Consider the following 43,244-nt stretch of genomic DNA (forward strand, 5'->3'; position numbering starts at 1 on the left):
CGGCGCCGAGCGCGGCGCCGGCGCCCACCAGCCCCGCCCCGACAGCCGCCGGTGACGGGCCGTCCGGGCGCAGCGCGATGGGGGTCGAGGGCCCCGCGTCGGTGTCGACCCCGGCGTCGGCCGGGACGGCGGCCAACTGCATCTCGCGGTCGAACGTCGAGGTCCACGCCGCGCAGAACAGCAGGTAGCGCGAGAGCAGGTTGATGAGGATCAGCAGGCCGACCGGCGCGCCGAATCCGACGACCGCCGGGTTCCCGGACAGCGAGCCGAGGTAGTACGACCCCCCGATCTTGATGATCTCGAACCCGACCGCGGCGAGCAGCGAACCCTGGAGCGCCGACCGGCGACTGACCTCGACGCGCGGGAGGCGCTGCAGCACGACGCTGAACGCGGCGGTGTCCCACGCGATCGCGAGCAGCACGCCGAGGACCAGGGCGACGGCCGCGGCCCACCCGGTGTCGTCGAGGCCGATCGGCGAGAGGATCAACCCGGTCAGCGTCGTGCCGAGCCCGGTGATCGCGAACGACACGGCCAGGGTGATCCCGAGGATCACCAGCACGCCGAGGTCGCCGCCCTTGGTGGCGAGGAAGCTGCGCTTGCTCGGCTCGCGTCCCCAGACCGACTCCATCGCCGACCGGATGTTGTCGACCCAGCTGGTGCCGGTCAGCGCCAGGGTGACGAGGCCGACCACGCCCGTGCCGCCGCGCGCGTTGATGACGGTGTTGAGCGTGTCCTCCGTGATGAAGTTGCCGGGGACGTTCTCGGTGATGGACCGGATGACGGAGTCGCGCAGGTCGTCGTTGCCGACCAGGACGTACCCGAGCACCGACACCGCCAGCAGCAGGATCGGGAAGATCGACAGGAAGCTGAAGAAGGTGATCGCGGCCGCCTGGTGGTCACCCTGGTTGGCCGAGTACTGCCCGTAGGCCCGGATGACGTGGTCCAGCCACGGGTAGCGCTTCCGGAGTTCGGCGAACCGGGCCTTGAGCTTGTCCACGCGTCGGTGTTACCCACCCGCGCGGGACCCGGACGGCCGGTCTCAGACCCCGCCGGTCAGCTCGAACTCGGCCAGCTGGCCCCACCCGCCGTCGTCGCCGCGTTCGAACAGCTGGAACGACGACACCGGGAAGCGCGCCGCGAAGCCCGCGAGGGCGTCGTAGGCGCGGTCGAGGTCGGCGTCGGCGACGCCGTGGGCCACGGTGACGTGCGGGTGGTACGGGAAGTCGAGGTCGCGGGTGACCGGCCCACCGCGCACGGCGCGCTCGAGCAGCTCGCAGGACCCGAGCCCGGCGGCGACCTGGACGAAGACCACGGGTGAGATCGGCCGGAACGTGCCGGTGCCCGACAGGTGCATGACGAACGGGGCCGCGGCGGCCGCCGCGGCCGCGAGGTGGTCGACCACGGCACCGAGCCGGTCACGGAGAACGACCGTGGGCGGGACGAGGGTGACGTGCGGCCAGACCAGTTCCGCCTGCGGGTCGCCGACCTGCCGGCGCCACCACGACAGCACGGACGCGTGGGGCTCGGGGACACCGATGACGACCCCGATGACGGTCTGGTCGACCGCGGCGACGGGCACGCGTGGCGCGGGCGCGTGCGTCGTCACACCGGTGATGGTGCCAGGAAGCCCGCGACGGTGCGCCTCCGCGTCCGACCCCGCGTGGCCGCCTGGTCGACTGTGTTGGATTTCGTTGGAACGACGCCCGGTGCGAGGATGACGGCCATGCGGCTGTTGATCGTGGGCGGAGCGGGCTACATCGGGAGCGTCGTCGGGGCCCAGTGCCTCGCCGCGGGCCACGAGGTGGTCGTGCTGGACGACCTGTCGACCGGTCACGCCGACTCCGTCGCCCCGGGCGCCCGCCTGGTCCAGGCGCCGGTGACCGAGGCCGCGCAGGTGCTGGCCGAGCTGGGTCGGGACGACGGCCCGCCGGTCGACGCGGTGCTGCACTTCGCCGCCAAGTCACTGGTCGGCGAGTCGACCGAGCACCCCGACCGCTACTTCCACACCAACGTCGAGGGCACCCTCGCGCTGCTCGACGCGATGCGGCTGCACGCGGTGCCGACCATCGTCTTCTCCTCGACCGCCGCGACCTACGGCGAGCCGGAGCTCGTGCCGATCCCCGAGACCGCCCCGACCGCGCCCACCAACCCCTACGGCGCCAGCAAGCTCGCGGTCGACCTCGCGCTCGGCAGCTACGCGCCCGCCTTCGGCCTGGCCGCGGTGAGCCTGCGGTACTTCAACGTCGCCGGCGCCCTGCAGCAGGACGGCCGGTGGTTCGGCGAACGCCACACCACCGAGACCCACCTCATCCCGATCGCCCTGCAGGTCGCGACCGGCGCCCGCGAGGACCTCGCCGTCTACGGCCGCGACTACCCGACCCCGGACGGCACCTGCGTCCGCGACTACATCCACGTCGTCGACCTCGGCCGGGCCCACCTCGCCGCCCTGGACGCCGCCGTGGCCGGGCGCCACCAGGTGGTCAACCTCGGGTCCGGCTCGGGGAACTCGGTGCTGGAGGTGGTCGAGACCGTGCGCGCGGTGACGGGTCACGCGCTGCCGACCGTCGACCACGACCGCCGAGCGGGCGACCCGGCCGTGCTCGTCGCCTCCAACGCCCGCGCGGCCGACGTCCTCGGCTGGCACCCCGAGCGCGACCTGCAGGCGATGGTCGCCGACGCGTGGGCGTTCACCCAGGCGACGGCGTGAGTTCCGCGCGCTGGTTCGCGCCGGGACGGGTCAACCTCATCGGCGAGCACACCGACTACAACCACGGCCTGTGTCTGCCGTTCGCCATCCCGCAGGGGTGCGTCGCCACCGTCGAGACCGTTGCAGACAGCAACGACGTCCACCTGAGCTCCGCGCAGGAGGCCGACCCCGTCACGGTCGCGATCTCCGACGTCGACCCGTCCCGTGCCGACGGCTGGACCTCCTATCCCCTCGGGGTTCTCTGGTCGATGCGCGAACAGGGGCACCTCGACGCGATCCCCGCGTTGCGCATCCACGTCGACGGCGACGTCCCGCCCGGCGCCGGCCTGTCGTCGTCCGCGGCCCTGGAGTGCAGCGTGGCCGCCGCGGTGTCCGACGCCCTCGGTCTGGGCCTGGACCGCGACCAGTTGCTCCTGGTCAGTCGGCAGGCCGAGAACGACTACGTGGGGCTGCCCAACGGCGGACTCGACCAGATGGCGTCGCTGCTGTGCGAGCCCGGCGCGGCGCTGCTGGCGGACTTCGCGGACCTGTCGACCCGGCCGGTGCCGCTCGACGTCGCCGCGGCGGGCGCTGCCGTCCTCGTGCTCGACACCAAGGCGCCGCACCGGCTCACCGACGGCGCCTACGCCGACCGGCGCGCGACCTGCGAGGCCGCGGCCCGCACCCTCGGGCTCGCGTCCCTGCGCGAGGTCGACCCGGCGACCCTCGACGACACCCTGTCGCGGCTCGACGACGACGACCAGCGGCGGGCGGTCCGCCACGTCGTCACCGAGAACCGGCGGGTGGTGGAGACCGTCGCCCGGCTCGAGCGCGGCGACCTGTGGGGCATCGGCGACCTGCTCACGGCCTCGCACGTCTCGCTCCGCGACGACTTCCGGGTCACCGTCCCCGAACTCGACGTGGCCCAGGAGGCGCTGCTCGACGCCGGTGCGGCGGGGGCGCGGATGACCGGCGGCGGGTTCGGCGGGTGTGTCATCGCCCTGCTCCCCGCGGGCCAGGTGGATGCGGCCGCCCGCAGCGTCACGGACGCGTTCGCGGACGAGGGTTTCCGGGCTCCGTCCTGGTTCACCGCGGTGCCCGGGCCGGGCGCCCACCCGACCGACTGACTCACGCTCGCCTCACGGACCTCACCGATCGGCCGCACAGGCACCGACACGTGTACCCGGGATGTCCGGTTGTCGACGCCTGTGTGCCGTAATCGTTACCCCGAGTGCGGCCACAAGCCTTGACGCGCGACGTCCGATCCTGCTGAATACTGATCGGTTCTGTCGGAAAGCGACCCAGGTCACCGGACCGGGCGAGACGACTGAGACATCTACCAGGGGGCAACGATGACCACTGATCTTCCCACCGGCCTCTCCCGCCGCACCCTGCTCAAGGGCGCAGCGGCGGGGGTCGCGGGCCTCGGCGCCGTGCCGCTGCTGGCGGCCTGCACCGGTGCCTCCAGCAGTGGCGGCGGGGACAACGGCAGCGGGAGCACGACGATGGGCTCCGGCGCGTCGGACGAGAAGCCCAAGGCCGGCATCCAGGCGATGGTCGACGGCTTCCAGAAGGCGAACTCGGGCAGCACGGTGAAGATCAACACCGTCAGCCACAACGACTTCCAGGAGAACATCAACAACTACCTCAACGGCAGCCCCGACGACACCTTCACCTGGTTCGCGGGCTACCGCATGCGCTACTACGCCAAGAAGGGCCTCGTCGCCCCGGTCGACGAGGCGTGGGAGAGCTTCGGCGGCGACTTCAGCGACGCGTTCGCGCAGGCCTCGACCGGTGACGACGGCAAGAAGTACTTCGTCCCGAACTACAACTACCCCTGGGCCGTCTTCTACAAGAAGTCGGTGTGGGCGGCCAAGGGCTACGAGGTCCCCACGACCTTCGACGACCTGCTGGCCCTCTGCAAGCAGATGAAGGCCGACGGCATCACCCCGATCGCGTTCGGCGACAGCGACGGCTGGCCCGCGATGGGCACCTTCGACTACCTGAACCTGCGCACCAACGGCTACCAGTTCCACGTCGACCTCATGGCCCACAAGGAGAGCTGGGACTCCGACAAGGTCAAGGCCGTCTTCGACAACTGGAAGCAGCTGCTGCCGTACCACGCCACCGGTGCCCTCGGCCGCACGTGGCAGGACGCCGCGCTCACCGTCGTGCAGGAGAAGGCCGGCATGTACCTGCTCGGCTCGTTCGTCGCCCAGCAGTTCGACAACGCCGACGACTACGACTTCTTCCTGTTCCCGGAGGTTGACTCGCAGTGGGGCCAGGACGCCATCGAGGCGCCGATCGACGGCTTCATGGTGACCAAGAAGGGCGGCTCCAACAAGACCGCCATGAAGCTCATGGCCTACCTCGGCTCGGCCGAGGCGGAGCAGCTCTACGCCGCGAAGGACCCGAGCAACGTCGCGGGCAACAAGAAGGTCCCGACCGACAACTACTCGGCCCTGCAGAAGAAGTCGGCGGAGGTCATCGGCCAGGCCAAGAACATCACCCAGTTCCTCGACCGCGACTCGCTGCCGGCCTTCGCCAGCAACGTCATGATCCCGGCGCTGCAGAACTTCTACTCGACCGGCAACTTCGACACCGCCGGGGTCGAGTCGCAGGCCAAGCAGCTGTTCGCGTCCGAGAGCTGAAACCCGACAGGAGCCGGCCGTGACCGCCGTCGAGAACACCAGCCGGAGCTCGGTACCGGAGACCCCGGAGCCGATCCAGCTGAAGCCTGCGCGTCAACGCAAGGTCCACCGTCTGTCCCGCGCCGACGTCGTCGTGCTGTCGGTGATGGTCGGGATCCCGACCCTGGTCGAGCTGGTGCTCGTCTGGCTGCCCGCGGTCGGCTCCATCGGGTTGTCGTTCACCAAGTGGGACGGCATCGACCTGTCCGGCATCCGCAGTGCCGGCTGGTCCAACTACAACTACGTCGTCAACGACTACCCGCAGTTCTGGCCGGCGGTCTGGCACAACGTGCTGTGGCTGCTGTTCCTGTCGATCATCGCCACCCCGCTCGGCCTGCTGCTCGCCGTGCTGCTCGACCAGAAGATCAAGGGCAGCCGGATCTACCAGACGGTGTTCTTCATCCCGGTCATGCTCTCGCTGGCCCTGGTCGGCATCATCTGGCAGCTGATGTACGCCCGGGAGAACGGGTTCATCAACAACGTCCTGGGGATCGCCGACGGCCCCCACGCTATCGACTGGATCGGCGACACCCACGTCAACATCTGGGCCGCGCTCATCGCCGCGACCTGGAAGCACGCCGGCTACATCATGATCTTGTACCTAGCCGGTCTGAAGGGCGTCGACCCGTCGCTGCGGGAGGCCGCGGCGATCGACGGCGCCACCGCGACCCAAACGTTCTTCCGGGTCGTGTTCCCCGCGATGCGCCCGATCAACATCGTGGTCGTCGTCATCACGATCATCGAGGCCCTGCGGGCCTTCGACCTGGTGTACGTCCTCAACGGCGGCCGCAACGGGTTGGAACTGCTCTCGGTGCTGGTGATCCAGAACCTCAAGGGTGAAGGCCTCGACATCGGGGTGGGATCGGCGATCGCCGTGATCCTGCTCGTGGTGTCGCTGATCCCCATCACCGCGTACCTCACGCGGGTGTTCGGCAAGGAGAAGACGGCATGACCACGGCGATGAGCAAGGCCGAGAGCGGTGCACTGGGCGGATCCGCCGACACCCCCGTGGGCAAGAGCCGGGAGGGTGGTCCGCGGCAGAAGTTCGGCGCGGTCTACGTGTTCCTGACCGTCATGGCCGTCATGTGGCTCGTCCCGCTGCTGTGGGCGGTCTACACCTCCCTGCGCAGCTCCGACGTCACCAAGGCCAAGGGCTACTTCAGCTGGGGCGGTTTCACCCTCGACAACTACTCCCGGGCGTGGACCCAGGGCACGCTGGCGAAGTACTTCGTCAACTCCGCCTACATCACGATCCCCGCGGTGCTGCTGACGTTGTTCCTGGCCTCGCTCATGGCCTTCGCGGTCTCGCGCTACAGCTGGAAGTTCAACGTCACGCTGTTGATCATGTTCACGGCGGGCAACATGCTGCCGCCCCAGGTGCTGGCCACTCCGCTGTTCCAGCTGTTCAAGGCCATCCACCTGCCGTACACGGTCAGTGACTCCGGATCGCTGCTGAACACCTACTACAGCATCATCATCGTCAACGTCGCGTTCCAGCTCGGCTTCTGCACGTTCGTCATGAGCAACTACATGCGGGCGCTGCCGATCGAGCTGACCGAGGCCGCGATGGTCGACGGCGCCGGGGTGTTCCGCCAGTACTGGTCGATCGTCATGCCGCTGTGCCGGCCCGCCATCGCGGCGCTGGCCACGCTCGAGACGATCTTCATCTACAACGACTTCTTCTGGGCCCTGTTGTTCATCCAGAACGGTGACCGACTCCCGATCACCACGGGTATCAACGCCCTGAAGGGTCAGTACCTGTCCGACTACGGCCTCATCGCCGCGGGCGCGGTCCTCACCGTCATCCCGACCCTGCTCATCTACGCCGCCCTGCAGCGGCAGTTCGTCGCGGGCCTCACCCTCGGCGCCAACAAGGGCTGAGCCACCACGCCCCCGCACACCACCCATCGAGTTGATCAAGACGTTTTCGCCGTGACACGCCGAGCGTGAGCGACAGAAACGTCTTGATCAACTTTCGTCAGAGGAGTTCTGTGCTCGACAGCTTCGCCCCGTCCGAGGGCGCTGCGCCCGCCCGTGCCCGCCTGCGGTCCGACGCGCCGTCCGTGTCGCTGGACGGGACGTGGCGGTTCCGCCTGTCCCCCACCGCTGACGCGCCCCGCGACTTCCTCGACGACCCGGGCGTGGCCGACGGGTGGGACGAGATCGCGGTGCCGGGGCACTGGCAGTTCCAGGGCGAGGACGCCCTGACTCCGGACGCCGCGTGGGGGCGGCCGGCGTACACGAACGTGCGCTACCCGTTCCCGGTCGACCCGCCCCACGTGCCGGACGAGAACCCCACCGGCGACCACGTCCTCGCCTTCGACCTGCCGGCCGGGTGGCCCGAGGGCGACGCGCGGCTGCGCTTCGACGGCGTCGACTCCCACGCCACGCTGTGGGTCAACGGCACCGAGGTCGGGTGGTGGACCGGTTCCCGGCTGCAGACCGAGTTCGCGGTCGGGTCCCTGCTGCGCCCGGGCCGCAACGTGGTCGCCGTGCGGGTGCACCAGTGGTCGGCCGCGAGCTACCTCGAGGACCAGGACATGTGGTGGGTGAGCGGGATCTTCCGCTCGGTCACCCTGCTCGCCCGCCCCGCCGGCGGGATCGACGACGTGTTCGTGCACGCCGACGCGTCCGGCACCCTGCGGGTGGAGACCACCCCGGGAGCCCGCCTGTCGGTGCCCGAACTCGGGCTCGACGCGGTCGACGCCGCCGGCACCTACGAGCTCGAGGTCGAACCGTGGACGGCGGAGACGCCACGGTTGTACGACGCAACGGTCGCCACCGACACCGAGACCGTGTCGCTGCGGATCGGGTTCCGCACCGTGACGACGACCGACGGCGTGTTCCGCGTCAACGGCGCCCCCGTCACGTTCCGCGGCGTCAACCGGCACGAGTGGTCGCCGTGGACCGGCCGGGCCGTTCCCGCCGACGTCATGCTCGAGGACGTCCGGCTCATGAAGCGGCTCGGCGTCAACGCCGTCCGCACCTCGCACTACCCCCCGCACCCGGACTTCCTCGACCTGTGCGACGAGCACGGTCTCTACGTGGTCCTGGAGTGCGACCTCGAGACGCACGGCTTCATCTTCGCCAACTGGCGCGGCAACCCCTCCGACGATCCTCGCTGGACCGCCGCCTACCTCGACCGCATGGACCGCACGCTGGAGCGCGACAAGAACCACGCCTCTGTGGTCATGTGGTCGCTCGGCAACGAGAGCGGTGTCGGCGGCAACCTCGCCGCCATGGCCGACCAGGTCCACGCCCGCGACTCCTCCCGGCCGGTGCACTACGAGGGCGACTGGGACTCGGGCTACGTCGACGTCTACAGCCGCATGTACGCCACGCCCGACGAGGTCAACGCGGTCGGCCAGGGGCTCGAGCCGGTGACGACCGACCCGACGCTCGACGGCCACCGTCGCACGATCCCGTTCGTACTCTGCGAGTACGTGCACGCCATGGGCAACGGCCCCGGCGGCGTCGTCGAGTACCAGCAGCTGATCGACGCCCACCCGCGCGTCTCCGGCGGGTTCGTCTGGGAGTGGATCGACCAGGCCATCGCCGCCCCGCTCGCCGACGGCTCCGGCTCGTTCTGGGCCTACGGCGGCGACATGGGCGAGCCACTCCACGACGGCGACTTCATCTGTGACGGCCTGGTGTTCCCCGACCGCACGCCGTCGCCCGGCGCGCTCGAGTACGCCGCCGCGGCCGGCCCGCTGCAGATCACGGTGCAGGGTGCAACGGTCACCGTCTTCAACCGCCGCGACCACACCGGGCTCGACGACCTGCGGTTCGAGGTGACCGTCGGGGTCGACGGCGACGCCTACGAGCTCGACCTGCCGGTCGTGCTGCCCCACGCCACGGTGAGCCAGACGCTGCCGGACGTCGGCGACTCCGACATCGTCACCGTGCGGGCGCTGACCCGCGAGGCCACGGCCCTGGTCCCCGCCGGGCACGAGGTGGCACACGGCCAGGGGCGTCCGGCCGCCCGGTACGGCTGGACCGCCGACCGACCCACGACGCCGTTCACCGCGCCGGACCCGTCGTGGTTCGACGCGTCCGGCCGGCTCGTGCGCATCGGGTCGGTCGAGGTCGAGGGTCCCCAGCTCGACCTCTGGCGGGCGCCGACCGACAACGACCACGGCGAGCACGGCGTGTCGGTGGAGACCCAGTGGCGCGCCGCGGGCCTCGACCGGCTGCGACACCGCGTGCTCTCCACCGCGCGCACCGACGACGCGTTCACCGTCGTGGTCCGCAGCGCACCCGCGGCCGCCGACCTCGGCTACACGACGACCTACCGCTGGTCGGCCCAGGGCGACGCGCTGCAGCTGTTCGCCGAGTTCGAGCCGTGGGGCGTGTGGCCGTGCGTGCTGCCCCGCCTCGGGCTGCGGATGTCGCTGCCCGGTGACGTCGACACCGTCACCTGGCGCGGCGACGGCCCGGGCGAGGCGTATCCCGACACCCGGTCGGCGGTGCGCTTCGGTGCGTGGAGCTCGTCGGTCGACGATCTGCAGACCCCGTACGTCTTCCCGCAGGAGAACGGCACCCGCACCGGCGTGGAGTCGGCGACGTTGCAGGGTGCGACGACCCGGCTGCAGCTGACCGGCGGGTTCGACCTCACCGTGCGGCGCTGGACGAGCGAGGACCTCGACGCCGCGCGGCACGCGGTCGAGTTGCGCCCGCGCGACCGGGTGTACGTCAACCTCGACGTCGGCCAGAACGGCATCGGCACCGCGGCGTGCGGGCCGGGCGTGCTGCCCGGCCACCAGTTCTGGGCCCGCCGGGCGTTGCTCGGCGTCGCGTTCGAGGAGCTGACGGCGTGAGCGCCCATCTCATCGGGGCACCGGGCGGGACCGGCCTGGTGCTGGTCGAGTACCCCGACCGGCTGCCGGCGGTGGCGTGGGTCGGCGTGGTCGACCCGGCGCTCACCGCGGCCGACGTCGCCGCGCTGGTGCCACTCCCCCCGCAGGACGGCCGGGACCGCTTCGATCCCGCCATGACCTCGCTGCTGCCCGAACCGGCCCGCAACTTCTGGGGTCGGCCGGGCCTCGCCGGTCACCGCGGCGACGACCGACCGGGCGCGTGGTCGACCGGGTTCACCACCGACGCGCTCACGGCATCGCAGCAGGGTGCAACGATCGAGGCGTCCGACACGGAGGCCGGACTCGCGCTGCGCACCGAGATCGAGGCGACCGCCGGCGGCCTGCTCCGGACCCGGCACACGCTCACCAACACCGGCGCCCCGGGCTACGTCGTCGACCACCTCGACGTCGTGGTGCTGCTGCCCGACCACGTGACCGAGGCCCTCGACTTCACCGGGCGCTGGGCGCGTGAACGCACCCCGCAGCGGCACCGGATCACCGACGGCCTCTGGCTGCGCGAGGGTCGACGCGGCAAGACCGGCTTCGACGCCGCCACCGTGCTGGTCGCGGGCACCGACGCCTTCGGCTTCCGCCACGGCGAGGTGTGGGGCGTCCACGTCGGGTGGAGCGGTGACACCGTGCACCGGCTCGAGCGTGTGCCGCTGGGCAAGACCTCGCGCACCGTGACCACCCTCGGCGGCGGCGAACTGCTGCTGCCGGGCGAGATCGTCCTCGGCACCGGCGAGTCGTACACGACGCCGTGGGTCTACCTCGGCGCCGCGACGGACGGCCTCGACGCACTCGCCGGCCGGTTCCACGCCTTCGAACGTGCCCTCCCGGCGCACCCCTCGACCGACCGCCCGGTCACGCTCAACGTCTGGGAGGCCGTCTACTTCGACCACGACCTCCCGACCCTCGTGGACCTCGCCCAGCGGGCGGCGCGCATCGGGGTCGAGCGCTACGTGCTGGACGACGGCTGGTTCGGCGGCCGCCGCCACGACCTCGCGGGCCTCGGTGACTGGACCGTGTCCCCCGACGTGTGGCCCGACGGCCTGACCCCGCTCGTCGAGGCGGTCCACGGGCTCGGCCTGCAGTTCGGGCTCTGGATCGAGGCCGAGATGGTCAACCCCGACTCCGACCTCTACCGCGCCCACCCCGAGGGGATCCTCGCGAGCGGCGGCCGGCTGCCGCACGAGGAGCGTCACCAGCAGGTCCTCGACCTCACCCACCCCGGCGCCTTCGAGCACGTGCTCGAGAGCATCTCGACCGTCCTGCGCGACAACGACGTCGACTACGTCAAGTGGGACCACAACCGGGACATCCCCGAGGGCGGGTCCTCACGGGTGGACGGCCGCCCGGCCGTGCACGAGCAGACCGCGGCGTACTACCGCCTGCTCGACGAGTTCCGCCGCCGGTTCCCCGAGGTCGAGTGGGAGAGCTGCGCCTCGGGCGGCGGCCGCATCGACCTCGGCGTGCTCGAGCGGGTCGAGCGGGTCTGGACGTCGGACCAGAACGACGCCCTGGCCCGGCAGGCCATCCAGCGGTGGACCGCCCAGCTCGTGGCGCCCGAGTACCTGGGCGCGCACGTCGCGGCGAACACCTCGCACCAGACCCACCGCACGCTGCCGTTGGACTTCCGGGCCGGCACCGCCCTGTTCGGTCACTTCGGCATCGAGTGGGACATCACCGCCGCCACCGAGGACGAACTGGCCCAGCTGGGGCGGTGGATCGAGCTGTACAAGGCGCAGCGCGCACTGTTGCACACGGGAACGGTCGTCCGGCTGGACTCCGCCGACGACGACGTCTGGGTGCACGGCGTCGTCGCGGCCGACCGCGGGACCGGCGTCGTCGCCCACGTACAGCTCGACGAGCTGACGCACGAGCCGCCGGCGTTCCGCATCCCCGGGCTGGACCCGGCGCGCCGCTACCGGGTCACCCGGGTCGACCCCGCGCCGTGGCCCGCGTGGTCGCCGCCAGAGGTCGACCTGAGCGGCGCGGCCCTGACGGAGGTCGGCCTGCCCGGCCTGCCACCCGCGCCGCTCTCGGTCGTCGTGGTCCGCCTGGACGCCGTCTGAGCTCCTCCCCCGAGCGCCGCACCCTCCCGCGGGGGACACTCACCGGGTGGTGCGGCGAGCGGACGTGGCGGAGCGGGTGCGCACGGTCGCGCCGTACGCGGTGGGGGCGGCGTTGACGGCGTCGTCGGTGCTGCACGTGACCCGGCCGGGGTTCTTCCGGCCGATGGTCCCGCCGTGGCTCGGCCCGCCGGACCCCTGGGTCAAGGGCAGCGCGGTCGTCGAGGCGGTGGTCGGAGTCGGTCTGCTCACCGCGCAGCCGTGGGCCGGGCGGGCCGGTGCGGCCCTGCTGCTGGGGGTGTGGCCGGGCAACCTGCAGATGGCCCTCGACGCGGGGCACGGCACGTACCGCGGGGCGGCGGACAGCAAGGTGGTGGCGTGGGCGCGCCTGCCCCTGCAGCTGCCGCTGGTGTGGGCTGCGCTCCAGTCGAAGCCGCGGCGCGGACGCGCTCGGTAACGTCGAGGCCATGTCCATCATCAAGGTCACCGACCCCAAGTACACGACGTCCGCCAGCGCGAAGGGTGGCCGCAACGGCCACGTCAAGAGCGCCGACGGGGTCATCGACCTCGACACGGCGATGCCGGGTGCCGGCGGCGAGCCGAAGGCCAACCCCGAGACGCTGTTCGCCGCGGGCTACGCCGCCTGCTTCCAGGGGGCGCTCGCCAACCGGGCCAAGACCCAGGGCATCGACACGTCGGACTCGACGGTCACGGCCGAGGTCACCTTCGGCGCCACCGAGGACGGCGGGTTCGGCATCGCGGTCGCGCTCAAGGCCTCGATCCCCGGTGTCGAGAAGGAGAAGGCCGAGGAGCTGCTCGAGCTCGCGCACCAGTTCTGCCCCTACAGCAAGGCCACCCGCGACAACATCGTGGTGACGCTCGAGGCCGTCTGAGCCGTCACGCGGTGCGGAACAGCCGCCGCCACCCCCTGGGGCGGCGCGCGGCACGCCGTTCAGCTTCCCTCTGGGCGGTACGGCGCTCGACCTCGCGGCGGACGTACTGCTTGGCCTCGGTGCGGGCCTCGGCCTGGGCCCGGGCGAAGTAGGCCTCGGGATCGGCGAGCATCGCCTGGACCTGCGGATCCGGCTTGGGGTCGGGGTCGAGGTAGTAGTCGGGCACCACGCCTCCTCCGCTGTCGTCGGCCGCGTTCGGCCTCACCGTACCCGTCACGACGGCGCCCGACGCGCTTGTGACGCCGCGAGGACGCGGGCGAACAGGACGATCAGCGGCTCGTCCCGATCGCGGACCAGGTCCCCGGGGTGCGGGCAGTCGACGGTGAGCATGCCGAAGACCTCCCGGTCGCCGCGGACCGGAACGGCCGTGAAGGTCCGGTAGCGGTGGGGGTGGTCGGTCCACCCGGGCGGCGCGTCCTGCGCGGTGTCACGGCAGAAGACCGTGACGTCGTCGTGGATCATCTGCAGCGCCGCGTCCCCGGCGCGGGTGCCGCCCTCGAACACGGTGTGCGGTTCGTCGGCCCGGCCGCTCGCCGCGACGAAGCTCAGCCGGCGCGGCACGCCACTCGGGTCCAGGTCGAGCTCGAAGTAGCAGGCCCGGGTCAGGCTCGGCGGCCCGATCGACGTGGCGACACCCGCGAGCGCCGCGAGCACGGCGCCCCGCCGGAAGGCGTGCCGCTCGACGTCGTCGGGTTCCTCGTGCACCTGGGCGACGATGCGCAGCAGCGGGTTCAGCGCCGAACTCACCGCGACGTTGACCCGGCGCCGGACGCTCTCGGCGAGTTCCTCCGCGGAGAGCACCTGGTCGCGCTCGCGCTGTTGGACCGCGAGGTTCGTGAGGTAGGCGGCGACGGTGGCGAGCAGGGCGAGGCCGCCGTACAGCCAGCGGGTCCAGTCCGTGGACACGGACGCGAGGAACCCCAGGACGAAGACGACGGCCGTGAGGGCCGCGCCGACCGAGGGCCGCGCGAGGAACGCGACCAACCTGGGGTGCATCACAGCGTGGACGCCAACCGGGCGCACCGACAGTTCCCGGGTGCCGACGCGCCCGGACCCGGGCCGTCCTACGCTCGGCGACCGTGACGTCCGCACCCCGTCCCACGACCGACGTCGACCGACTGGCCGACACCTTCGTCGACCGGTCCGTCGCGCTGAACCCCGCTCTCGCCACGTACATCGGCGTCGACGGCGCCCACGACGCCCTGCCGGACCTGTCCCCCGACGGCCTGCAGGCCGCTTCCGACCTGCGGCGCGACACGCTGCGCCAGCTGGACGCCGCCGTCCCCGCCGATCGTCAGGACCGCATCACGGTCGCGGCGCTGCGCTACGACCTGCAGACCGAGGAGGCGATCCGCGACCTCGGTGACGACCTCTGCGACCTCGACATCCTCGAGTCGCCGCAGGAGAGCCTGCGGCTGGTCTTCGACATGATGCCCACGGCGTCCGACGGCGACTGGGCGACGATCGCGCGTCGCATGGCGGCGCTCCCGGCGGCCCTGGACGGGTACGCGGCGTCCCTGCGGCTCGCGGCCGCCCGCGGCCAGACCCCGGCCCGGCGACAGGTCGAGGAGGCCGCGACCCGCATCGCGTCGAACATCGGACCCGAGGGCTTCTTCGCCGGGCTGGCCGACCGCGGACCCGAGGCGGTCGCGCCCGACCTCCGGCACGGGGCGCGGCTCGCCAGCGGCGCCTACGCGGGCCTCCAGGACTTCCTGCGTCGCGAACTGCTCCCACTCGCCCGGGAACGTGACCCGTTCGGGCGTGAGCGGTACGCGGTGCACCTGCGCCGCCACCTCGGCGCCGACGTCGACCTCGACGAGACCTACGCCTGGGGCCAGGAGGAACTGGCGCGGCTGACCCGCGACCAGGCCGAGGTCGCCGCGCGGATCTCGCCCGGACGCACCGTCAAGGAGGTCATGGCCGAGCTCGACGCCGACCCCGGTCGGCAGCTGCACGGGGTCGACACGCTGCGCGGCTGGATGCAGGAACGCTCCGACCGCGCCGTCGAGGCGCTCGGCGGCTCCCACTTCGACATCCCGGAACCCCTGCGGCAGTTGGAATGTCTGATCGCGCCGACCCAGTCGGGCGGGGTGTACTACACCGGCCCGAGTGACGACTTCAGCCGTCCGGGACGCATGTGGTGGTCGGTGCCGGCGGGCCTGGAGACCTTCTCCACGTGGCAGGAACTCACGACGATCTACCACGAGGGCGTTCCCGGTCACCACCTGCAGATCGGCACCGCCGTGTACGCCCGCGCGACGCTGAACCGTTGGCGCCGGCTGATGTCCGGGTGCTCCGGCCACGCGGAGGGCTGGGCCCTCTACGCCGAACGGCTCATGGCCGAACTGGGGTACCTCGACGACCCCGCCGACCGACTCGGCATGCTCGACGCCCAGGCGATGCGCGCGGCCCGGGTGCTCATCGACATCGGGGTGCACTGCGAGCTGCCCATGCCCGCGAACTCGGCCCGGCCCGGTGAGGCGTGGACGTTCGGGAACGCCATGGAGTTCTTCGCGGCCCACAGCGCGTGGGACCTCGGCAACCGGACCTTCGAGATCCTGCGGTACTTCGGCTGGCCCGGTCAGGCACCCACGTACAAGCTGGGTGAACGGCTGTGGCTGCAACTGCGCGCCGACGCCCGGGCGGACGCCGGCGAGCGGTTCGACCTCACGCGCTTCCACCAGGACACGCTCGAACTCGGCGGGCTCCCCCTCGACGTGCTGCGTGAGGCCGTGCTCGATCGGGTCTGAACCCGATGCGCCTTGGGGCAACGCCGTTGACCTGACCGCCGACCGGCTCGGACGATCGTTGCATCGGGCTACGGAAGGCGCATCATGGCCACGGACGTCGCGGCACCACCGGAGGTGCGTCGCTTCCCGCCGTCCCCCGGGCCCCGCCCACCCCGCGACGACCGCGGCCGGAACCGGCGGCTCGACAAGCGGATCCCCTTCGTCGCCGCGGTGCTCGCGCCCGGCGTGGCGACCGCCCTGGCCGTCCTCGAGGTGACCCGGTCGGTCGCGAAGCCCGAGGGCTGGATCTGGCTGAGCCTCGCCCTCGGCACGACCGCCACCTACGTCGCGACCCAGATCGCCGGGACCAAGCTCTTCCGGTGGAACGCCTCGGACAACGCCCAACCGCGCAGCGTGGTCGTCCGGCTCGCGATGGAGGTCGTCGCCATGACCGAGCGAGCCGCCGACACCGGCCACGTGCCGGCCGCCGACACCGTCGAGGCGGCTCGGATCGCCGAACGGCTGGTCTCGCAGTGGCGGCGACGCAACCTCAGCTACGAGGCGCGCACCGCACTCGTGGCGGAGATCCCCGAGACCGACGTGCAGCACATCGTGCGGGCGCACGCCGCCCTGACGCCGCTGGTGCGGCCGGCCACGCCGCAGTCCCTGCGGTTCGCGAAGTACCGCCGTGACAACGACGTGTTCCCCTACCTCGGGCAGATCCAACTGGTCCGGCAGATGATGGGGGTCGCGGTCGCCGGACTCGTCGTGCTGCTGGTCCTGATCCAGAAGACCGACTTCTCGGGGACGGGCTCGGAGACGGTCAACATCGTGGTCCTGCTGGCCTCGAGCGCGCTCGGTGGCGCGTTCTACGCCCTGTCGACCGCGAACCGGTTCGTCAAGACCCGCACGTTCGACCCCAGCACCCAGCCCGAGTACTGGACCCGGTTCGTGCTCGGCCTGGTGTCCGGTGGTCTGCTCGCGACCGTCATCCCGGTCACCGACGCGAATCCGACCCAGGACGGCCTGACGGCCGCCGCGTTCGCGCCGCCCCTGCTCGCGCTGCTCGGGGGTTTCTCCGCGGAGGTGGTGCGTCAGGTGCTCGACCGGTTGGTCGACACCCTGCAGACCGTCGTCACGGGTCGCCCGACCCGCGACCGGGCCGACCGCGCGGCGGCGGACGTCGGGCCCGGAACCCCGGTGGGGTCCGGGGCCGGGCGCGCCGACGTCGACCAACGTCTGGCCCTGGTGCGCACGGTCGTCGGGCTCGAGCGTGAGCTCGGCCCGCAGGCCAGTGACGCCGCGCGGCGCGCGGTCGCCGAGCTCTGGGCGCGGCTCGGGTTCGGGCCGGACACGACGACCGGCGCGGGGGGCTCGACCCCGCCCTGAGCGGCCCGCCGACGGGCGTCCGGGTCCGACCGGCACGATGGACACCGTGGACACCTCCCGCGTGGCGGCGCGCCGGCGGGCGCTCGCCCGGCTGTCCACGCTCGTCCTCCTGCTCGGCGCGGTCGCGTTGGCGACACTGGTCTTCGTCCCGATCGACCGTGGCAGTCTGCAACGGTTCGTCGACGGCTTCGGCCCGTTCGCCGTGCCCGTGTTCGTGGTCGTCGCGGCGGTGCTGGCGCTCGTCTTCTTCCCCGGACCCGTGCTCTCGGCCGTCAGCGGCGTGCTGTTCGGCGTCTGGCTGGGGTTCGCGGCGTCGCTGGCGAGTGCGGTGCTCACGGCCGTCCTCGGGTTGCTCGTGGCGCGGCGGGCGGGCGGTTCCTCGCTGGCGGACCTCTCGGGCCCGCGGGCGCTCGCGCTGGCCGACCTCGCCCGCCGGCAGGGACTCGGGGTCGTGGTGCTGCAACGCCTGGTGCCCGGGCTGCCGGACGCGCCGTTCTCCTACCTGTTCGGCCTGCTGCGCCTACGGGTGTGGGAGGTGGCGCTCGGCACCGTGGTCGGCTCGGCACCGAGAGCGTTCGCCTACACCGCCCTGGGCGATTCGGCCGCCTCGCGCGACGGCGGTCTCGCCGCGTGGGCGCTGGGCGTGCTCGTCGCGGTCAGTGTGGTGGGGGCCGTGGCCGGCGCGGTCGTGGTGCGCCGCCACCGCCGTGCCTCCGCGGGATAGCCAGGCGGACGGCGGAGGTCCGACCGCGCGTTCACGACGCTGCGTCATCTGGGCTGACGCGACGACGGCGCCCGGCCGCGCTCGTAGGCTCGGGACATGCCCTCCGCTCTCGTCCTGGCCGGTGGCGGTGTCGCCGGCATCGCCTGGGAACTCGGGGTCCTGCGCGGGATCCTCGACGTCCGTCCCGACCTCGAGGAATTCCTGCTCGGCACCGACGTGCTGATCGGGACGTCGGCGGGTTCGACCGTCGCCGCGATGCTCGGCGGCGGCACCCCTCTCGACGAGCTGTACGACGCCCAACTCGACCCCGACTCCGCCGAGATCCCCGTCGACGTCGACCTGCCCGCGCTCGTCGAGAGCTTCGGCGCCGCGACCGCGGGCGTCACCGACCCCACCGAACTCCGACGACGGATCGGGGCGCTGGCCCTCGCGACCGACACCGTCCCCGAGTCCGCGCGGCGGGGCGCGGTGGCCGCGCGGCTGCCGGTGCCGGAGTGGTCCGAACGCGATGTCCGGATCCCCGCCGTCGACGCCGAGACCGGCGAGGTCGTCGTGTTCACCAGCGATTCCGGTGTCGCCCTCGTCGACGCCGTCACCGCGAGCTGTGCCGTCCCGGGCGTGTGGCCACCGGCGACCGTGGACGGCCGGCGCTACGTCGACGGTGGCGTGCGGTCGAGCACCAACGCCGATCTCGCCGCCGGCTGCGACCGCGTCCTGATCGTGCTGCCGAACCTGCCCGACACCCCGGTGCCGTTCACCGACCTGGCCGACGAGATCGCCGCGCTGGCGCCGGCGCAGGTGGTCACGGTGTACGCCGACGACGCCTCGATCGTTGCTTTCGGCACCAATCCACTCGCGGCGAGCACCCGCGGGCCCTCGGCGCGCGCGGGGCGCGAGGTCGGGCGTCGGTGCGCGGACGAGGTCGCCGCGCTGTTCGTCTGACCGGTTTGAGCTCAGTCGGCGGCGCGGAACACAGGCGTGTCCGGGTCGGCGTCGTCGCCGCCGGGTCCCAGCGCCGGGAGTGGCGAGTCGGCCTCGACGGCGCCTGCGGTGTCCTCGACGGCCGCGACCTCCGGGTCGGACTCGGTCACCAGGAGGTCGGCGAGCACCACCCGCTCGTCGTCGGTCAGTGGCGCGTCGGGCAGGTGGTCACCGGGCGCCCCGGCGTCGCTGCCGGTGTCCATCGCGTCGTCGGGACGGTCGGAGGCGTCCACCTCAGGCCGCCCGCATCTCCGGCGACGGCGCGTGGCCGCCGGTCAGGCGCGAACGGGAGAGGCCCATCGGCAGGACGTCGCCGTCGACCCGGCCCGCAGCGGTGTGACGGCGGGTGGCGGCGACCCGGATGACCGCGCGGTCGGGTGCCACCGGCTTCATCGCGTCGCGGACCATCGCCAGCAGGTCGGCGAGGCTGATGCCGAGGGCCTCGCACAACGCGGCGAGCACCTCGGAGGAGATCTCCTTGCGGCCGCGCTCGACCTCGGACAGGTACGCGAGCGAGAGTGCCGCGGTGGCCGCGACGTCGGCGAGCGTGCGGCCCTGCTCGTGCCGCAGCCGGCGCAGCTGTTCGCCCAGCACGTCACGCAACAACGGGGGCCGCTCGGTCGCCATCACGCCCATGGCGGTCACGCTACCGGCAGAAGCGGGGGCGGGCGGGGCGGAACGCGACCTAGCGTCACGCTCATGGAGAACACGTCACCGCACCTGCGCAGCGCACCCGGCCTCGCGACCCTCGACGACCGGGTGTCCGACCAGCTGTTGCGCGACCGCATCGTGGTGCTCGGCCAGGCCGTCGACGACGAGGTCGCGAACCGCCTCTGCGCACAACTGCTGCTGCTCGCCGCCGAGGACCCGACCCGCGACGTCGCGCTCTACGTCAACTCCCCCGGCGGCTCGGTCTACTCGGGGCTCGCGGTCTACGACACGATGCAGTCGATCCCGTGCGACGTCGCGACCTACGTGTTCGGACTCGCGGCCTCGATGGGCCAGTTCCTGCTCACCGCGGGTACGCCCGGCAAGCGGTTCGCGCTGCCCCGGGCCCGGGTGCTGATGCACCAACCGTCCGGTGGCATCGGGGGGACCGCCACCGACATCGCCATCCAGGCCCGCCAGATCAAGGAACTCAAGGCCGAGATCGCCGCGATCACCGCCGAGCGCACGGGGCAGAGCGTCGAGACCATCGAGCGTGACGCCGACCGCGACCGCTGGTTCACCGCCCAGCAGGCGGTCGACTACGGCTTCGTCGACCGGATCGTGACCCGCCCGACGAGGCCCTGACCCGCGCACCACCGCGCCACGGTCAGAGCTTGCCGCGCACGGCCTTCCGGTACTCCTTGTTCATGTCGACGATGCTGAAGAAGGGGATCTCCTTCGGGCAGCTCGCCACGCACTGACCGGTGTTGGTGCAGCCGCCGAAGCCTTCGGCGTCCATGGTCTCGACCATCGACAGCACGCGGGCGGACCGTTCGGGCTGGCCCTGCGGCAGCGAGTTCAGGTGCGCGACCTTGGCCGACGTGAACAGCATGGCCGAGCCGTTCGGGCAGGCCGCGACGCACGCGCCGCACCCGATGCAGGTGGCGTTGGTGAACGCGCGGTCGGCGTCGTCCTTCGGCACCGGCGTGGAGTGGGCCTCGGGGGCCGAGCCGGTTGGAGCGGTGATGTAGCCACCGGAGGCGATGATGCGATCGAAGGCGGACCGGTCGACCACGAGGTCCTTGATCACCGGGAAGGCCGCGGCCCGCCACGGCTCGACGTCGATGGTGTCGCCGTCCGAGAACGACCGCATGTGCAGCTGGCACGAAGTGGTCTGCACGGGCCCGTGGGCCTGGCCGTTGATGACGACACCGCACGACCCGCAGATGCCCTCGCGACAGTCGTGGTCGAACGCGATGGGGACCTCGCCGTCGAGGATCAGCCGTTCGTTGAGGACGTCGAGCATCTCCAGGAACGACATGTCCGGCGAGACGTCCTCGCACGGGTAGGAGACCAAGCGGCCCTCGGACTCGGGGTCGGTCTGACGCCAGACCCGGACGGTGATGTTCATGCGTAGCTCCGCTGGGCGAGGTGGACGTACTCGAACTCGAGCGCTTCCTTGTGCAACACGGGGTCCTTCCCGACGCCGGTGAACTCCCACGCGGCGACGTGGCTGAAGTGCTCGTCGTCGCGTTCGGCCTCGCCGTCCGGGGTCTGGTGCTCCTCCCGGAAGTGCCCACCGCAGGACTCCTCGCGGGCCAGGGCGTCGAGGCACATCAGCTCGGCGAACTCGAGGAAGTCCGCGACGCGGTTGGCCTTCTCCAATTCGCGGTTCAGCTCCTCACCGGTGCCGGGGACGATGACGTTGGTCCAGAACTCCGCGCGCAACTCGGGGATCCGCTCGAGGGCCTTGCGCAGGTTGGGCTCACTGCGCGACATCCCGCACATGTCCCACACCAGCAGGCCGAGCTCGCGGTGGAAGGAGTCGACGGTGCGGTTGCCCCTGATCGACAGCAGTTTCTCGATGCGCTGGGCGGTCTCGAGCTCGACCTGCGCCACGGCGGCGTCGGCCGGGTCGACCGCCCCGAGCTTGGCGGTGGCGACGTAGTCGTTGAGCACCGGCGGCAGCACGAAGTAGCCGTCGGACAACCCCTGCATGAGCGCCGAGGCACCCAGCCGGTTCGCGCCGTGGTCGGAGAAGTTGGCCTCGCCGATCGCGAACAGGCCGGGGATCGTGGTCTGCAGGTCGTAGTCGACCCACAACCCACCCATCGTGTAGTGGACCGCCGGGTAGATGCGCATCGGCGTCTCGTAGGGGTTCTCGCCCGTGATCTGGGCGTACATGTCGAAGAGGTTCCCGTACTTCGCCTCGACGGTCTCGCGGCCCATCCGCTCGATGGCGTCGCGGAAGTCCAGGTACACCCCGAGGCCGCCGGGGCCGACCCCCTTGCCCTCGTCGCACTGGTTCTTCGCGGCGCGCGAGGCGATGTCACGCGGGACCAGGTTGCCAAACGCCGGGTAGATGCGCTCGAGGTAGTAGTCGCGTTCGTCCTCGGGGATGTCGGCCGGCGCGCGGTCGTCGTCGCGCTGCTTCGGCACCCAGATGCGGCCGTCGTTGCGCAACGACTCGCTCATGAGCGTCAACTTGCTCTGGTAGTCGCCCGAGCGCGGGATGCAGGTCGGGTGGATCTGCGTGAAACACGGGTTGGCGAGGTACGCACCGCGGCGGTGGGCGCGCCAGATCGCCGAGGCGTTGCTGCCCTTCGCGTTGGTCGACAGGTAGAACACGTTGCCGTAGCCACCGGTGGCGAGCACGACGGCGTCCGCGGTGTAGGTCGTGAGCTCACCGGTGACCAGGTCGCGCGCGACGATGCCGCGGGCCCGACCGTCGACCACGATGAGGTCGAGCATCTCGGTGCGCGGGTGCATCTCGATGTTGCCGGCGTCGATCTGGCGTTCCAGCGCCTGGTACGCGCCGTAGAGCAGCTGCTGCCCGGTCTGGCCGCGGGCGTAGAACGTGCGTTGCACCTGCACGCCGCCGAACGAGCGGGTGTCGAGCAGGCCGCCGTACTCGCGCGCGAACGGCACGCCCTGGGCCACGCACTGGTCGATGATCTGCAGTGAGATCTCGGCCAGCCGGTGGACGTTCGACTCACGGCTGCGGAAGTCGCCGCCCTTGATGGTGTCGTAGAACAAGCGGTGCACGGAGTCGCCGTCGTTGCGGTAGTTCTTCGCCGCGTTGATCCCGCCCTGCGCCGCCACCGAGTGCGCGCGGCGGGGCGAGTCCTGGAAGCAGAACTGGATGACGTGGTAGCCCTGCTCGGCGAGCGTGGCGCCCGCGGCGCCACCGGCGAGACCGGTGCCGACCACGATGACCTTGTGCTTGCGGCGGTTGGCCGGGTTGACGAGCTTGGCCTCGAACTTGCGCGTGGTCCAGCGGTCCGCGATCGGACCGGCCGGCGCCTTGGTGTCGGCGATCGGGTCGCCCTCGGTGTACTCCACGGTGCGCTCTCCTACCTCGTGAGTCCGGTCATGACCGCGACGGGGACGGCGATGAAGCCCAGGCTGATCACCAACGCGAGCGTGGTGCCGACGGCCTTGATGGCACGGTCGCGAGCGGCGCTGTTGACGCCGAGGGTCTGCGAGGCACTCCAGAAGCCGTGGTTGATGTGCAACCCCAGCGCGACCATCGCCGCGATGTAGATGAGGTTCATCCACCAGTGCTGGAAGTCGCGGGTGACGTTGCCGTACACGTCGTCCTCCACGAACCCCGGGTTCACCACCCCGGCCGTGAGGTCGAGGATGTGCCAGACGATGAACAGGGCGAGGATCGTGCCGCCCCACCGCATCGTGCGGGTGGCGAAGGTGGCCTGCGCCTTCTGCCCGCCGGCGTACTTCACCGGCCGCGCCCGCAGGTCACGGCGCGAGAGCTGTGCGGCGGCCGTCACGTGCAGGACGAGCGCGACCAGCAGCACCGCGCGGCTGATCCAGAGGAACCACGCCCCGTGCAGGACCGGCTCGCCCACGGTCCGCAGCCACTCGGCGTAGTGGTTGTAGTCGACCCGGCCGAAGAAGATCTTCAGGTTGCCGAGCATGTGCGCCAGCAGGTACGCGAGCATCAGCAGACCGGTCCAGGCCATGACGACCTTCTTGCCGATGTTGCTGTGCCAGAAGGCGAGTACCCCGGTGCGACGGCGCTTCGGAGTCAGCTGCGTGCGACCCGCTCCCGCCTTCTGCGCGGGTTCGGAGCGGGTCGTCGTCCGGGTCGTCGCCACCGCGTCACGGTATGCCGACGGCGGCCAGAAGGGAAGTCGATGACTTCACTGATCGCGATAGTCTGAGGCTATGCAGCTGCACCAGCTGGCGTACTTCGTCGCCGTCGCCGACGCCGGGCACTTCACCCGTGCCGCCGAGCAGCTCGACGTCACCCAACCCACGCTCTCGCAGCAGATCCGTGCGCTGGAACGGTCCCTCGGCGCCACGCTGCTCAGCCGGCGCCCGGGCCACGTCGAACCGACGGCGGCCGGGGCCGAGCTGCTGCCGATCGCACGCCGCATGCTGCTGGACGCCGAGAACGCCCGCCGGGCCCTGCGGGAACTCGACGGCCTGCAACGCGGTGAGGTCCGGGTCGGGGCCACCCCCAGCCTGTGCACCGGCCTGATGCCCGCCATCATCGGCGACTTCCACGCCGCCCACCCCGGGGTCGCGATCGTGCTGTCCGAGGGCGGCTCGCGCGACCTGCAGGAGCAGCTCGCCGTCGGCGCCCTGGACCTCGCGCTGGTGGTCGACTCGCGCGCCCACGAGGACCCCCGCCTCACCGCCGACCCGCTGTTCGTCGAGGAACTCGTGGTGGTCTCGTCGCGCGACCGACCCGCGCCGTCGCGGCGGGCCCGCATGCCGGTCGACGAGCTGCGCCACACCCCGCTGGTCATGTTCCGGTCGGGCTACGACCTGCGCGAGACGACCGTCAACGCCTGCCGGGAGCGGGGGTTCGAGCCGACCTTCGCGGTCGAGGGCGGGGAGATGGACGCCGTGCTGGGGTTCGTCGCGGCGGGCATCGGCGTCGCGGTCGTGCCCGCGACGGTCGTCGGACCGCGGTTCCGCACCACCCGTCTCGCGTCCCCCGGCCTGGTGCGCACGATCCAGCTCGCGCGGCGGCGCGATGTCGAGCTCTCGCGGGCGGCGGCCGAGCTGGAGCGGGTCGTGCTCACCCACGCCGCCGGTCGCGCGGGCGAGGTGCCCCGCGCGCGGGATCACTAGCCTCGGGCGCATGCCGGACGACGACACCGCGACGACCAACACCCGGGCCGTGGAGAGCGGCATCAAGCGGGAGTTCGCGGCGGACATGTCCTACGGGGACTACCTCGACCTCGACCGCCTGCTCGGCGCCCAGCACCCGCTCTCGGTGCCCGAGCACCACGACGAACTGCTGTTCATCATCCAGCACCAGACCACCGAACTGTGGCTCAAGCTCGTGCTGCACGAGCTGCGGGCGGCCATGGCCCACCTCGCGGCCGACGACCTGCGGCGCGCCCTGAAGAACGTCGCCCGCGTCAAGCACATCCAGCGCACGCTCACCGAGCAGTGGTCGGTCCTCGCCACGCTCACCCCGACCGAGTACGCCCAGTTCCGAGGTTTCCTCGCGCACGCATCAGGATTCCAGAGCCACCAGTACCGCGCGGTGGAGTTCGCGCTGGGCAACAAGAACGCCGACGTGTTGCCGGTGTTCGCCCACCAACCCGCGGCGCACGCCGAGCTCACCGAGCTCCTGGAGACCCCCAGCCTCTACGACGAGTTCATCCGGCTGCTCGCCCGCCGCGGCCACGCCGTCCCCGAGGAACTGCTCACCCGTGACGTCCGGCGCGCCCACACGGTGTCACCGGGGTTGGTCGAGGTGTTCAAGAACGTCTACGAGGACGCCGACGCCCACTGGGAGGAGTACGAGACCTGCGAGGAGCTCGTCGACCTCGAGGACAACTTCCAGCTGTGGCGGTTCCGGCACCTCAAGACCGTCGAACGCACCATCGGCCACAAGCGTGGCACCGGCGGGTCCTCGGGGGTCGGGTTCCTCGCCCAGGCGTTGGAGCTGACGTTCTTCCCCGAGCTGTTCGCCGTGCGCACCGAGATCGGCCGCTGACACCCCACCACGCACACGGCGAGTGGTCACTTCTCCCGGTGAGTGGGCAGGAGTTGCTGCCCACTCACCACCGGAGGTGACCACTCGCCGCGGAGGTGCGAGGTACGGGAGAGCGTGGACGCGGTGCGGCAGAACTACATGCCGGCGACGTCGGCCTGCTTCGCGCGGACGGCCTCGGCGGCCTCGACCAGCGCGGCCTTCTCGTCGTCGGCGAGGTCGCGCTCGACGACCTTCTTGACGCCGCCCTTGCCGATCTCGGCCTCGACGCCGAGGTAGACGCCGGAGATGCCGTACTCGCCGTCGACCCAGGCGCAGACCGGGATGGTCTCGCCGGAGTCGGTGAGGACGGCCTTGGCCATGCGGGCCGCGGCGGCCGACGGGGCGTAGTACGCCGAACCGGTCTTGAGCAGGCCGACGACCTCGGCGCCGCCGTTGCGGGTGCGGGTGACCAGCTCCTCGATCTTGTCGGCGGGCAGCACCTCGGCCAGCGGCTTGCCGTCGACCGAGCAGGCGCTCGCGACCGGGACCATGGTGTCGCCGTGCGAGCCCAGGGTCAGGGTCTTCACCGATCCGACGGGGACGCCCGCGGCCTCGGCGACGTTGTTGGTGAACCGGGCGGTGTCGAGCACGCCGGCCTGGCCGAACACGCGCTCCTTCGGGAATCCGCTCGCGAGCTGGGTCAGCGCGGTCATCTCGTCCAGCGGGTTCGAGACCACGATGATGACGGCGTTGGGCGAGTACTTCGCGATGTTCTCCGCGACGCCGCGCACGATCTTGGCGTTGGTCTCGAGCAGGTCCATGCGGCTCATGCCGGGCTTGCGGGGCAGACCCGCCGTGATCACCACGACGTCGGAGTCCGCGGTCGGCTCGTAGCCGGAGCCGTCGGTGCCGGTGGTGACGCCGACGACCTCGGTCTCGAAGCCCTCGATCGGCCGCGACTGGTTGAGGTCGAGCGCGAGGCCCGCGGGCTTGCCCTCGAGGATGTCGGTCAGCACGACCTGCTCCGCGATGTCGTACTCGGCGATGCGCTGAGCGGTGGTCGAGCCGTAGAAGCCCGCTCCCACCACGGTGACCTTGCCGTGTCGTGCTGCCATGTGCCGCTGACTCCTTCGATGTGTCCGGTGTGTTCCTCTGGGCTCCACGCTAGCGCCGAGGGCCCGGCGCCCGGGCAGGGACGGGAGTCAGGTCACTTGACCAGGAACCCGAACACGGCCATGAGGCCGCCGACGGCGAGGAACGCCCCGGCGTCGAACCAGCGCCCCCGTACCGCGAGCGGCCCGGCCCGACGGTCCGGCAGCGCCAGCCGGACGAACCCGGCGAACACCACACCCCCGGCGACGGCCAGCACCCCGCGCAGCCAGTGCTGCGGTGCGACGCCGAGGTAGACCAGGCCCGCGACCACCGCCACCATGGCCAGGCCGAAGCCCAGCCGACCGGCGCGCGGCTCCGGCCCGACCGGCGCGGGTGGCGTCGTCATCGGGCGCCTCGCCTCGCGTGCGGGGCGGGCGTCGCGGTCACCGTTGCAGCATGCATCGGTGCCGGTCAGTGGGCGAAGTGCCGCACGCCGGTGAAGTACATCGTCACGCCCGCGGCCTTCGCGGCCTCGATCGACTGGTCGTCCCGCATCGACCCGCCGGGCTGGACGACGGCCGTGACGCCCGCCTCCAGCAGCACCTCGAGGCCGTCCGCGAACGGGAAGAACGCGTCGGAGGCCGCGACCGAGCCGGCCGCGCGCTCACCCGCCCGGGCCACGGCCAGCCGGGAGGAGTCGACCCGGTTGACCTGCCCCATGCCGATGCCGACCGTCGCACCCTCGTGCGCCAGCAGGATGGCGTTGGACTTCGTGGCCCGGATGGCGCGCCACGCGAACTCGAGGTCGGCCAGGGTGGCGGCGTCGGCCGGTTCGCCGGTGGCGAGCGTCCAGTTGGCCGGCTGGTCACCCTCGGCGTCGATGCGGTCGACGCTCTGCAACAGCATCCCGCCGGAGACCGGCTTCATCTCCGTGCCGCCGCCGACGATCGGTGCAGCCAGCAACAGTCGGATGTTCTTCTTGCCCTGCAGGATCTCCAACGCCTCCGGCTCGTAGCCCGGTGCGATGACGACCTCGGTGAACACCTCGGCGACCTGGCGGGCCATCTCGGTCGTGACCGTGCGGTTGGTGGCGATGACGCCGCCGAACGCACTCACCGGGTCGCAGGCGTGCGCCTTGCGGTGGGCCTCGGCGACGTCGGCGCCGACGGCGATGCCGCACGGGTTGGCGTGCTTGATGATCGCGACGCAGGGTTCGGTGAAGTCGTACGCGGCGCGGTACGCGGCGTCGCCGTCGGTGTAGTTGTTGTAGCTCATCTCCTTGCCGTGCAGCTGCTCGGCCTGGGCCAGGCCGTCGGTGCCGCTGCCGCCGGCGTTGACGTAGAGCGCCGCGCGCTGGTGCGGGTTCTCGCCGTACCGCAGCACCGCCGCCCGCTCCCAGGCGGCGCCGACCCAGCCCGGGAAGCCGCTGCCCGCGTCGTCGGGCGCCACGGCGTTGCCGAGGTAGCTCGCGACCGCGATGTCGTAGGTGGCGGTGTGCCGGAACGCCTCGGCGGCCAACGCCTGCCGGTCGCTGAGGTCGAACCCGCCGGCGACGACCGCCTCGAGCACCTCCTCGTACCGCCCCGGGTCGACGACGACCGCGACCGACCCGTGGTTCTTCGCGCTGGCCCGCACCATGGCCGGGCCACCGATGTCGATCTGCTCGACGATCTCCGGCGGCGTCGCGCCGCTCGCGACGGTCTGGACGAACGGGTAGAGGTTGCTGACCAGCAACTGGAACGGCGCGATGCCGAGTTCGTCGACGGTCGCGACGTGCTCGGGGTCGTTCTGGTCGGCCAGCAGCCCGGCGTGCACGTGGGGGTGCAGCGTCTTGACCCGGCCGCCGAGGATCTCGGGGAAGCCGGTCACGTCCTCCACCGGCGTCACGGCGACGCCGAAGGACTGGATGGTCGAGGCGGTCGAACCGGTCGACACGATCTCGACCCCCGCCTCGGCGAGTCCACGCGCGAGCGTCTCGAGACCGGTCTTGTCGTAGACGCTGATGAGCGCCCGCTGCACCGGGATCCTGGTCATGGGTTGATGCGCACCTTCCTGCCGGAGACGGTCCAGCCGTTCCGGACCATCGCTCCGATGTTGTCGACGAGCATGTCGCGCTCGGCGGCCTTGATCCGCTCGTGCAGGGACTCGACGTCGTCGTCGTCGAGCACGGGGACGACCCGCTGGTCGATCACCGGTCCGGTGTCGACACCGGCGTCCACCACGAACAGCGTGCACCCGGTGACCTTCACGCCCCAGGCGAGGGCGTCGGCCGGGGCGTGGATGCCGGGGAACGACGGCGACAGCGCGGGGTGGGAGTTGACGTAACGGCCCTCGAACGAGGAGAGGAACCGCGGCCCGACGAGCTTGAGGAACCCCGCCGACACCACGAGATCGGGCGTGAACTCCGCGACCCGTGCGGTGAGGGCGGCGTCCCAGGCGTCGCGGTCGGCGAAGTCGGGGACGCGGAGGACGAACGTCGCGGCGCCCGCCCGCTGCGCGCGGTCGAGCGCGGCCACGCCGGGTCGGTCCGAGCCGACGGCCACGACGTCGAACCCGGCGGACGGGTCGGCCGCGGCGTCGAGCAGGGCCTGCAGTGTGGAACCCGCGCCCGACGCGAGGACCACCACCCGTGCCGGCACGAGGCCCGACCCTAGCGAGCGGCGCCGCTGCGGAACGCCGCCAGGGCGTCGTTGAACGTGCTGCTCGGACGCATCGCCGCCGACGCCTTGGCGGAATCGGGGCGGTAGTAGCCGCCGATGTCGACCGGCTGACCCTGGACGGCGGCCAGTTCCTCGACGATCGCGCTCTCCTGCGCGGCGAGGCACTCGGCGAGCGGCTCGAAGGCCGCGGCGAGTTCGGCGTCCTCGCTCTGTCGGGCCAGTTCCTGCGCCCAGTACAGCGCGAGGTAGAAGTGGCTGCCCCGGTTGTCCAGCTGCCCGACCTTGCGCTGCGGCGACCGGTTCTGCTCCAGGACCGCACCGGTGGCGCGGTCGAGGGCGTCGGCGAGCACCTTGGCCTTGGCGTTGCCGGTCTGGTCGGCGAGGAACTCCAGCGAGACCGCCAGGGCGAGGAACTCCCCGAGGGAGTCCCAGCGCAGGTGGTCCTCCTTGACGAACTGCTGGACGTGCTTGGGGGCCGATCCACCGGCGCCGGTCTCGAACAGCCCGCCGCCGTTCATGAGCGGCACGATCGAGAGCATCTTGGCGCTGGTGCCCAGCTCGAGGATGGGGAACAGGTCGGTGAGGTAGTCACGCAGGACGTTGCCGGTGACCGAGATCGTGTCCTCGCCGGCGCGGGCGCGTCCGAGGGTGAAGCGGGTCGCCGCGGCGACGTCCATGATCTTGATCTGGAGGCCGTCGGTGTCGAGTTCGGCGAGCTTGGCGCGCACCTTCTGCAGGATCTGGGCGTCGTGGGCGCGGGTCTCGTCGAGCCAGAACACGGCGGGGACGCCGGTGGCGCGCGCCCGGCCGACGGCGAGCTCGACCCAGTTCTGCACCGGGGCGTCCTTGGTCTGGCACATGCGCCAGATGTCGCCGGTGTCGACCGAGGTCTCCAGCAGCGTGGTGCCGGCGGTGTCGACCACTCGGACCGTGCCGGGCGCGCTGATCTCGAAGGTCTTGTCGTGGGAGCCGTACTCCTCGGCCTTCTGCGCCATCAGCCCGACGTTCGGGGTCGTGCCCATGGTCGCGGGGTCGAACGCCCCGTGCTCGATGCAGTGTGCAACGGTCTCGGCGTAGAGCGCGGCGTACGAGGAGTCCGGGATGACGTACTTGGTGTCCTGCTGCTCCCCCGCGGCGTTCCACATCTGACCCGAGGAGCGGATCGCGGCCGGCATCGACGCGTCGATGATGACGTCGCTGGGCACGTGCAGGTTGGTGATCCCGCGGTCGGAGTCGACCATCGCGATCGCGGGCCCGGCGGCGATCGCGGCGTCGACCGCGTCCTTCGCCTCGGGGTGGGAGGACAGCAGGCTGGCCAGGCCGTCGTTCGGGCTGGAGTCGGGGTAGCCCGCGTACACGTCACCGACCACGGCCCGCACGGCGTGACCGAAGATGATCGGGTCGGAGACCTTCATCATCGTGGCCTTGAGGTGCACCGAGAACAGGACGCCCTGCTCCTTCGCCTCGGCGACCTGGGCGGCGAGGAACTCGTCGAGCGCGGCCCGACGCATGACCGCCGCGTCGATGACCTCGCCGGCGAGCAGCTTCGTCGAGGGCTTGAGGACGGTGACCGATCCGTCGGCGCCGACGTGCTCGATGCGCACCTCGGTGGCGTCCGCGACCGTCGTGGAGGTCTCGGTGGAGCGGAAGTCGCCCTCACCCATCGTGGTGACGTGCGACTTCGAGTCCCCGCTCCACGCGCCCATCGAGTGCGGGTGCTTGCGGGCGTAGGCCTTGACCGAGGCGGGCGCGCGGCGGTCGGAGTTGCCCTCGCGCAGCACCGGGTTCACGGCCGAACCCTTGACCTTGTCGTAGCGGGCACGGACCTCGCGCTCGGCGTCGGTCGACGGGTTCTCGGGGTACGGCGGCAGCGCGTAGCCCTGCTCCTGCAGCTCGGCGATGGCGGCCTTGAGCTGCGGCACCGACGCGCTGACGTTCGGGAGCTTGATGATGTTCGCCTCGGGCTGGGTGGCCAGCGTGCCGAGTTCGGCGAGCGCGTCGGACTCGCGCTGCTCCTCGGTGAGGGCGTCCGGGAACTGCGACACGATGCGGCCGGCCAGGGAGATGTCACGGAGTTCGACGTCGACCCCGGCGGGCGCGGCGAACGCCTCGATGATCGGCAGGAGGGACTCGGTCGCGAGCGCCGGTGCCTCGTCGGTCTTCGTGTAGATGATCTTCATCGGTCGCTGTACCCCGTCGTCGGCGTCGTGTGAACCGCGTCCGACCCTAGCGAGCACGACCGGACCGGTCAGGCACCCCGCGCGAGGTCGTCGTCCTCGTCACGCTCGTCGTCGCCGTCGTCCCCCAGGTCGACGTCGACCTCGGGAGCCGGGTCCGCCGCGACCGGGACGTCCGCGGCGTCGGTGGGTGCCGCCTCGACCGGGACGACGAGGACGGTGTCGACGACCGAGGCCGGCCGCACCTCGAGAGCCGGGACGTCGTCGACCCGCACCAGCCGCCCGATCGCCGTGACGCAGGTGACCAGCAGCCCGGCGACCAGGACCTCGCCGCCGAACGCGAGCCCCGCCTGCCAGGGCGAGGCCCCGACGGCACGGAGTCGGCCGCTGCCCAGGCCGCCGCCCGCCAGCAGAGCGAGACCCGCCATCGCGACCGCGGCGACGACCGCGACGCCGAGGTGCCGGCGCAGGGCGTCCAGCGGGGAACGGGAGCGGCCCAGGACCCGCGCCACGGCGAGCCCGATCCCGACGAACGTGAGCGCGGCCCAGACCACGACGACGGGGTGGACCCCGCCACCGTCGGGCAGGGCTCCGAGCAGCGGGACGGACGGCAGCAGGCCGCTGTGCGAGCCGCCCACGGTGACGACGGTGTCGGTGCCGACCGCGAACCCGGGACCGGACAGCAGCGACCCCACCGCGACCACGGCGTTCGGGGCCGACAGCACCCCGACGAACAGGACCGGGATGCCGGAGAGCCCACCGCCCAGGGCGTGCGAGAGGTCCATGACGCGTCCGCCGTGCCACGCGATCGCGGCGGCGACGAGCAGCGACGACATCGCGGCGCTGACCAACGCGGCCGCGGCGGCGGCCCGGGCGACGGGCAGCAGGTGTTCGGGCAGCAGCGCGGCGTCGTCCCGGCGGGCGAGTTCCCGGCGCGCGCCGAGCCCGGCCGCGACGACCACCAGCAGCAGGGACGCCCCGACGGTCGGCAGGTACTCCGCGTGGCTGGTGCCGACCCGGCCGAACAGCCCGAGGACGGCGACACAGCCGACGTAGGCGAGGACGAGGCGGACGAACGCGGGCCGCAGCCCGGACCGTTGGCCACGGTCGTCGGCGAGGGCGGCCAGGGCGCGACCGGCGCGCCAGGGCAGGACCATCGCGAGGGCCATCAGGCCGAGGGGCAGGAAGCGGACGGTGTCGCCGGCGATCGTGACCCCGCCGTGGTGGGAGCCGAGGAACAGCAGCACCCCCGCACGCATCGCGGCGCCCGGCGAGCCGGTGGCCGAGGCCTGCAGCAGCCAGAGGGCGACGACCAGCACGAGTGACGCGAGCGCCCCGCCCAACGCCGCGACCATGCCCATCCAGGCGGCGGCACGGCGCAGGTGCCGCGCGCACACCATCGGCATGGCCCAGCCGACCGGGTCGTCGGACCACCGGTCGTCGGAGCGGGTGACGTCGGACCAGGCCCGCCACCCGCCCGGTGAGCGGGTGACGTCCGACCAGTCGTCGCCCACGGGCGCGTCGACGTCGTCGGGAGATGCCACGCCTCCACACTCGCAGCGGCGTGCCTCGTTCCGGGCCAGGCGCGCCGAGCACCGGCGAGTGGGCACCTCACCCCGCGAATGGTCAGCAATTTCCGCCCACTCGGCGGGGAAGGTGACCACTCACCAGATCTCGGGGCCTAGCCTGCCCGCATGACCGAGACGGTCCCGGCCGCGGCGCCGGGCGGGGTGGAACGCAACGGCATCAACGTCATCGCGGACGACGAGCGCAAGGGGCGGCCCCGCGGGCTGTTCTGGCCGTGGTTCGGGGCGAACGTCAGCGTGCTGGGGCTGTCGTACGGCTCCTTCGCCCTGGGGTTCGGCATCTCCTTCTGGCAGGCCCTGGTCGCCGGCGTGGTCGGGATCGTCGTCTCGTTCCTGCTGTGCGGGTTCGTGGCGGTCGCGGGCAAGCGCGGGTCGGCGCCGACGATGGTGCTCTCGCGGGCGGCCTTCGGGGTGCGCGGGAACCGGTTGCCCGCCGGCGTCTCGTGGATCCTCACCGTCGGCTGGGAGACGGTGCTGACCATCCTCGCCACCCTGGCGACGGCCACGGTGTTCGACCGGCTGGGCTGGGGCGGCGGGACGGCGACGAAGGTCGTGGCGTTGCTGGTGGTGGCCGCCCTGGTCATCGGCGGTGGGGTCCTGGGGTTCGACGTCGTCATGCGGTTGCAGACCGTCATCACCGTGGTGACCGGCGTGCTGACCGTGGTGTTCGTGATCCTGTCGTTCGACCACGTCTCGTGGTCGGCGGTGTCGGCGGTGCCGTCCGGGTCCGCGCAGGACGTCATCGGGGCCACGGTGTTCTTCATGACCGGCTTCGGTCTCGGCTGGGTGAACGCCGCGGCGGACTACTCGCGCTACCTGCCGCGGTCGGCGTCCGGCCGCGGCGTGGTCGGCTGGACGACGTTCGGCGGCGCCATCGCCCCGGTCGTACTGCTGGTCTTCGGGTTGCTGCTCGCGGGCTCCTCGTCGGAGTTGTCGACGGCGATCGGCGGTGACCCGGTCGGCGCGCTCGCGAGCCTGCTGCCGACGTGGTTCCTCGTGCCGTTCGTGGTCGTCGCCGTGCTGGGCCTGATCGGCGGCGCGCTGCTCGACATCTACTCCTCGGGCCTCGCGCTGCTCGCCGCGGGCGTGCCGATCCCCCGCTTCGCCGCGGCGCTGGTCGACGGCGCGATCATGGTCGCCGGGACGATCTGGGTGGTCTTCGCCGCCGACAGTTTCATCGTGCAGTTCCAGGGGTTCCTCATCACGCTCGGAGTCCCCATCGCCGCGTGGTGCGGTGTCGAACTCGCCGACCTCGTCCTGCGCCGGCGCGACTACGACGACGTCGCGTTGTTCGACACCCGGGGGCGCTACGGCGACGTCCGGATCGGCGCGGTGGCGGTCATGGTGGTCGGCACCGTGCTGGGCTGGGGCCTGGTCACCAACACCGGCGCCTCGTGGCTCACCTGGCAGGGGTACCTGCTCGGGCCGTTCGGTCTCGGTGGGCGCGACGGGTCGTGGGCCTACGCCAACCTCGGCGTCCTGGTCGCGCTCGCGTTCGGCTTCCTGGTGACGCTGGTGCTCTCGCGCGACACCGTCCGGCGGCAGGAGGCGGGAGCGCAGCGTCCGTGACCCACACGGGATCCGCCGGGGTGAACTCGATGGCCGCCTCGGCCACGTTGCACTGTCTGACCGGGTGCGCCGTCGGCGAGATCGCCGGGCTGGTCATCGGCTCGGCCGCGGGGTTGTCCAACCTCGCCACCGTCGCGGTGTCGATCGGTCTCGCGTTCGTCCTCGGCTACACGTTGTCGTCGCTCCCGCTGCTGAAGGCGGGGCTCGCGGTCGGCGCGGTCGCGGGCGTCGTCCTCGCGTCCGACACGCTCTCGATCGCGACGATGGAGGTCGTCGACACCACGCTCGAGGCCGTCATCCCCGGGGCGTTGGCCGCAGGTCTCGGCGACTCCACGTTCTGGTGGTCGATGCTCCTGTCGCTGCTGGTCGCCTACGCCGCCGCGTTCCCGGTGAACCGGTGGCTGCTGCGACGCGGCCGCGGCCACGCGGTCACCCACGACGCCTACGCCCACGCGCCCGGCGAGGTCGGGCCGTGGCGCCGCCGGATCCCGTCACCGCCGCCGGCCGCGCTCGCCGGTGCGATCGCGGCGTTCGTGCTCGGGGCGTGGCTCGTGGCCGGGCTCGGCTGAGCGCGGCCCCACGCGGCCGCCGCGGCTACCCTCCGGGGTGTGAGCGGTTCCGACGAGTCGCCGATCGGTCTGGCGGGCCGACTGGTCACGCGCACACGGGGCGCCGACGGCCCGGGCGAGGTCGAGGTCCGCATCCGCGGAGGGACCGAGGTCTTCATCGCCCGCTCGGCCGAACCGCTCCCCCGCGGTCAGGCCGTCCTCGTGCTGCAGACGCTCGGTCCGCGCACCGTGATCGTGGCGCCGTGGGCCGACCCGGTGGAATCGCTGTTGCAACTCTGATCTGCCGCTGACATCACGGGATTCTCCCCGTGTCTCGTGGATCCCACCGCTGCACCGTTGATCTCACGGCCGTCGTAGTGTCCGGGCCGCGGGGCCAGGGAGGCGCCCGCGAGGAGGCACGGCCATGTTCGGTTACCGCGTTCCCGAACCCGACGAAGCGATGCTCGTCTCCGGCGGCAAGGGATCGGGTGGGGCTCCGTTCCGCGTGATCACCGGGCACGGCGCGTTCGTGCTCCCGGTGTTCCGCAAGGCCCGGTTCCTCTCGCTGTCCATGGCCGAGGCCGAGGTCACCGAGTTGTGCGTGTCGCGGCAGGGCATCTCCCTCAACGTCCGCGCGGTGATCGCGTTCAAGGTCGGCAACGACACCGAGAGCATCGTCAACGCCGGTCAGCGTTTCCTCTCGGACCAGTCGCAGATGGCGACGCTCGTCGGGCGCATCTTCTCCGGCCACCTGCGTTCGATCGTCGGGTCGATGACGGTCGAGGAGATCGTCACCGAACGCCAGCGCCTCGCCGAGGGGATCCTCGACGCGTCGAAGGACGAGATGGCGAAGATCGGCCTCATCGTCGACTCGTTCCAGATCCAGTCGATCGACGACATGAAGCTCGGCTACATCCAGGCCATGGCCGCACCGCACAACGCGGCGATCCAGCGGCAGGCGCAGATCGCGCAGGCCCAGGCCGATCAGGCGGCGGCCGAGGCCCAGCAGCAGTCGGCGCGGGCGCAGGCCCAGTACGTCCGCGAGACCACCATCGTGCAGGCGCAACTCGCGGCCGAGGTCTCGGCCGCGAAGGCCAAGGCCGACCAGGACGCCGCTGAGGCCGACCAGCAGGCGGCGCGCGCGAAGGCCGAGTACCAGCGACAGACCAACGTCGTGCAGGCTCAGTACGACTCCGAGGTCGCCATCGCCAAGGCCAAGGCCAACCAGTCCGCTGCTGAGGCCGAGCAGGAGTCCCAGCGGGCACAGGCGGAGTTCGCGCGCAAGACGTCGGTGGTGAAGGCGAAGGCACGCGCCGAGGTCGACCGCGCGGACTCCGAGGCGTCGCAGTCCGGACCGTTGGCCAAGGCCACCGCGCAGCGCGAGGTGCTGGCGGCCCAGACCGAGCTGGCGGTCCGCAACGCCGACCTGCGCCAGCAGGAACTGGTCGCGGAGGTCGTCAAGCCCGCCGAGGCCGAGGCCGAACGGGTGCGGATCCTCGCGCAGGCCGAGGCCGAGCGGACCCGCATCGTCGCCGAGGCGGCGGCTTCGAACAACCGGGTGTCGCTGGACCAACTCATGATCGAGCAGCTGCCGCAGATCGTCCGCGAGGCGGCGCAGGGCCTCTCACGGGCGAACGTCACCGTGCTGAACGGGTCGGAGGGCCTCGGCGAACTGGCGACCGGTCTGGTGGGTCAGGGACTCACGATCTTCGAGTCCCTGCGCCGGGGCCTCGGCACGTCGGAGTCGAACGGGTCGACCCCGACGACCGAGGAACGCCGGTCGATCGACTCCTGAGGAGTCGGCCGACTCAGCGGTTGACGGGCTTCTTGCGGCCGTTGGTGACGGCCTCGGCCACCCCGATGAGCAGCACGGCCGCGACGACGGCGAGGACGAAGCCGAGGACGTTCAGCTCGAAGATGCCGCCGGTGCCGAAGGCCTGGGCGATGAGGCCGCCGATGAGCGAGCCGACGAGCCCGAGGCCGAGGGTCGCGAGGACGCTGAGGTTCTGCTTGCCCGGCTTGATGAGGCGGGCGAGCGCGCCGATGACGAGGCCGGCGACGAGGAATCCGATCATGGTGGACGTGCTCCTTGCTGGTGACGTGACGGGCGCGCGAACTGCGCGCCACTGTTGCGATGCCCGTTCCGCCTCGGCGTTCACCGCGTCAACCTCTGGGTATCGCAGGAGACACACCGCCGTGAGGTTCCCGGCGCTCGCGGTGTCGCGTCAGGCGGTGATGGCCCGCAACTGCTGGAACAGCTCGGTCATGACCTCGAGCAGGGGGCGGTCCTCGGCGGCGAACGCCCACCGCGCGAACCCCTGCCGGAACACGACGATGCCGGTGTCCGCGGTGAGGCTCGCCTCCGGCTCGGGGACCCCGCGGTCGCGGAGCCCCGCGGCCAGGGCCGCTCCGATGGCGTCGAGCTTGACCAGTTCGCGCTCACGCAGGTCGTCGTGGGCGGCGATGACCTCCTGCCGCCGGCGCGAGTACTCGCGGTGGTCGCCCAGCATCCGGGCCGAGACCGCGAGCGCCGCGGCGACGGCCTCGAGGGGCGCGGTGCCCGGCGGCGCGGTGGCCAGGGCCTCGAGCATCCGCTCCTGGAGTTCGGCCGAGCCGGCGAACAGCACCTCGCGCTTGTCGGCGAAGTGCCGGAAGAAGGTCCGCGCGGTGACCCCGGCGCGGGCGGCGATGTCGGCGACGGTGGTCTGGTCGTAGCCGCGCTCGACGTAGAGCTCCATCGCGGCGGCGCGCAGCCGGCCGGCCGCGTCCGGCTCCCACCTCCCCATGACCGTCACGGTACCGATGACATGTTGTGACATCAGGTGCTAGCGTCGGTGATGTCACCTGATGACATCACCTCGAAGGAGAACCACCATGCGCGTCCTCGTCACCGGCGCCTCCGGCTGGATCGGCTCGGCCGTCGTCCCTGAACTGCTCACCGCGGGCCACGAGGTCGTCGGCCTCGCCCGCAACGACGCCGCCGCCGCGCGGATCGAGGCACTGGGCGTCGGGGTCGTCCACGGCACGCTCGACGACCCGGCGAGCCTCGCTGCCGCCGCCAAGGAGGCGGACGGGATCGTCCACCTCGCCTACCACCACGACTTCTCCGAGATGGACCGCGCGGCCGAACTCGACCGGGCCGCCATCACCGCGATGGGCGAGGTGCTGGCGAGCTCCGGCGGCCCGCTGCTCATCGCCTCGGGCACCGTCGGTCTGGCCTCGGACCGGCCGGGCACCGAGGACGACCGGCCCGACCCCGCGAGCATGGCCCGGGTGGCCAACGCCGGACTCGCCCTCGACCTCGCGGACGCCGGCGTGCGGTCGGTCGTCGTGCGCTTCGCTCCCACCGTGCACGGCCCGGGCGACTACGGGTTCGTCGCGGTGCTGGCGAAGCTCGCCCGCGAGAAGGGCGTGGCCGCCTACGTCGACGAGGGCACGAACCGCTGGTCGGCTGTCCACCGTCTCGACGCGGGCAAGCTGGTCGCCCTCGCGGTGGACGACGCCCCGGCCGGTTCCGTGGTCCACGCCGTCGCCGAGGAGGGCGTGCCGGCCCGCGAGATCGCGGAGGCGCTGGGTCGCTCGCTCGGCGTCCCCGCACGGTCGGTTCCCCGCGCCGAGATGGCCGACCACTTCGGCTGGATCGGCGGGTTCTTCGCGCTCGACATGCCGACGTCGTCCGCGAAGACCCGGCAATTGTTGCACTGGGAGCCGGTCAACCCCGGGCTGATCGCCGACATCGACTCCGGCTCGTACCCCGGCACCGACGCGCACCACTGACCGCTCACCAGAAGTCGATCATGACGTTCCTGTCGCTGGACAGGGCCTTCCAGCGACAGGAACGTCGTGATCAACAGGGGTGGGTCAGGCGGAGAGGACCTCGCGCAGCAGGCGGGCGGTCTCGGACGGCGTCTTGCCGACCTTGACCCCCGCAGCCTCGAGGGCCTCCTTCTTGGCCTGGGCGGTGCCGGCCGAGCCGGACACGATGGCGCCGGCGTGACCCATGGTCTTGCCCTCCGGCGCGGTGAAGCCTGCGACGTAGCCGACGACCGGCTTGGAGACGTTGTCCTTGATGAACGCGGCCGCGCGCTCCTCGGCGTCGCCGCCGATCTCACCGATCATGACGATCGCCTGGGTCTCGGGGTCGGCCTCGAACGCCTCGAGGGCGTCGATGTGCGTGGTCCCGATGATCGGGTCGCCGCCGATGCCGATCGCGGTCGAGAAACCGAGGTCTCGCAACTCGAACATCATCTGGTAGGTCAGCGTGCCGGACTTGCTGACCAGCCCGACCGGGCCGGGGCCGGTGATGTTCGCGGGGATGATGCCGGCGTTGGACTTCCCGGGGCTGATCAGGCCGGGACAGTTCGGGCCGATGATCCGGGTGCTGTTGCCCTTGCTCGAGGCGTAGGCCCAGACGAGCGCGGTGTCGTGCACCGGGACGCCCTCGGTGATGAGGACGAGCAGGCCGATGCCGGCGTCGATCGCCTCGACGGCGGCGTCCTTGGTGAACGGCGGCGGGACGAAGCCCACCGACACGTCGGAGCCGGTCTCGGCCATGGCCTCGGCCACCGAGCCGAACACCGGCAAGACCGTGCCGTCGACGTCGACCTTGGTGCCGGCCTTGCGGGCGTTGACGCCGCCGACGACGGTCGAGCCGGACGCCAGCATGCGCCGCGTGTGCTTCATGCCCTCGGAGCCGGTCATGCCCTGCACGATGATGCGGGAGTTCTCGTTCAAGAAGATGGACATGACGTCACTTCCCAGCGTTGGCGAGTTCGGCGGCCTTGTCGGCTGCGGCGTCCATGGTGTCGACCTGCGTGACGAGCGGGTGCGCGAACTCGTCGAGGATGCGGCGGCCCTCGTCGACGTTGTTCCCGTCGAGGCGCACCACGAGGGGCTTGGTGGCGGCGTCGCCGAGGGTCTGCAGCGCACCGACGATGCCGTTGGCCACGGCGTCGCAGGCGGTGATGCCGCCGAAGACGTTGACGAACACCGAGCGGACCTCCGGGTCGCCCAGGATGATGTCGAGGCCGTTGGCCATGACCTCGGCCGACGCCCCACCGCCGATGTCGAGGAAGTTCGCGGGCTTGACGCCGCCGTGGGCTTCGCCGGCGTAGGCGACGACGTCGAGGGTCGACATGACCAGACCCGCGCCGTTGCCGATGATCCCGACCGAGCCCTCGAGCTTGACGTAGTTCAGGCCCTTGTCCTTGGCCTTCTGCTCCAGCGGGTCGGCCGACGCGACGTCGACCAGGTCGGCGTTGGTCGGGTGCCGGAAGTCGGCGTTGTCGTCGAGGGTGACCTTGCCGTCGAGCGCCTTCACCGTCGATCCGGCGTCGCCGCCGACCTTGGCCAGCGGGTTCACCTCGACCAACGTGGCGTCGGCGCCGACGAAGGTCTTCCAGAGCTCGACGAGGATGTCGCTGACCTGCCCGGCGACGGTCTCGGGGAACTTCGCCGCGGCGACGATCTCGTCGGCCTTGGCCTTGTCGACGCCGGTCAGCGGGTCGACCGCGACGCGCGCGAGGGCGTCAGGGCGCTCGACCGCGAGCTGCTCGATCTCCATGCCGCCCTCGTAGGAGGCCATGGCGAGGAACATCCGGTTCGACCGGTCGAGCAGGAAGGAGACGTAGTACTCCTCCTCGATCTGGGCGCCCGGGTCGACGAGGACCTGGTGGACCGTGTGGCCCTTGATGTCCATCCCGAGGATCGCCTCGGCGGCGTCCTTCGCGTCGGCCGGCGTCTTCGCGACCTTGACGCCGCCCGCCTTGCCGCGCCCGCCGACCTTCACCTGCGCCTTGACGACCGTGACGCCGCCGAGCATGCTCGCGGCCTCCTCGGCGCCCGCGGCGGAGTCGGTGACGGTGCCCAGCGCGACCGGGACGTCGTACTCGGCGAACAGTTGTTTGGCCTGGTACTCGAACAGATCCACGACCGGAGACCTTAGAACGTCCGTGCGGTCGACCGGGGCGGTGCGTGAGGCATCGCACCGCACCACGGGATGCCCGGTCGGACACGATCCGGACTCCGCGGCGACACGTCCCGGTTACCTGTGTCACAGTGTCCGCACGGCGCCCGGACTCCACACCGGAGGCGTGGGCCGTCACACACATGGGTAGGAACCCCCGGTACCACCACCGGTGGCCACCGACACCGACGTCGAGAGGGGTGCGCCCGTGAGCCTCGTCCCGCCCCTGCGCGTCCCGCTGCAACCCCTGCGCGTGCCGCTGCAACCCCTGCGCATGCCGCGCCGACTCCACCCCGGCGTCCTCGCCGGCGGCCTGCTCGACGTCTCGGTGTCCTCCGCCCGGACGGGCCTGCGCGCGGGCCAGGAGATCGCCTCGCTCGCGGCCCACCTCGCCCTCTACCCCGGCGGGGTGCTCGCGGAGTCGGCGGCACTGGTCGACGACCGCACCCGCCTGGACCCGCTGTCCCCGGTCGTGCGCGGTCTGCTGCTGGGCGACGTCGCCGCGGCCGGCACCCCGGTCGTCCTCGTCCACGGCATCGTCGACAACCGCGCGGCCTTCACCGTGATCCGGCGGACCCTGCAACGGCGCGGGTACGGACGCGTGTCGACGCTGAACTACTCGCCCCTGACCGCCGACGTCGCGGCCGCCGCCGAACGGCTCGGCCGCCACATCGAGCGGATCTGCGACCAGACCGGCTACGAGCGCGTCAACGTCATCGGGCACAGCCTCGGCGGCATCATCGCCCGCTACTACGTCCAGCGTCGCGGCGGCGACCGCCGGGTCGGCACCCTGGTCACGCTCGGCTCGCCGCACCAGGGCACGACCCTCGCCCGGCTGCTGCCGCTGCCGGTGGCGCGGCAGCTGCGCCCCGGCGCCCAGGTCATCCGCGAGCTGGCGGCCCCCACCCGAGCCCGGTGCCGGGTGGTGTCCGTGCACAGCGACCGCGACGAGATCGTGGTGCCGACGTCGTCCGGACGTCTGGAGCATCCGGACCTGGACGTGACGAACGTCGCGGTGCACGGTGTCGGCCACCTGGCGTTGCTCGTCGACCCGGCGGCCGTCGCCGCCTGCGTCGACGCCCTCACCCCGCCGCAGGCCCCGTCCCGCGGGACACGGGCGGCCGCGGGCGCCGTCGGCTGACGTCCCCGCGGGCCCCCGTCCCCCCGCCGCTCCCGAGGGGTCGTGGTGCCGGCGTGAGGCGGGTCGGTCCTTGCATGGCGACGACGGCTTCTATTACGGTCTGGTCTCGGCGCTCGTCCCGGTCACACCTCGGACAGCGCCGGTTCGACCGGTTCCTCCCGCTCCCGGCGGGCCCCCGACCGGTCGGCACGCCCAGCCAGTCGACTGCCCGGCGATCCCCGCCGCGCGGCGCGCCACCGCGCGCCCGGACGGGGTCCCTGGCCTGCACGGACGAGGAGTTTCGTGGGACGTCACGCCCTGCTCGAGGCACCCGACGTACCCACGGTGACTCCGGCTCCGGCTGCTGCGACCTGCAGTTCCGAGGTCCGCACCGTCGCCGAGATCATCGCCGCGTTCCGGCGCGAACAGGGCCTCGCGACCCTGCCTGCTCGATCTACCCAGCCGGACACCGACGATCACACCGAGATCGCGGTCGACCCCGTGGTGATCGGCCCGTGGAGCACGACGGACGTGCACGACGCCTCGGGGACGACCGACGCCACCGACGAGGACGGGTCGGACGACGACCTGACCGGCCCGAGCGGGCCGGAGTCCGCCGGGAGCGCGACCGTCCGCGACCGGCGCGACGCCGCCTGGCAGGCGGCCCTGCGCCCCACCGGCTCCCGCCCGGCGAAGGGTCGCAGGCGTTCCGCCTCCGGCAGCACGGCCTCGGCCGTCATCGCCTCGCTCACCGCCGAACTCGCGGCGTCCCACCCGGGGCTGCTCGAGGGCACGCCGCACTCGCGCCGCGCGGAGCCCGCCGCGCGCCGGGTCGCGCCCGCC

At 72.0% G+C, this 43,244-nt stretch carries 42 protein-coding genes; 23 read left to right on the forward strand and 19 right to left on the reverse strand.

Annotation, left to right across the window (positions count from 1 at the left end; all coding sequences use genetic code 11):
• A partial coding sequence (locus tag ACXR2U_RS18335; protein ID WP_458826517.1) for a YihY/virulence factor BrkB family protein occupies nucleotides 1-997 on the reverse strand: 997 nt, incomplete at its 3' end.
• Between the two features lie 42 nt (nucleotides 998-1,039).
• Nucleotides 1,040-1,606 carry a 2'-5' RNA ligase family protein gene (locus ACXR2U_RS18340; RefSeq protein WP_458826518.1) on the reverse strand — a complete coding sequence of 189 codons (567 nt, stop codon included), beginning with the start codon at nucleotides 1,604-1,606 and terminating at the stop codon, nucleotides 1,040-1,042.
• Nucleotides 1,607-1,723: 117 nt separating this feature from the next.
• Here ACXR2U_RS18340 and galE point away from each other — a divergent pair, with 117 nt between their 5' ends.
• From galE to ACXR2U_RS18385, 9 genes are all read left to right on the forward strand, one after another.
• Nucleotides 1,724-2,707, forward strand: a complete 984-nt coding sequence (gene galE / locus ACXR2U_RS18345; protein WP_458826519.1) for a UDP-glucose 4-epimerase GalE — start codon at nucleotides 1,724-1,726, stop codon at nucleotides 2,705-2,707.
• Nucleotides 2,704-3,813 carry a galactokinase gene (gene galK, locus ACXR2U_RS18350; protein ID WP_458826520.1) on the forward strand — a complete coding sequence of 370 codons (1,110 nt, stop codon included), beginning with the start codon at nucleotides 2,704-2,706 and terminating at the stop codon, nucleotides 3,811-3,813. The genes galE and galK overlap by 4 nt, the downstream gene beginning before the upstream one ends.
• A gap of 225 nt (nucleotides 3,814-4,038) precedes the next feature.
• A complete protein-coding gene (locus ACXR2U_RS18355) occupies nucleotides 4,039-5,337 on the forward strand; it encodes an ABC transporter substrate-binding protein (protein WP_458826521.1) in 1,299 nt (432 codons plus the stop codon).
• Nucleotides 5,338-5,356: 19 nt separating this feature from the next.
• Nucleotides 5,357-6,328: a carbohydrate ABC transporter permease gene (locus ACXR2U_RS18360; RefSeq protein ID WP_458826522.1), complete on the forward strand. Its 972-nt coding sequence runs from the start codon at nucleotides 5,357-5,359 to the stop codon at nucleotides 6,326-6,328.
• Nucleotides 6,325-7,257: a carbohydrate ABC transporter permease gene (locus ACXR2U_RS18365; protein WP_458826523.1), complete on the forward strand. Its 933-nt coding sequence runs from the start codon at nucleotides 6,325-6,327 to the stop codon at nucleotides 7,255-7,257. The genes ACXR2U_RS18360 and ACXR2U_RS18365 overlap by 4 nt, the downstream gene beginning before the upstream one ends.
• A gap of 110 nt (nucleotides 7,258-7,367) precedes the next feature.
• Nucleotides 7,368-10,193: a glycoside hydrolase family 2 TIM barrel-domain containing protein gene (locus ACXR2U_RS18370; protein ID WP_458826524.1), complete on the forward strand. Its 2,826-nt coding sequence runs from the start codon at nucleotides 7,368-7,370 to the stop codon at nucleotides 10,191-10,193.
• A complete protein-coding gene (locus ACXR2U_RS18375; protein ID WP_458826525.1) occupies nucleotides 10,190-12,307 on the forward strand; it encodes an alpha-galactosidase in 2,118 nt (705 codons plus the stop codon). Before ACXR2U_RS18370 ends, ACXR2U_RS18375 begins: the two co-directional genes overlap by 4 nt.
• Nucleotides 12,308-12,353: 46 nt before the next feature.
• Nucleotides 12,354-12,761: a DoxX family protein gene (locus ACXR2U_RS18380; RefSeq protein WP_458826526.1), complete on the forward strand. Its 408-nt coding sequence runs from the start codon at nucleotides 12,354-12,356 to the stop codon at nucleotides 12,759-12,761.
• Between the two features lie 10 nt (nucleotides 12,762-12,771).
• Nucleotides 12,772-13,197, forward strand: a complete 426-nt coding sequence (locus ACXR2U_RS18385) for an Ohr family peroxiredoxin (protein WP_458826527.1) — start codon at nucleotides 12,772-12,774, stop codon at nucleotides 13,195-13,197.
• 4 nt (nucleotides 13,198-13,201) lie between these two features.
• Here ACXR2U_RS18385 and ACXR2U_RS18390 read toward each other — a convergent pair whose 3' ends face one another.
• Together ACXR2U_RS18390 and ACXR2U_RS18395 are read right to left on the reverse strand one after the other, a co-directional pair.
• A complete protein-coding gene (locus ACXR2U_RS18390; RefSeq protein WP_458826528.1) occupies nucleotides 13,202-13,423 on the reverse strand; it encodes a hypothetical protein in 222 nt (73 codons plus the stop codon).
• Nucleotides 13,424-13,470: 47 nt separating this feature from the next.
• Nucleotides 13,471-14,256, reverse strand: a complete 786-nt coding sequence (locus tag ACXR2U_RS18395) for a GAF domain-containing protein (RefSeq protein WP_458826529.1) — start codon at nucleotides 14,254-14,256, stop codon at nucleotides 13,471-13,473.
• Between the two features lie 80 nt (nucleotides 14,257-14,336).
• On the opposite strand from ACXR2U_RS18395, the gene ACXR2U_RS18400 reads away from it, so the two are divergent.
• The 4 genes from ACXR2U_RS18400 (at nucleotide 14,337) to ACXR2U_RS18415 (ending at nucleotide 19,041) form a co-directional block, all read left to right on the forward strand.
• Entirely contained in the window at nucleotides 14,337-16,007 is a 1,671-nt protein-coding gene (locus ACXR2U_RS18400) for a DUF885 domain-containing protein (RefSeq protein ID WP_458826530.1), read from the forward strand.
• Between the two features lie 84 nt (nucleotides 16,008-16,091).
• Complete coding sequence (locus ACXR2U_RS18405; RefSeq protein WP_458826531.1) at nucleotides 16,092-17,375, forward strand: hypothetical protein; 1,284 nt, start codon at nucleotides 16,092-16,094, stop codon at nucleotides 17,373-17,375.
• Between the two features lie 46 nt (nucleotides 17,376-17,421).
• Nucleotides 17,422-18,099, forward strand: coding sequence for a TVP38/TMEM64 family protein (locus ACXR2U_RS18410; RefSeq protein WP_458826532.1), 678 nt, complete (start codon nucleotides 17,422-17,424; stop codon nucleotides 18,097-18,099).
• Nucleotides 18,100-18,195: 96 nt separating this feature from the next.
• Nucleotides 18,196-19,041, forward strand: a complete 846-nt coding sequence (locus tag ACXR2U_RS18415; protein ID WP_458826533.1) for a patatin-like phospholipase family protein — start codon at nucleotides 18,196-18,198, stop codon at nucleotides 19,039-19,041.
• An 11-nt stretch (nucleotides 19,042-19,052) separates the two neighbouring features.
• Here the strand turns inward: ACXR2U_RS18415 and ACXR2U_RS18420 are convergent, their stop codons facing one another.
• Nucleotides 19,053-19,313: a hypothetical protein gene (locus tag ACXR2U_RS18420; protein ID WP_458826534.1), complete on the reverse strand. Its 261-nt coding sequence runs from the start codon at nucleotides 19,311-19,313 to the stop codon at nucleotides 19,053-19,055.
• Nucleotide 19,314: 1 nt separating this feature from the next.
• Nucleotides 19,315-19,716, reverse strand: coding sequence for a helix-turn-helix domain-containing protein (locus ACXR2U_RS18425; RefSeq protein WP_458826535.1), 402 nt, complete (start codon nucleotides 19,714-19,716; stop codon nucleotides 19,315-19,317).
• 63 nt (nucleotides 19,717-19,779) lie between these two features.
• Here ACXR2U_RS18425 and ACXR2U_RS18430 point away from each other — a divergent pair, with 63 nt between their 5' ends.
• On the forward strand, nucleotides 19,780-20,373 hold the full coding sequence (locus ACXR2U_RS18430; RefSeq protein WP_458826536.1) for a ClpP family protease: 594 nt from the start codon (nucleotides 19,780-19,782) through the stop codon (nucleotides 20,371-20,373).
• 22 nt (nucleotides 20,374-20,395) lie between these two features.
• Here ACXR2U_RS18430 and ACXR2U_RS18435 read toward each other — a convergent pair whose 3' ends face one another.
• Genes ACXR2U_RS18435 through ACXR2U_RS18445 form a run of 3 tightly spaced genes read right to left on the reverse strand, consistent with a single transcriptional unit; the run spans nucleotide 20,396 to nucleotide 23,777 of the window.
• Entirely contained in the window at nucleotides 20,396-21,139 is a 744-nt protein-coding gene (locus ACXR2U_RS18435; RefSeq protein WP_458826537.1) for a succinate dehydrogenase/fumarate reductase iron-sulfur subunit, read from the reverse strand.
• Complete coding sequence (locus ACXR2U_RS18440) at nucleotides 21,136-23,070, reverse strand: fumarate reductase/succinate dehydrogenase flavoprotein subunit (protein ID WP_458826538.1); 1,935 nt, start codon at nucleotides 23,068-23,070, stop codon at nucleotides 21,136-21,138. Before ACXR2U_RS18440 ends, ACXR2U_RS18435 begins: the two co-directional genes overlap by 4 nt.
• A gap of 11 nt (nucleotides 23,071-23,081) precedes the next feature.
• Nucleotides 23,082-23,777 (reverse strand): succinate dehydrogenase cytochrome b subunit, encoded by a 696-nt coding sequence (locus ACXR2U_RS18445; RefSeq protein WP_458826558.1) that lies wholly within the window; start codon nucleotides 23,775-23,777, stop codon nucleotides 23,082-23,084.
• A 136-nt stretch (nucleotides 23,778-23,913) separates the two neighbouring features.
• On the opposite strand from ACXR2U_RS18445, the gene ACXR2U_RS18450 reads away from it, so the two are divergent.
• Both ACXR2U_RS18450 and kynA read left to right on the forward strand, forming a co-directional pair.
• Nucleotides 23,914-24,828: a LysR family transcriptional regulator gene (locus ACXR2U_RS18450; RefSeq protein ID WP_458826539.1), complete on the forward strand. Its 915-nt coding sequence runs from the start codon at nucleotides 23,914-23,916 to the stop codon at nucleotides 24,826-24,828.
• Between the two features lie 10 nt (nucleotides 24,829-24,838).
• Nucleotides 24,839-25,705 (forward strand): tryptophan 2,3-dioxygenase, encoded by an 867-nt coding sequence (gene kynA, locus ACXR2U_RS18455; RefSeq protein WP_458826540.1) that lies wholly within the window; start codon nucleotides 24,839-24,841, stop codon nucleotides 25,703-25,705.
• A gap of 134 nt (nucleotides 25,706-25,839) precedes the next feature.
• Here the strand turns inward: kynA and mdh are convergent, their stop codons facing one another.
• The 6 genes from mdh to ACXR2U_RS18485 all read right to left on the reverse strand — a co-directional run bounded on the left by mdh (nucleotide 25,840) and on the right by ACXR2U_RS18485 (nucleotide 33,157).
• On the reverse strand, nucleotides 25,840-26,799 hold the full coding sequence (gene mdh / locus ACXR2U_RS18460; RefSeq protein WP_458826541.1) for a malate dehydrogenase: 960 nt from the start codon (nucleotides 26,797-26,799) through the stop codon (nucleotides 25,840-25,842).
• Between the two features lie 92 nt (nucleotides 26,800-26,891).
• The gene (locus tag ACXR2U_RS18465; RefSeq protein ID WP_458826542.1) at nucleotides 26,892-27,182 is read right to left on the reverse strand and encodes a DUF3017 domain-containing protein; all 291 of its coding nucleotides are present in this window, start codon (nucleotides 27,180-27,182) and stop codon (nucleotides 26,892-26,894) included.
• A 65-nt stretch (nucleotides 27,183-27,247) separates the two neighbouring features.
• Nucleotides 27,248-28,810 carry a bifunctional phosphoribosylaminoimidazolecarboxamide formyltransferase/IMP cyclohydrolase gene (purH, locus tag ACXR2U_RS18470; protein ID WP_458826543.1) on the reverse strand — a complete coding sequence of 521 codons (1,563 nt, stop codon included), beginning with the start codon at nucleotides 28,808-28,810 and terminating at the stop codon, nucleotides 27,248-27,250.
• Complete coding sequence (gene purN, locus ACXR2U_RS18475; protein WP_458826544.1) at nucleotides 28,807-29,415, reverse strand: phosphoribosylglycinamide formyltransferase; 609 nt, start codon at nucleotides 29,413-29,415, stop codon at nucleotides 28,807-28,809. The genes purH and purN overlap by 4 nt, the downstream gene beginning before the upstream one ends.
• A gap of 11 nt (nucleotides 29,416-29,426) precedes the next feature.
• Nucleotides 29,427-31,616, reverse strand: a complete 2,190-nt coding sequence (locus ACXR2U_RS18480; protein ID WP_458826545.1) for an NADP-dependent isocitrate dehydrogenase — start codon at nucleotides 31,614-31,616, stop codon at nucleotides 29,427-29,429.
• A gap of 68 nt (nucleotides 31,617-31,684) precedes the next feature.
• Nucleotides 31,685-33,157 (reverse strand): cell division protein PerM, encoded by a 1,473-nt coding sequence (locus ACXR2U_RS18485; RefSeq protein WP_458826546.1) that lies wholly within the window; start codon nucleotides 33,155-33,157, stop codon nucleotides 31,685-31,687.
• A gap of 150 nt (nucleotides 33,158-33,307) precedes the next feature.
• Between ACXR2U_RS18485 and ACXR2U_RS18490 the strand changes: the two genes are divergently transcribed.
• From ACXR2U_RS18490 to ACXR2U_RS18505, 4 genes are all read left to right on the forward strand, one after another.
• A complete protein-coding gene (locus ACXR2U_RS18490; protein ID WP_458826547.1) occupies nucleotides 33,308-34,768 on the forward strand; it encodes a purine-cytosine permease family protein in 1,461 nt (486 codons plus the stop codon).
• A complete protein-coding gene (locus ACXR2U_RS18495; RefSeq protein ID WP_458826548.1) occupies nucleotides 34,765-35,337 on the forward strand; it encodes a DUF4396 domain-containing protein in 573 nt (190 codons plus the stop codon). Before ACXR2U_RS18490 ends, ACXR2U_RS18495 begins: the two co-directional genes overlap by 4 nt.
• Before the next feature lie 39 nt (nucleotides 35,338-35,376).
• Nucleotides 35,377-35,616, forward strand: a complete 240-nt coding sequence (locus tag ACXR2U_RS18500) for a hypothetical protein (protein WP_458826549.1) — start codon at nucleotides 35,377-35,379, stop codon at nucleotides 35,614-35,616.
• Between the two features lie 124 nt (nucleotides 35,617-35,740).
• Nucleotides 35,741-37,111, forward strand: coding sequence for an SPFH domain-containing protein (locus ACXR2U_RS18505; RefSeq protein ID WP_458826550.1), 1,371 nt, complete (start codon nucleotides 35,741-35,743; stop codon nucleotides 37,109-37,111).
• 13 nt (nucleotides 37,112-37,124) lie between these two features.
• On the opposite strand, the gene ACXR2U_RS18510 is transcribed toward ACXR2U_RS18505, so the two are convergent.
• Both ACXR2U_RS18510 and ACXR2U_RS18515 read right to left on the reverse strand, forming a co-directional pair.
• Nucleotides 37,125-37,391, reverse strand: coding sequence for a GlsB/YeaQ/YmgE family stress response membrane protein (locus ACXR2U_RS18510; RefSeq protein ID WP_458826551.1), 267 nt, complete (start codon nucleotides 37,389-37,391; stop codon nucleotides 37,125-37,127).
• 150 nt (nucleotides 37,392-37,541) lie between these two features.
• Nucleotides 37,542-38,102 carry a TetR/AcrR family transcriptional regulator gene (locus ACXR2U_RS18515; protein WP_458826552.1) on the reverse strand — a complete coding sequence of 187 codons (561 nt, stop codon included), beginning with the start codon at nucleotides 38,100-38,102 and terminating at the stop codon, nucleotides 37,542-37,544.
• Nucleotides 38,103-38,190: 88 nt separating this feature from the next.
• Between ACXR2U_RS18515 and ACXR2U_RS18520 the strand changes: the two genes are divergently transcribed.
• Nucleotides 38,191-39,093: an SDR family oxidoreductase gene (locus ACXR2U_RS18520; RefSeq protein ID WP_458826553.1), complete on the forward strand. Its 903-nt coding sequence runs from the start codon at nucleotides 38,191-38,193 to the stop codon at nucleotides 39,091-39,093.
• A gap of 84 nt (nucleotides 39,094-39,177) precedes the next feature.
• On the opposite strand, the gene sucD is transcribed toward ACXR2U_RS18520, so the two are convergent.
• Both sucD and sucC read right to left on the reverse strand, forming a co-directional pair.
• Nucleotides 39,178-40,062 carry a succinate--CoA ligase subunit alpha gene (gene sucD / locus ACXR2U_RS18525; RefSeq protein WP_458826554.1) on the reverse strand — a complete coding sequence of 295 codons (885 nt, stop codon included), beginning with the start codon at nucleotides 40,060-40,062 and terminating at the stop codon, nucleotides 39,178-39,180.
• Nucleotides 40,063-40,066: 4 nt separating this feature from the next.
• Nucleotides 40,067-41,245, reverse strand: a complete 1,179-nt coding sequence (sucC, locus tag ACXR2U_RS18530; RefSeq protein WP_458826555.1) for an ADP-forming succinate--CoA ligase subunit beta — start codon at nucleotides 41,243-41,245, stop codon at nucleotides 40,067-40,069.
• Between the two features lie 244 nt (nucleotides 41,246-41,489).
• Between sucC and ACXR2U_RS18535 the strand changes: the two genes are divergently transcribed.
• Together ACXR2U_RS18535 and ACXR2U_RS18540 are read left to right on the forward strand one after the other, a co-directional pair.
• Entirely contained in the window at nucleotides 41,490-42,422 is a 933-nt protein-coding gene (locus ACXR2U_RS18535) for a lipase family alpha/beta hydrolase (protein ID WP_458826556.1), read from the forward strand.
• A 282-nt stretch (nucleotides 42,423-42,704) separates the two neighbouring features.
• Nucleotides 42,705-43,244, forward strand: a 540-nt coding sequence (locus ACXR2U_RS18540; protein WP_458826557.1) for a hypothetical protein, incomplete at its 3' end; no start/stop codon positions are given.

This window comes from Jatrophihabitans sp. YIM 134969, assembly GCF_054456675.1.

Coding starts and splice junctions, on each gene's coding strand:
- sucD (WP_458826554.1), bottom strand. CDS start 40,062: ATGTCCATCTTCTTGAACGAGAACTCCCGCATCATCGTGCAGGGCATG.
- ACXR2U_RS18415 (WP_458826533.1), top strand. CDS start 18,196: ATGCCCTCCGCTCTCGTCCTGGCCGGTGGCGGTGTCGCCGGCATCGCC.
- ACXR2U_RS18480 (WP_458826545.1), bottom strand. CDS start 31,616: ATGAAGATCATCTACACGAAGACCGACGAGGCACCGGCGCTCGCGACC.
- ACXR2U_RS18450 (WP_458826539.1), top strand. CDS start 23,914: ATGCAGCTGCACCAGCTGGCGTACTTCGTCGCCGTCGCCGACGCCGGG.
- ACXR2U_RS18505 (WP_458826550.1), top strand. CDS start 35,741: ATGTTCGGTTACCGCGTTCCCGAACCCGACGAAGCGATGCTCGTCTCC.
- ACXR2U_RS18515 (WP_458826552.1), bottom strand. CDS start 38,102: ATGGGGAGGTGGGAGCCGGACGCGGCCGGCCGGCTGCGCGCCGCCGCG.
- ACXR2U_RS18520 (WP_458826553.1), top strand. CDS start 38,191: ATGCGCGTCCTCGTCACCGGCGCCTCCGGCTGGATCGGCTCGGCCGTC.
- ACXR2U_RS18385 (WP_458826527.1), top strand. CDS start 12,772: ATGTCCATCATCAAGGTCACCGACCCCAAGTACACGACGTCCGCCAGC.
- mdh (WP_458826541.1), bottom strand. CDS start 26,799: ATGGCAGCACGACACGGCAAGGTCACCGTGGTGGGAGCGGGCTTCTAC.
- kynA (WP_458826540.1), top strand. CDS start 24,839: ATGCCGGACGACGACACCGCGACGACCAACACCCGGGCCGTGGAGAGC.
- galE (WP_458826519.1), top strand. CDS start 1,724: ATGCGGCTGTTGATCGTGGGCGGAGCGGGCTACATCGGGAGCGTCGTC.
- purH (WP_458826543.1), bottom strand. CDS start 28,810: ATGACCAGGATCCCGGTGCAGCGGGCGCTCATCAGCGTCTACGACAAG.
- ACXR2U_RS18490 (WP_458826547.1), top strand. CDS start 33,308: ATGACCGAGACGGTCCCGGCCGCGGCGCCGGGCGGGGTGGAACGCAAC.
- ACXR2U_RS18405 (WP_458826531.1), top strand. CDS start 16,092: ATGGCCACGGACGTCGCGGCACCACCGGAGGTGCGTCGCTTCCCGCCG.
- ACXR2U_RS18425 (WP_458826535.1), bottom strand. CDS start 19,716: ATGGGCGTGATGGCGACCGAGCGGCCCCCGTTGTTGCGTGACGTGCTG.
- ACXR2U_RS18510 (WP_458826551.1), bottom strand. CDS start 37,391: ATGATCGGATTCCTCGTCGCCGGCCTCGTCATCGGCGCGCTCGCCCGC.
- ACXR2U_RS18365 (WP_458826523.1), top strand. CDS start 6,325: ATGACCACGGCGATGAGCAAGGCCGAGAGCGGTGCACTGGGCGGATCC.
- ACXR2U_RS18430 (WP_458826536.1), top strand. CDS start 19,780: ATGGAGAACACGTCACCGCACCTGCGCAGCGCACCCGGCCTCGCGACC.
- ACXR2U_RS18465 (WP_458826542.1), bottom strand. CDS start 27,182: ATGACGACGCCACCCGCGCCGGTCGGGCCGGAGCCGCGCGCCGGTCGG.
- ACXR2U_RS18355 (WP_458826521.1), top strand. CDS start 4,039: ATGACCACTGATCTTCCCACCGGCCTCTCCCGCCGCACCCTGCTCAAG.
- ACXR2U_RS18435 (WP_458826537.1), bottom strand. CDS start 21,139: ATGAACATCACCGTCCGGGTCTGGCGTCAGACCGACCCCGAGTCCGAG.